Genomic DNA, 57,501 nt, shown 5'->3' on the forward strand with positions numbered 1-57,501 from the left:
ATAAATGATAAATTCGCTTCCAATTTTCTGCAATCTGCCTACAATCTTGTAGGCGAATTCCTACATGATGACAGGCCTAAGCACGCACTTTTTAGACAAGCGTCCGACAGCATATACTCCTCTTTTCGAAGCGTATTCATTGTTCCAGATTCATGGTAAGACAGGATTTAACAGACGACCCGTTTTCAAGCAGTATTTAAAGTAAATGACTGATTTATTAGCGTTATTGCGTTATAAAATGCCTTCTGCGGCTTGGATTATTGATATTCAAGCGTCTAGGGTGTGTTGCAGCAATGCAGCTGCGAAAGCCTTGTTGAGCGATTCTTTGCATGATATTGAATCCGGTCAGCGTGTGATTGAAGACGAGCTTAAGGTGCGTTTGTCACATTATTTAGAAACGCTGGAAGTGGGTGACGCCTTACCTTTTAAGTGGCCATTCACGGGCAACGATGGCGCTCAGTATCATGTTAGCGGTTCGGTCGTGGCGTTAGATGATGGTCATAAAGGCGTGTTGTGTGAAGCGCATCCTTCGATCGGTGCCTCTGTGAGCACGCCATCTGTTGTGCCTGCTTTCTGTCCATTGACTCAATTTGAAACACTTTCTTTTGCGATGTTTGACCTTAATGGTCATTTTATCGACGCCAGTGCCTATTTTGTGGCATCTTTTGGCGATATCCAACATATTCGAGATTTGTTTGCCCACGCAGGTGCGGCGAACAGTTTTATGACTCGATTTTCTCAGCAAAATAGCCTGTCCCAAGAGATACGCTTGTCTTCCTTGGCGGGAGTGCGTTGGCATACCATAGAAATCACCTATAACTCGACCGATCAGACGGCGTATTTACTGACGCAAGATATTCAAGAAAAGCGCGAGCACGAAATTGCTTTGTACCGACTGAATAACTACGACGGGCTGACAAATTTACCTAACCGCAATTTGCTGTATCAACAATTGGAAAGCGCTTTTGATAATGCGCGAAGACGAGATCGTCAGTTTGGGCTCTTGTACGTTGATTTAGACAGTTTCAAAGTCATTAATGATAATTTTGGTCATCGTGTTGGTGATGAACTGATCCAGCGCGTAGCAGAGCGATTAAAAGACAATATTCCCACTAGAGCGTGCTTGTACCGTTTGGGTGGAGACGAATTTGTTGTGGTGTTGGAAAATACGCGTGATGTGGCTGAATTGGAAAGCATCGCGGAAAGTATTATGCAGAATGCGGGCAACACTTATCCGGTTGCGGGAATGGAGATGATGATCACCGCGAGCATTGGTATTGCCAGTTACCCTCAGCACGCAAGTGACGTGGACAGTATGTTGAAAAACGCTGACGTCGCCATGTATCGAGCCAAGTCCATGGGGCATAACATGTACGTGGTCTATCAAAATACCATGTCGGATAATTCAAATGCTTATCTCACCTTGGGCGGCAGCTTTCGTAAAGCGATTGATGAAGAGCAGTTCGTGTTGTTTTACCAGCCAAAGATTCGTCTTCCTGACGAGGTAGTGATTGGGGCAGAGGCTCTAATTCGTTGGGTGCATCCAGAGTTGGGCATGATCAGTCCAGATAGTTTTATCCCATTGGCGGAAGAAAGCGGGTTGATTTTGCCTTTGGGTGAGTGGGTGATTCGTCGAGCATGTCGCCAGTTGCAAGAATGGCGAGAAGCAGGGTATGCCCCTATAACTATTTCTGTCAATTTATCTAGCCGTCAATTTATGCAGGCAGATTTGGTTGATATGGTGAGACAAGCGCTTGAAGACACGGGAGTGGATCCTCAGTATTTAGAGCTTGAGTTGACAGAAAGTATGTTAATGGCGGATGCGCAACAGTCGATAGAAAAGCTGCACAGCTTTCGAAAACTGGGGTTAACCTTATCTATTGATGATTTCGGTACGGGTTATTCTTCTTTGGCATACTTGAAAAAATTCCCAATTCAGACTTTAAAAATTGACCGTTCGTTTATTCATGATTTGGGTATTGATGGCGATAATGACGCGATTGTGAAAGCCACCATTGCCATGGCCAATGGTTTAAGTTTAAAGGTGATTGCCGAAGGCGTGGAAAGTCGTTCCCAGATAGATTCTTTAAATGGCTATCACTGTCAGGAGGTGCAAGGGTATTTGTTCTCCAAGCCCCTTCCTGATGTCGAGTTTCGCGCTTTTATGCAAGGCTATGTGGCTTCACCTTCTTGCTCAAAAGGCGTTCTACTGCAATAGTGAGTCAAGCAACCTTGCTTTCTCGAGTGAAATTCAAGACGTAAAACGGTGCTACTGGTTGGTTTTCGTATTCTCATGCTTTTCAATGAGTTATGATTGGCGCAAATGCTCATCTAAATAGTATGGATATCTTGTGCCAATCCTGAATAACCTTTCTTGTCCGATAGACTTAGCGCCCTTACATCGCAATGAGCGCAGTCTGATTTGCCCCCATGGGCACACCTATGATCTCGCTAAAAGCGGTTATGTGAACCTTCTCCCTGTGCAAAATAAACGCTCAAAAGATCCTGGTGACAGCAAGGAGATGGTCGCGGCACGACAGGCTTTTCTGAATCAACAGCATTATTTTCCGATCGTTGAGACCATTTTGTCTTCTTGGCCAGAAGACAATTTACGTGGTGATCTACGTATTTTGGATGCGGGCTGTGGAGAGGGCTATTATTTGAATGAAATAGGGCGCCTTTTTACGGCCCAGGGTATTGTGACCGACCGCGTTGGATTAGATATTTCTAAATGGGCCGTTACCGCTGCCAGTAAACGCGATAAAGACGTGAGCTGGCTGGTGGCCAGTAATGCGCGTTTGCCCATGCCCAATGAACGTTTTGACGCCGTTTTGTGTTTATTTGGTTTCCCTGTATTTGCCGAGTTCTCTCGTGTTTTGAGTGAAAGCGGCGTGTTATTGTTGGTTGAGTCAGGGGAAGATCATCTGATTGAATTGCGCAAAATACTGTATCCTGCCATTCACGAATACAAGCCTACTTTTGCTTCTGAATTAGCCGATTTTGGGTTGATCAGTGAATCATCTAAACGCTTTTTTATCACTCTAGACTCTCAAGAAAAGATTCAGCAATTACTCAGTATGACACCTCATATGCACAAAGCTTCTTATGAAGGTCGAGAATTGCTAAAACAGCATGATAGCTTGACACTTACCGCAGATATCAAATTTCGCTGGTACCAAAAAAAACATTAAGGTTATTTTATGTCTAGTCATCTTGACGAATTGTTTAGTAATAATCGCCAGTGGGCGGCGAAGGTAACCAAAGAAGACCCTGAGTTTTTTACCACACTGTCAAAACAGCAAAGACCCGAATATCTTTGGATTGGCTGTGCAGACAGTCGAGTTCCTGCTAACCAAATTGTCGACCTTTTGCCGGGTGAGGTGTTCGTTCATCGCAATATTGCGAACGTGGTGGTTCACACAGATTTAAATTGCTTGTCCGTGATTCAGTTTGCGGTGGATGTTTTAAAAGTGAAGCACATTATGGTTGTTGGTCATTATGGCTGCGGTGGCATTAAAGCGGCTATGGGAACAGAAGAGCATGGCATGATAGACAACTGGTTGCGTCACATTAAAGATGTGTATCGCTTACATCGCGAAGAGCTGGATGGGATTGAGAACAAACAGGCGCGTTTTGACCGTATGTGTGAGCTAAACGTGGTGGAGCAAGTCGCTAATGTTTGCCAGAGTAGTATCGTGCAAAATGCTTGGAAGATAGGTCAAGAACTGCATGTACATGGCTGGTGTTACAGCATTGAGGACGGGCACATTACCGATCTGAAAAGAACGGTGTCAAACGCAGAAGAGTCGGCGCAACAGCTGAATACTATGTAGTAGGGTAAAACGACTAAATTAACTACATTGATAAAAAAACGAGCCTAGCGCTCGTTTTTTTGTTTCTTCATTATGGGGTTACAAATTGTTGTTTTCAGCAATGGTTCTGGCACAACCCGCTATGGTGTTGCGCAGCCAAATATGGCCAGGATCATGCTGCAATAGAGGGCTCCACAGCATTTTTAATTCTACTGGAGGGATGTCAAAGGGCGGTGGCAGTACAACAACACTGCTGTTATCTTTCATTAGGCGTGTAGCTAACGAGGGTAAAGTGGCGATCAGACCAAGCTGTTCAGTGGCGCGCATCGCCACATTGTAGTTGCGTGTAAACAAACGAATGTTGCGTTTGAAACCTAAGTCAGCAAGTGTGCCATCCACCCAGCCCAGTTTTTGTACTTCCTCTGGTTGAATGCCAACGCCAACGCCAAACCCCGTTTTGCTAACCCATACATGGGGAGAGGCGAGGTAAGTTTCCAAACAAAAGTTGTTGGCAATCTCTGAATCGGCGGGCACCAAACAAGAAAAATGATCTACCCAAACGGATTTTTGATGGAAAGACTGTGGTAGTGCATCAAAACGATTGATAACCAGATCCACCTTGCCTTTTTCAACGTCATGAAAGCTAACGTCGCTTGGGTTCATCACATCCAGTATTACGTTAGGAGCTTCGTCTTGCAGTTTTTTCATCAGCGGCGGTATCAGTGTGGCTTCTGCGTAGTCACTGGCCATGATGCGAAACACCCGCGAACTAGAGCCCGCTTCAAAATTTTGCCCAAGATGCAGTACTTCATCGACCGCTTGTAGAATGCTTTGAACGCGTGGCTGTAGTTGTATGGCGAGGGCGGTGGGCATCATGCCATCGCTGGTTCTCACTAAGAGCGGATCATGAAATAAATCCCTTAAACGACGTAATCCATTACTCATTGCGGGTTGGGTAATGCCCAGCTGATTCGCGGCGTGGGTGACATTTTGCTCCCGTAGTAAGGAGTCTAGATAACGAAGTAAGTTGAGATCTATTTTGTCTAACTGCATAGGGGAAAGAGCCCGTGTCCACTAACGTAGGGGCTGCATCATACTTCATTTTAGTAATGAATAGAATGATCTCCTACAGTTAGTGGGGGTATGTAAGACTAATGTATCAATTGCGCGATGACTTCATAGCAGGCCCCCATGGTGTGGTAATCGGTTTTTCCGGCAGGGCTTTTGCAATCATCAAAGGCTTGGTTGTCTTGAGTTAAGATTCGAAACCAAGCGCCGTATTCATGGTCAATCATGTGGGACCAGCTGTATTGCCACAATTGCTGATATTTTTCCCAGTAGTGCGTCTCTTTGGTTAGGATGGCGAGCATGGCGGCAGCGGCAAAGGATTCTGCTTGCACCCAAAAATATTTGTCGCCGTCGCAAATGTTACCTTCTGGATCGTAACCGTAACATAGACCACCGTTTGTCTTGTCCCAGGCTTTGTTCCACGCGGAGTCAAACAATGTTTGAGCGGTAGGAATCAGCCAATCAAGCGGTGAGCGCTGATGGATCAATAAGAGCAGTTTGGCCCATTCTGTCTGGTGGCCGGGCTGAAAGCCCCATGGGCGGAATAAGTGTTTGGGGTTGTCTTTGTTGTAATCCCAGTCCACTTGCCAATCTGGCGTGTAGTGTTCCCAAATCTCACCACCCGCTAATGCGGCTTGGCGTTGGCAAATGTGCTTGGCGATGAGGGTGGCGCGTTCTAAATAGCGACTTTCTTGTGTGGCATCATAGGCGGCAAGCAGTGCTTCACAGCTGTGCATGTTGGCGTTTTGACCACGGTAAGGGGAAACGTTTTGCCAATCACTGGAAATTTCATCTTTGTAGAGGCCAAACTTTTCGTCCCAAAAATGTTCTTCCATAGTATTGAAGGTTTCTTCTATCCAGGGAGTGGCTTCTTCTATCCCAGCTTGACAAGCCGTGGCGTAAGCCAGCATCACAAAAGCAAAGCCGTAACAATGGTTGGTTTCGTCGAGATTGTGCTCTTTACTGAGTAGCCAGACATAGCCACCATTTTCTCGACGATGTCGTTCGCGCAAAAACGTTAGCCCATGGCGAGTGGCATCGAGATACGCTTGCTTGCCTTCGGCTTGATAGGCTTTTGCATAGTTGAAAATAAAACGCGTGCTGCTGACGAGATGACGAGTGTCTGCATCGTAAATGTCGCCATTGTCTTTGAAAAAATGGAAAAATCCTCCTGCTGGGTCGATACAGTGTGGATGGTAAAAATGCATCGTCTTTTGGATGTGGTCTTTTAAAAAATCGACGGATTTAAATGCGGGAAAAGCAGCCATGGTTTCGTCCTTTGCATTGGCTCTGTTGTATACTAGGAGCCTTTTTATTTTTGTTTAGATGGTTTGTTAGATCGAGTGCTTACTTACCATCTTAATCGGTTGTATTATTAAATCAATGAGATTTATTTAATAATAGAGTTTAGCGTACGGGCATAATATAAGAGTAGGGAATATGAAGTCGTCAGGCAGTACCTCGGAACAAGGCCGTATTTATAACGAGCGCATTATTTTGCATTTGGCTCGACAGCATCCTGAGATTTCTCGTGTGAGCATTGCAGAGCGCACCGGGCTGAGTGCGCAAACCATTTCGGTGATTACCTCGTCTTTGCTTGAACGGCAGTTGTTACAGATTGACGGCAAGGTAAAAGGCCGTCGTGGGCAGCCTTCCGTTAAGTTGAGCATCAACAAGCAGGGCGCTTATGGATTGGGTATTAATGTTGATCGAGATCACATCAGTGCGGCTTTGCTCGATTTCAGCGGTGCTTGTATTTTATCACTGGAACGTATGGTGTCTTTCCCGACAGAGGATCTTGCCAAGAAAATCGCCCGTGACTTGATTGAAGAGGTAAAGGCGACTTTAGGAGCGGATTGGAACAAGGTTCAAGGGGTGGGGTTGGCCAAACCGGATTACATGGATTCTTGGCTAGAAACCTTAGTCACGGATTCGGATCAACGGGCGAATTTAGACGGGTTAAAAGACGCCTTGGCCTATTGGCAGTCTGAGGCTTTTGAGTCTTGGTTGGCACAATTAACTGGCCTGACGTGTTTTTGTCAGAACGACGCCGTCGCTGCTGCCACGAGTGAATTGCTTTTGTCCTCGCAAATACCACCACGCCATTTCTTTTACCTTTTTATCAGTACGGCGTGTGGCGGCAGTTTTGTTGCCAACGGTGAGTGTTATTCTGGCGCAAATGGCAACGCAGGCAGTTTTGGATTGATTCCCTCAGCGACGGGTAAGCACGGGCAATGGATTTTAGAGGCCTTGTCTTTGTCCTCTTTACGGCGTTACTTTATTGAAAAGCGGATTGAGTGGCCAACAACGAGCGATGCTTGGAACCAAGATCAATACGATGACATTATTGATCAATGGAGCTATGAAGTCGCGTTAGAAGTGACGCCCGCTTTGGCGTCCGTGGTCGCTTTGTATGACCCAGAGGCGATTCTTATTGGCGGACGCTTGCCAACGCGCGTCTTAAACGCTTTTATTGATTGCGTTGAGCGTACTTTACAATCCCACAGCATGTTGTCCTTGCCTGAAATACGCAGTGCGCAGACAGGTCATACGGCTGGAGTATTAGGCGCGGCGGTATTGCCTTTGTACGAAACCTTTGCTCCGCAGCAAAACTTATTATTATTAAGCTCGAAAGAGAAGCGGGCCAGTCCAAGGGCGCTCTAGGGTCCTGCTTTGACGTGAGAGAAAGACCATGAGACTAGAAATACAATGTGAAGATAGAATTGGCATGGTGCGCGAAGCCCTTGATCTTTTTATCCCTTATCAAATTGATTTGCGTTTGGTTGAGGTGGATACCAAGCGTCGTTGTCTTTATTGTGGTTTTTCAGATATTCCGTTTCCTAAACTGCAGCGTTTATTGGCCGATATACGCCGTTTAGACAGTGTTGAAGACGTTAAAACGGTGATGTTCACCCCGTCTGAACGAGAGCACAATGCCTTGTACACTTTATTAGAGGCGTTGCCCGATGGCGTCATTTCTGTCGATTTAAAAGGTCAGATTACCATGGTGACAGAATTGGCTGCAGAAGATTTAAAAATGCCGATATCAGCACTTTTGCACAAACCTTTGCAACAATGCATCAAGGATCTTCATTTTTCGAAAGAAATGTGGGCGAACCCTCAAAATGGCGTGACAAAACGCATACAGATTCGTGATAAGCCCTTGCTGCTGGAGATGAAGCCCATTTATGTCTGCGATGATGATGGCGTATCCATTCCTGCTGGTACTGTCATCTATGTGAAATCCAAAGCTCGTTTAGATCGACAGGCCGAACGTTTAAAACAAGCCCCAGACGCAGATAACCCCTTTGAGGCTTATTTTGATCCTACATTGATCAAAAGTACGGCGATGAGAAATACCCTGCATCAGGCCAAGGCATTTGCTGAGGTATCCGTTCCCATGTTGGTACAAGGGGAAGTGGGCACAGGTAAGCGAGACTTGATCGACGCTTTATTTCAATATTGGTACAAACGACAGGGAGATCGCGACGCGCAACAGCGACGTTGCCATGCTCGTGAAGTTACGCCTCAGGTTTTTGCTGAGATGGCGCATCAATCCGGATGGTGGGTGATAGACGACATTGAATGCTTGGACGAGAGTGCGCAATCTGAGATGGTAAGCTGGCTTGCTCGGCAACCCAGTATGAGATTGATTTGTGTGTCCTCACTGAGCCAAAGCCAATTAGCCAGCGGCACCCTATTAAATAAAGCCTTGTATTTTTCCATGGTGAAACTAGTAATCTCAGTTCCGCCATTGCGGGATCGAAAAGAGGACTTGGAAGGTTTGTTAAAGCAGTGTGTGGTTGCTTTGGCTGAGCGTTATCGCAAGCCTGTGCCTGCTATTTCCAAAGGGGCCTTGGTAAAACTGGCGTTGTACGATTGGCCTGGCAATCTTCAAGAGCTACATAACGTGTGTCTGCAAACCTTGCTATCGAAAGGGGCAGAGTGGTCTGACAATGACATTTCACTGCCAGACAGGGGGAGTAGTGTAGAGATGACCTTGCTAAATGGTTCACTAGAAGAGACGACTAAACACTGGGAAGCTAGCTTGCTGAAACAATTATATCCGCGTTTTCCAAGCACAAGGCGATTGGCAAAAGCCGTTGGTATGAGCCACAGTGCGATTGCAAACAAATTGAAAGAGTACGGGATTAAGGCATAAAAAAACCAAGATTTGTAAAACAAAGCTTGGTTTTTATCGATTTACAGGCCATTAACGAATGCGGCGGTGAATACGACGACGCGTCTCTTCTTGCTCTATCTTAATCGGTTGCAACTTTACTTTAGGTTGCATGGCTTGTTTTTGGATGGTGACAAGCAAACAAGCAATTGCTGCAAGGGTAACAATAAATAATACTAACATAGTCATTCTCCAAACTGATTTGTCATACCATCATCATGGTGCATTATGGTGACAGGGTAAAGCGATTTGTGGTGCTTTTTGGTTCAATAGATGTCTTTTCTGAGCTAGATCATCTTCGTGTAAGTCTTCTAGTTACTTACGTAAAATCAGCTGATAGAAGTTCACTATTTCATCAAAGGTCGTATCTTTTTCGTAAATACTTAGCGACACCATCTTCATCATGATGACCGACTAAGTGACTGGCGGCTTGTTTCACGTGTTCAGCGGCGTTTTCCGTAGCAAAGGCTTCGTCGGCTACCTCAAACATGGATAAGTCGTTATCCCCATCACCAAACGCCAGTATTGTTTTGGCACCAATTTCTGCTTTTAGTTCCGCCAGTGCCGCCCCTTTATTGACATTGCTGTGATGAATGTCTAACCAGAAGGCATTAGGGTCATAGATACCGCCACCAGAATACGCCGTTAAGTGATCATGACCATGGGCGTCCTTAATGATGTTTTTAATGATCTCTGGGTGGCCCATGGCACTGATGTTAGTGATTCTTGCCGTGTGAGACAGCTCGTCTAGGGGGTGAAGGCTCATGTTTTCATGGCTTCCCAGTTCTTTAGCAATCCGATCGTCAGAGCCGCCTTGTAAAGCAGAATGATACACCCGGTGGGTGCCATCTTCTTCAAGGCAGAAAATATACGGTGTGACCTTGTGAGTTCTGAATGAATCCAAAAGGGTGGTGATGTGGTTTTGACTGAGTAGATTATTGTGGCGATAGTGCTGTTTTTGAGGATTCCACCATTCAACCCCATTTTTAAAAATTTGCCAGTTAGGAAAAGCGTGCCCTTGAATACACGGCATAGCGGCAAAGTGCGAGCGGCCTGTAACGACGGTATAAAACACACCGGCAGACTTAAGGCGTTCGAGTGTTTCAATGGTGTATTGCGATAGTCGCTGGTGTCGATTGAGCAGCGTGCCATCGAGATCAAATGCCACTAACTCCATAACTTCCCCTTTTCAAGTATGATGTCTCTCATTGTATTTAATGAAGCGACGTATATTCAGTAAGACAGCCGGATACAAAGATTGTTCAATGTATCAGGCTCTAGGGTAAAGCGCGATCATTTAGGCGTTATTCGCCTGAACGTTGAACCAATGCTGACGTGTCAAAGTGGATGCCTTTCCAGCCGTGTTGCATAAACTGACGAATGTTCTGATGATCTGTGGCATCTGGGTTTTCTAGTACGTCAGTACGATAGAAGTGACCAAATAAGTGCAGTGTTTTTTCCTCAGGCAATCCATGAAGCGTCGCAAAGGAGAAGAGCTTACACGATCCATTGTTTTCGTTGGCTGCATTGTGTTGATGGCCATTAGAAAAAGCCGAAGGGGTGAAATCGTATTCTTTTTCAATTACTTCAATCACTTCCTTGAATTCAACTTGCTCTGGTGTGCTGTTGATTTTCTCAAGTAAGGTATTTGTGTTTAGCATGACCATTTCCTATTCACAGTATTAAAAGATGGGTTTTGTGTTTTTAGCTTTTATGTTCAGTGTGTTGAACGGCGTAGTGTTCCGTGATTTTGAGGCAAGTAAAGGCGATGATTCCGCATGTTGCCATGGTGCCTAACATAGGAATGAAAGTGCCATTGTGCAGCACACTTACCACGACACCAGCGACCGCGCCCAAACCAAATCGAGAGGTTCCGGCTAAAGCGGTGACGCTGCCATTATTGCCGTCTGCGTTTCTCATGGCGCCCGCCATAAAGCCACTGCCCAATATGCCCATTGGCCCCATAAATAAAATGCTGGCGATGACGATGAGCGCCAAAGGTGGCTGATGAAAGAAGCTTAGTGTAATCATCAAGACTGACGAGAGAAGAGGAACAAAAATAGCGAAGCGTGTCAGTGTTTGCGTTCCTAATTTTTCTACATAGCGCCCATTAATCGTAGACGCTAACATCATGGCGATAACGTTAAGCCCCACTATGAACCCAAAATAGGCTGGATTAACGCCGTACAGCTCAATATAGACAAAGGAGGAGCCGGTGATAAAGCTCATCATGCCAGCAAAGTAAAATGCAGAAGCCACAAGGTAACCCACCACGAGTTTATTCTTGAGCAGCAAACCATAGGTTTTTATCGAGGTCAGCAAAGACAGGGGAACCCGCTTTTCAACAGGCAAGGTTTCAGGAATGGTGCGTAAAAATAGGATAATGGCAATACCGGCTAGAATGCCTAAAAAAACAAAAATATAGTGCCAACTCAGTAAGGTTAAAATCGCACCACCTAGTATTGGCGCGATTAAGGGCGCAATGGCCATCACCAGCATAATCATCGACATGGTTTTAGCGAACTGATTGATCGACATGCCATCTTTGACAAGTGCGGGAACACACACGGCAACGGCCGCACCACCTAACGCCTGAATGGCCCGTCCTACCATGAGGATTTCAAAGTTAGGGGCAAGGGCGCACACAAAACTGCCAAGGGCAAACACCGTCAATCCACCCACGACCACTTTTCGTCGACCAATCGCATCTGAAATGGGGCCAAATAAAATTTGCAGTAAGGCAAAGACAATCAGATACATGCTGAGCGTCATTTGAATATAGCTAATATCCGTCTCTAAGCTTTTAGCAATAGTAGGGATGCTGGGTAAGTAAGCGTCAATGGCAAGAGGGGTTAAGCCTGAAAGCAGCCCAAGCACTAAAACAATGGGGAGAGAGAGTTGCATAAGAAACCTGATAAGTAATAAACAAAAAAGTAATAAACAAAAAAAGTGATATAACGAATGTTTTAAAGCGGCTTATTCCGCAATGATGCTGCAGTTTCTGCCATTTCGTTTGGCTTGATATAGCGCAATGTCCGCGGTTTTTAAGGCGGTTTTGATACTACAATCCTTGTCTTCGGCACGCCATAAAGAAATTCCCAAGGAAACGGTAATTTTCCCCGCCGTCGGCATGTCGACATTTGCTATCTGGTTGCGTAACCCTTCGGCGTATTGATAGGCAGCCTGAGCACTCGCTTCCGGTAACATGATCAAAAACTCTTCGCCACCGCTACGGCAGAAAACCGCACCTTCATGTGGGTATGCTCTAATTAGGTCGCACAGTTGTTGCAACACCTTGTCACCAACATCGTGACCATGGGTATCGTTGACCACCTTAAAGTGATCAATGTCTAAGGCGACAACCGCAAAACTGATCTTTTTTTCTTCCCAAGAGTCTAAAATATTGACTAAACCACGTCGATTGTAAAATTGAGTTAGTGGATCCGTATTGCTGTCTTCATGCAACTGATTAATTCGGTTGTTCAACGACCCTAGCCCACTCAAGATGGCTTGTTTTAGAGAATTGACCTCAAAATACCACGCTTTGATATGGTTGATATGTGTTTGAGAGAGATTTTTGTCCATATCGCTGGCGAATAGAGCTAAAGCTTGTAAGGGTTTAGTGATATATCGGCTGGCTATCCAAATAGATAAGAGTATGAAAAGCAGCATGGGAAGACTTTTTAGGATAACCTGTGTTAGCTGAACATCTAACTCAGCCATGACACTGTCAACAGGACGTTGGGCAACCACACCCCAGCCGGCCCGCTCAATATGGGCATAGCCTGCCAGCATGGCAATACCTTTGGAATTAACCACCATAGCGCTGCCTTGTTGATCATTAATCGATGCTTCTAGGACGCTATTACCGTTCACAAGGTCGCCAATACGCTCTGGATCATAGTGGTACAGAAGTTCTCTATTTCTGTTTGCTACATAGATATATGAGCCATCATTATGAGAGTGTTGTCCTAAAAGCTTAAAGAAAACATTGTTATTATGTAGATAAATCGTTCCTGTCACGTACCCTAAATAGTCACCACCATTACTGAAAATAGGTTCGGAAAGGCTAACAATGTAACTGCCTGAAGGAGAAAGAAAAGGGTCTGTAACCAACGATTGGCGTGCATTAAAGGATTGTCTAGCATTGTTGGGTAAAACCAAGCCCTTAACAGGAGTTGTGTATGGAAAAACTGTGGCGATAACCGCATCAGAGTTAATAATGGCAACGGTGTTAAAAAAATCGGATTGTTGTTTTAATCGCTTGGCTTCTGCTTCGAGTAAGGCAATGTTGCTCATGTCTGATGCCAAGATACCGGCACTATAAGCGAGTTGTAGCTGTGCACTTGCTATAAAATTGTTGGTAGTTTCAGCCAGTTTTGCAGCATAGACACGATTAGACTCTAAGGTTGAGTCTATCATTAACTGCTTTTGGACTTGATAGGTGGCGTAATAACTGTTGCCAAACGTCAACAAAACAGTGGCTGTGGTTAGCAACAAAAATAACTTTTGTAGATCCAGGCGCAACAAAGTTACTCTCCCGCTAAAACATGGTCATAAAACATGACGTGTCTCTTACATACATTCAATGTGACTATTATAAAGATAAAAGTCATATATTATCAGTACTATTTTACTCTAGATTTTATTGACTTGGCGTTGGTAGGGCGATGTTCTATGTTTTCGTCAAACACCTTATGCTGTTAGTCATGACTTATTTGCGAACATAGTTTGTTTTGTTAAGGCAATTGTTAATTTTGATAGTCGTCATTTGTAACAGTAGATAGCCTTAACAGCATACAGCAAAGCAGTGTATTATAGTCACACTAAGTTTTTCCCTGTCTTGGCTATATTACACCCTAATATTAGACCGTAAAAATTAGAATGACATAAAACTATTTATTGTCGTCCAAGCATTTAATCACTCCGAACTGTTTGATATACGAGCCTATTGACTGGCAGAACAGTAATTAGACATTTCTTTATCCAAGGTTTTAACACGTCACCATGCCTAGAAAAATATTAAGTTTGAAAGGAAAGCGCTCTTCTGATTTGACAGTAACGGAAGAGGTTGTAGAAGACCTTTATGCCAATGATCCTCAAAAACGCTTCATGAACGGTGTGGTAGTTCATCCCTCTTCGTGTATTCGTTTAGAGCAGGGTTCTTCGTCTCTTTCTATGAGGGCGATGGACTTGATCACGCCAATTGGTATGGGGCAAAGAGGCTTAATTGTCGCGCCACCAGGTTCTGGTAAAACAACCTTGTTGAAAAATATTTGCCAAGCGGTTGGCAAGGCTTACCCTGATGTAAAGCTTTATGCTTTGCTGATTGATGAGAGGCCTGAAGAAGTCACGGATTTTAAACGCAGTGTGTCTGCTGAAGTTCATGCTTCGTCTTCTGACGAAAGTTATGCTCAGCATGTGCGAGTGGCGGATGAGCTACTGGATAAAGCGCGCATTCAAGCGGGCGAAGGTCATGATGTGATGATAGTGATTGATTCTTTGACACGCTTGTCTCGCGTGCATAATGCCGATCGCAAAAGCAGTGGTCGCACCATGTCTGGCGGTTTAGACACGCGGGCATTAGAAATACCGCGTAAGCTTTTTGGCGCAGCCCGAAATATCGAAAACGGTGGTTCCTTGACCATTCTTGCTACCATTTTGGTTGAAACTGGGAGCCGTATGGACGATGTTATTTTCGAAGAGTTCAAGGGAACCGGTAATATGGAAGTTGTGCTCTCACGAGAGGTTGCCAGTCACCGAATTTTCCCAGCGTTGGACATTTCAAAAAGCAGCACTCGACGTGAGGAACTGTTGATTGATGCCAAACAGCTCAGCAGCGTGCAAAAGCTGCGTCGTAGTCTGACGACACTGACGCCCGTAGAGGGAAGCTCCAAGCTGGTGGATTTATTGCAACAATTTTCTACTAATGAAGACTTGTTAGCGTCTTTTTCGCATCCAGAGTAGTTGTTAAAGTCGTTGTTAAAGAGAGTGTGTTGAACAAGAAAAAGCCCGAGCCAAGCCGATGTATCTCGGTTCGGGCTTTTTATCTGTTATTCGATTAGGTATTTGCTTACTACCAAATGATTGGTGTAATAGGTAAGAGTGCTAGCTTTTCTTTTTGGGAACAAAGTTCAGAATAGACACAGGCACGGTTTTTCTGACTGGAAAGCCAGCGATTTCTTTGCGTTTGATAATGCGTTTTAAGCGACTCTCAATGGCGCAAAGGTTTTTAAAATCTCCCATGGCAACGAAAGAGATGGCTTCGCCTTTTGCGTTGGCTCGACCTGTTCGCCCAATTCGGTGAATGTATTCTTCTGGTTTAAAAGGCAAGTCGTAATTAACGACACGACTCAATTCACCAATATCCAATCCTCGCGCTGCCACCCCCGTGGCCACTAGGTACTTCAATTCTCCCGATTTGAATTGTGCTAAAATCTTTTCGCGCATGGCTTGGCTTCGATCTCCATGAATGGAGTCGGATATAATGCCCCGTTTAGCCAGTTGATCGACTAACTTGGCCGCGCCGTGTTTTTTCTCGATAAAAATAAGCGCCTGATCCCATTTTTGTTCCTTGATCAGATGGCTTAACAGTGCTGATTTAGTGTCTTTATCGACCGTGATCAGCCATTGATCAATGTTGGCGGCGGCTTTAATTTGCGGAGAAATAGAGATTTCTACAGCAGGGTGGCCCACTTTACTGTCTGTAAAGCCGTAAGCCAATGCTCGAACACTGTCAGTCATGGTGGCTGAGAACAGCAAGTTTTGGCGATCTTCTGGCAGGCGATCAAGGATTTTATTGATATCCTCCGCAAACCCCATGTCGACCATTCTGTCTGCTTCGTCTAAGACCAAGACCTCGAGTTCGTCAAAATGCACGGCACGCTGATGGGCCAGATCAAGCAGTCTTCCCGGCGTTGCAACTAAAATGTCAACACCTTCAATTAAGCTCTGTTTCTGTGGTTCTGTGTCAACCCCGCCATAGACTACCATAGAATGTATGTTTAGCTGTTTGCTGTAGTCTTTGACGCTTGCCGCGACTTGAACGGCCAATTCCCGTGTTGGGACAAGAATGAGTGCTCTAATGCGTTTGCCGCGTACGGCTTGAGTTTTATTTGGTTGTCCATTTGGTCGCTTGTCACGGATGAAGTTTTCCAATATGGGCAAGACAAAGGCGGCTGTTTTGCCTGTGCCAGTTTGGGCGGTGGCGATCAGGTCTTTACCGGACAAAATAACCGGAATGGCTTCTTTTTGAATAGGGGTAGGGGTTGTGTAACCAAGTGCTTTTATTGCTTGTACAAGGGGATTGGATAATCCCAACTTTAAAAATGGCATAGAGACTCAGATAGGCTGTGATGAAGGAGGTAACGATAAAATTCAGTATACCGTAAATTGCTGCTTCGGTGTTTTAATAGTCTAATAATTGTTGAACAAAACTGCTATCTTTGCGGTCTTATTAACGAATTTGAAATTAACTTGGAATTGTAACGTATGAATCAGTCTGCAACACATAAACCACGCCCTATGGTGGATCTTATTGTTAGTGTTATCTTGCCTTCTTTTATTCTGATGAAGCTGAGTGGCGATGAAAATCTGGGGGTAACGGGTGGGTTAATGGTTGCGTTGGCCTTTCCTTTGGGTTGGGGGGCGTTTGAGTTAATTAAATATAAAAAATTCAATTTCATTGCCTTGCTAGGCTTAATCAGTGTCATGTTAACTGGCAGTATTGGTCTGTTTGAGCTGGATAACAAATGGTTGGCCATTAAAGAAGCAACTATTCCTGCGATCATAGGGATTGCCGTTTTAGTGTCGACGTTTACACCTTACCCATTGGTTAGAGCATTGTTGTTCAATGCGGCCATTATGGATGTGGATATGATCAACAGGAAGCTTGAAGAGAATAACAGCGTGGCTATTTTTGAGAAAAAGCTGATGAATGCTACGTATTTTGTTGCAGGCTCTTTTGCGTTTTCTGCCGTCATGAATTACGTGTTGGCAAAATGGATTGTAACTAGCCCCGCTGGAACAGCGGCGTTCAATGAAGAGCTTGGTCAAATGACTTTGTACAGTTACCCAGTGATTGCTATTCCATCAATGATCATGATGATGAGTATTTTTTATTATTTATGGCGCAGTATTCACAAAGCAACTGGCCTTAAATTAGAAGATTTGATGGTCAAAAAATAAACAAAAAATGTAGTGGAGCGGGATTTGCTTGTTCGTCCCGCTTTTTTAATCTCTTGTGGTAATTGAGTAATAATCTTTCAAATTAATTCAGTGTAAGCCCTGAGGGTTTAGTCCCCCCAATGTATTGTTGCGACGGATTCAAAACTCGGCTTCGCAAAATAGTATCCTTGAAACAAGTGTATACCCATGTCTTCAAGGACTTTATATTCTTCTTTGGTTTCCACACCTTCAGCCACCACCATCATGTTTAGCTCTTCAAACATCTTAACAAGATGTTTGACAATAATCTGGCGTTTGCAATCTTTATCTATGTTTCTTACCAAAGCCATGTCAATTTTGGTGATGTCTGTTCTTAGGTCAGCCATTTGGCTTAAGCCATTGAACCCTGCACCAAAGTCATCCGTAGCCGTTAAAAATCCCTGCGATTGATAGTATCGTATGATATTTTCTAGGTGCGAGCTGTCTGTGATTTGTTCATTTTCTGTAAACTCAAAAATGATTTTTTCTTTAGGGAATTGAAACTCTTCCGCTGCGTTAAGCGTGGTTCTGATACAAAGTTCAGGCTTATAAACGGCATTCGGTAGAAAGTTAATGCTTAAATAGCTGTCTTTGTAAATTTCTAATTCGGCAGCCAATTTAATGGCTTTGACACGGCAGCTTTGATCAAAACGGTAGCGGTTGGTGTCGTTCACGTTTTGGAAAACATGAAAAGCTCCTTCACCATTTAGACCTCTCACTAGGGCTTCCTGCGCATAAACAGTTTTGGTTTTGCTGTTAATGATTGGCTGGAAGGCCATAGTGAATTCAAAGTCTAAGTCGCATCCTGTTGAGCACTCAGCGCAACCTAGTTTGCGAAAGTCGTTTTGTTTCATAGTGCTAAATCTCTTTTAAGCAGTGGGTTGTGTAAAATCAACAACAAAATGACTAAAGTTAAGTTTTGATTTCGAATTTCATTATATAGCAATAAACCATAAGCCTTATAACTGTATTTTACCAGTTGTGGGAAGTGATTTTCATTGTTTTGTATCATTTGTTTGGTGGTGAGAGAGCAGGGTGATAAAAAAATTACGGATGTAAAATAGGCTTTAATGGATGATAAAAAAGGCCAGATCAATATTTGATCTGGCCTTTTCTGTTATAAGCTAAAAAGTCTGATTTTCAGCCCTTTGGTTCAAGGCGTTATCGCTTAAACCAATGAAAGTGACTACTTGTTGGCTTCTTTTTCAGCTTGCTGTTTTTCATAGCGTTTTTCCCAGAAATCCGCACCTTTTATGCCAAGCGCTTTCGGATTAAAGGTGTAATCAGTGACACCAGAAGCTTTTTGATCTTCATAGTCACGAAGGGCTTTCATAGTAGGTTTTGCCATGAAGAAAATGGCCAAGATACCCACAATGTTCAACCACGCCATCAAGCCAACACCCACGTCTCCAAGATTCCAGATGTAACCAGCTGTGTTCACCGTGCCGTAAGCGACCATGAACATAATCAATAGTTTTACAAAAGTCAGGGAAACATTAATGTTCAACGCACGACGCAAGTAAGCTACGTTCGTTTCAGCAATGTAGTAGTAAGCCAAAATGGTCGTAAATGCGAAGAAAAACAAAGCAATACCAACAAAAACGGGTCCAATGCTACCAAATACACTGGCGAGTGCCATTTGAGTAAAAGCAGGAGACGCTATGATGGTTGAAGGATCAACGTTTTGTACGATGAACTGGCCATCAGGTAGTGAGCCTTGTACGTTGTATTGCTGAGTGATCAAGATCATTAGAGCGGTCGCCGTACAAATGAAGAGCGTATCGACATACACAGAGAACGCTTGAACCAGACCTTGCTGTGCTGGGTGTTGCACTTCAGCAGCTGCAGCAGCGTGAGGACCAGTGCCTTGTCCCGCTTCGTTGGAGTAAACGCCACGTTTAACACCCCAACCAATAGCCGCACCAAAACCAGCTTGAGCTGTGAAGGCATCAGAAATGATTAGGCCAAAAATACCTGGCACTTTATCAAGGTTAAGGAAGACCACAATCAGCGCCATGACGATGTAACCCATAGCCATGAAGGGAACAACAACTTGCGTAAAGTTAGCAATACGCTTAATGCCACCGAAAATGATAAAAGCCAACACGATCAGAATGACCGCAAGGGCCACCAATTTAGTGGAACCCACTTCGCCGAAAGAGCTAGAAACTATCACGCCTTCGCCAAAGATCTGCGTTACCGCATTACCAACAGAGTTGGCCTGAATTCCTGGAAGAAAGATACCGCAAGCAACAATAGAGGCAAAAGCAAATAGAACGCCTAGCCATTTCCAGCCAAGACAGCGTTCAAAATAGTAAGCGGGGCCTCCACGATATTGGCCATTTTCGCTGACTTTGTATAATTGGCCTAATGTTGATTCTGCGTAGGCGGTACTCGCCCCAAGAAAGGCCACAACCCACATCCAAAAAACGGCACCAGGACCACCAAAACCAATGGCCGCTGCAACCCCTGCAATATTACCTGTACCCACACGACCAGATAAAGAAACGGCCAAAGCTTGGAAAGATGAAATCCCTTTTTCAGATTCTTTCGAGTTGAACAACAAAGACAACATTTCTCTGAAATGACGAACTTGTGCGAAACGTGTCAAGATTGAATAAAATAAGCCTGCTCCTAGGCATAAATAGATCAGGGCTGGGCTCCAAATGACTCCGTTTAAGAAATCAATGAATGCTTGCATAGATAGTCCTCAATAAGATTTGCTCAATGAGCTTGTAATTTTTATTTGATTACTAGGGTGCGGCTGTCGAGTGACACCGTTTCAGATATGGGCAATGCCAATAATATTTCAAAGGATTGCGCACAAAAAGTGCACCATAGTGGGGCGAATTTACCATGAAAAAACAAGGAAATCTATTTGTATAAGCAAGTGAAAGCGAGTTTTCACTACACAATATCTTAAAGATTCTTGAGTAAAGGCCTTGTGTTGGAAGGGATTTATCGAGATTTGAGTAGATATAAGTCAGTGAGAAAGGTACTGGTGCTAATCTATAAGCTGTTATTTTATATACATGTGCGTACATTAAGCTCTGAAGACAACGCAATATTACTCGGATTTTAAAAATAAGAAAAGCACTGGGTGTTGCTTCTTATCACAGCCAGTGCCCATATCCTCATGGTACGAGGTTATTAATATTATGCTGAATGTAATTTCCAGCGATAACAATCGATCAATAAAAACACGATTAAACTGATTCCCATCACAGGCATGAAAAGACCCAAAGCGATAGCGATGAGTAACGTCATAATTTTTTGTTGAATTGAGAGCTTGCTCCACGCTTGTAGGGCTGGTTTAGCGGTGGAGCCTGCTTGTGGGCGACGAATCCACCACATGGCGTAACCCCAAATAATCATCAGGCACAAAGAAAGACCAAATATAGCCAAGATGATTTGGTTTGCGATACCAAAAAGCACGCCCATATGGGCGTCAATACCCCAGCGAATGAGTTTAGCTACCAAAGGAAAAGAATCGAAATCAGCGCGGCTGGTGACAGTCATTGTGTTGGCATCCACGGCAACACTATCCACTTGTGTGGGCCAAGAACGATCTATTTCACTTACTCGCCAAGCCTTATCTTTGGTTGAAGAGGGTCTTATTTCCAGCTTGTCAGCGTCAATACCAGCCTCTTTTGCAGCTTTTAGAACACCATCAAATAACACGTCTACATTTTCGAATCTTTCCATCGGTTGTTTTTTGATAGCTGTTCTATGGTGACTAGCATGATCTAGGTGGTCCGCGTGTTCGTCCGATGTCATGGTGTCTTCGGGAGCGGCATTAAGGTCTTGATTAACCGATGGCGTAATCCAGCCAAGACTGTGTCTAACCGTACTAATGTTGTCACCTGCCCACTTAGACCAGGTTAATCCTGTGATAGAGACAAACATTAAGCCAATAAAAAGCACCAGACCTAATTGGAAATGACGTCTGCGTTTACGTAAGAGGTTTGATTTGTTGGCAAATTCTGCTTTGTTTTTTTTGCCGCCTTTGTACCATAAAAAGACACCGCCTATCGCTGATAGCCACAACCAAGAAGCCGCCAGTTCACTGTAATATCGACCAATTTCACTTAATAGTAGCTGTCTATGAAGAAAGCTGATGGTTGTTCTCAGTGGCAAAGAACCACTGGTGCCATACACGGGTAAATTGCCTTTTACCTCTAGGGTCACGGGGTCAACAAACACCGCCCTTGCCCCAGAATATTCCGCGTTTGGATCAAGGAACATGATTCGTGTTGTGCTGCCTTGCTCTGGTGCCGGACGAACAGCAAATAACGTTAAATCTTGCGGTAATTGTGCTTTTGCCGCGGCAATTTGCTGTGATAAAGGGGCGTTTTCACCCACGCTTTGAGTGGTTAACACCGCTTTATAAAGGGCGCTTTCTATTTGAGGAGAAATGACATAAAGGGTGCCAGTGAGCGCCGCAATAAAAATAAATGGCCCAACGAAAAAACCAATATAAAAATGCAGCCGAGCCATGATCAGCAGCATGGCATTTGATGAAGCCTCAGTGGCTTTTTGAGGTGTGTGTGTCGACATCTTATGTTCTCGTTCTGTAGAAAAGGGCGAAAAAAGGCCTTTGAGTAAACGTACTCACTTTTCTGTTTGGAATAAAAGGCGTGCGCAAAAGTGTCTGTTTTGAATTGAATCAGAACGACGGCGACGCAATAGATTTTAAGTGTTAGGACGCGATGATAGGTGGTGCTCGCGCGTGTTTAGAGGTGTGTGGAATGAATTGCTTGTGTGATGTGGCTAGCGTCGCCACTTTTGGGTAAAGGGATTGCGCCAAGGGAATGAGCTCAAACGGTCTTGAGTCAATCCAGTTAAGGTGAAACAGAAGCGAGCAGTAGCCGCATGCCTCTAACAGATTAATGCTTTCGATGGTGCCATGATGTCCATGATGTCCGGAATGATCTGTATGGGTCGACTCAATCACAGAGTGATGACGGCTGGTTTCTTCGAGAGGTGTTTTGGCGTGATGATGTTCCGCTGTGTTCGTTACTTTCAGCGCCATGGTGCTTGTGGTTGGCTGAGGTGAAAGCGCGTTGCCTATTTGTGCAAATAGAGGGGCAAAATAAATAATCACTACAGCAAACAAACACACGCAGACTGCGAGTGTTGTTTGTCTGTTATGAGGTGGAATTTGTTGAAAATTCACAGCTATTAGGGGGTAATTCTGCGTTTAGTTTTGCAGGTCAGCGGCATGCTCTTCTGCAGAAGAAACAATGCATTCACCGGCAAGATTAGGAGCAACGCCGACAGAGAAACCATCCTGCTGCATGCCGGGCAACCACTTTTCAGCCCATTCTGTGGCTTGTATTTCTAATCCAGTAAAACCTGAGTACTCTTTTTCGCCCCAGCCTAACGCCAGACCTTCCGACGGCCAAATAGGTAATACCTTGTCGCTGCCTAGGTCGATGATTAAACAGCCTTCGTTGTCGGCGAGCGTCCAAATGGAATGCCCTTTTTTTATCAAGGTTAAAACGTAGTCGTAACGGTCGTTGCTGGCTTGGCGGTAAAAAGTATCATCAATATTGGACGTGCTGGTCATGGAGTTGGCTCTATGTGGTAAAAAAACCGAATATTACCACATAGAGCCCTATAAACGACTAGTAAGATGTTATTTGCGTTGAAGAAATTCCAAAGGCAAGCTTAGGCGAAAAGCTGTTCTAGTTGATTTAAATGATGCGTCTTGGTTTCTTCGTCCATCCAGCTCCCAGTAATGCCATTTTTAGCCAGTTTCAATAGTTCTTCTTTATTGATGTTTGTCTGACGAATGAGTGACGCATAGTTGTCATTCATATAGCCACCAAAGTAGGCTGGATCGTCTGAGTTGACAGTGGCTTGCAGTCCGAGCGACAGCATTTTTTTGATAGGATGTTCTGTCATGTCGGTAACAACACAAAGTTTTAAATTAGAAAGTGGGCAGACGGTTAAGGTTAAGTTGCGTTTTTTAATTTCCTCAATCAGTTTATCGTCCTCAAGCGCTCGGTTGCCGTGATCGATGCGGTCTACGCCAATTTGCTCAATCGCCTGCCAAACGTATTCTGGTGGCCCTTCTTCACCTGCATGGGCGGTGACTTTTAATCCTAACTGCTTACAGGCCGCAAAGACGCGTAAAAACTTTTCAGGTGGATGCCCAACTTCAGAGCTGTCTAAGCCGACACCGTCGATCAGAGGCAAAAATGGCTTAGCGAGTTCAAGGGTTTCGAAAGCACTTTCTTCGCTCAAGTGTCGCAAAAACGACATAATAAGTTTAAAGGTCATTCCCCATTGCTGCTTGGCATCCTGCAGCGCACGGTGGATGCCATTGACCTGCTCGGCAAATGCGACGCCGCGGCTTAAGTGGCCTTGTGGATCAAAAAATATCTCGACGTGAACTACGTTTTCACTGTGCATCTTATGAAGGTACGCCATAGTGAGATCATAAAAATCGACCTCATGAAGTAATACCGACATGCCTTGGTAATATAGGTCGAGAAAATCTTGTAGATTGGTAAATTGGTAGGCCGCTTTTAATGCGTCAACTGAGTGGTACTTTAAGTCCACCTGATTGCGTTGTGCGATGGCAAACATTTGTTCTGGTTCAAAGGTGCCTTCGATGTGTAAGTGAAGTTCGGTTTTGGGCATTGCCTTTGATAAAGCAACCAGTGCGTCTGTTGTGTCCATGTAGTTTCCTATGTTTTGTAAACCTTGTAATGAAAAAAAGCGAGCAAATATACAGGTCTCAGGGTTTGCTGTACAGGGCGTGTCTTTTCAAGGATTGATAGGGTTAAATTATCATGAGTTTTGCCTGCCTTCCATTTAAATGCTTGTGTATCAATAGGAAAAATCGGGCTTGTTCTGTAGAATACCGCCATTCTTGTCTACACTTATGACGATATTATAGGTAAGCCGCTTCTCTTGTGTTAAATCAGGGAAGGTCTTTTTATTGTGTGAGCCGTATGTGTTAAGCGGTTTATAATGTTTCATCCAGACTGTGTTGATTTTGCCGTGCAGCAAGGCTGAATAAATTATCAGGTAAGAGGTAGCGTGTTTACTCCGATTAAAAAAGTCACCAAAACACTTCTCAACTTGGGCTTTGAAGAAGAATATGGCAACGATTTAAATCAAAAGCATGTAGTGAATTTTTCCTACCTGCTATTTTGTGCAACCAGCGTTTTAATGTTGGTATTGTTTGTCCCTCGTGAAGTGCATTCTCTTGTTACGCTATCGGCGTTAGGTCTCGTGATTGCTCTAATCGGTTTAAAGTACAATCAGACAGGGCGTTTTACGCAGGCTCAGTTAATCATGCCCTTGGTGAAAATAGGGCAAATTGGTTTGTTCAGTCTGATGTATTTTGGTACGGCGAGTCATTTTCACTGGTTGCTTCTAAATGTCGTGGCTTACACCTTTGTGGTTTTTAGAGCGGATCAGCGGATTGCCAAATATTGGATACTGATTACCTGTGCTTTACTATTTTTGATTTGCGAATTCACTAATACTAAGGGGGTGTATTTAACTGTTCAGGATCAAAGGGTAGTCATACTGTCGGTGTTTTTTGCCATTGCCTTTTACTTTACCGTCGTTATCCATCTGGTGATGAACCGCTTAAAATCCGTCAATCAGCACTTGCGTGTGTTGGCTGAAAAAGATGAGTTGACCGGTTTAGCAAACAGGCGAAAAGTGCTTGCTGATGCGGTCAATATCTTTGCGGACTCAGTGATCAATCGTGATCAATGTGTGTTTGCGATTGTCGATTTAGACCATTTCAAAAAAATTAATGACACCTTTGGTCATGAGGCGGGCGATTTGGTGTTATTTGAAGTTTCTACGCTCATGGCATCAGTAATACGTTCGCAAGATAAAATAGGTCGCTATGGAGGGGAGGAGTTTATTGTCATCATGCCGAACACCACTCTCCGAGAGGCTGAATACGTCATGGAGCATTTGCGTCAATCGGTTGAGGCCATGGAGATAAAAACCGACAAAGGTATTATTGTACCCGTGACCATTAGTATTGGTGTTGCCTCGATTACGCCAAAAACATCGCGTTATGAGGAGATTCTCGCCCAAGCCGATAAGGGGCTCTACGAGGCAAAGCACAGTGGACGAAATCGAATTTCGATTCAGTCAGCCCGTTAATTTTAGATATATTTTGCCTAGTGTATTGACATATGAGTTGTCCACTTTCTCTGTGGATAACCTTGTTGGCTACTCTAATTTTCCTTTATAAATTCGTAGTGGGGCTATTTTGCTTCAAGTAATGTTTTATTGTGATGATTATTGGGTGATTCATAAACCTGCGGGTATGAGTTTCCATGCTGAGTCTGATGAGCTGGGGGTGATGCAGTCTTTAGCTTTAAGCTATCCAAATCAGACGTTCTACCCCGTTCATCGGTTAGATAAAATGACGTCTGGTTTGCTTATTGTTGCTTGCCATTCGGCTGCAGCCGCAGAGTTTGGAAAAATGTTTGAGCGGCATCAAATAGAAAAACGCTATTTGGCCTTATCCACAAAAAAAGCTAAAAAAAAGCAAGGTACTATTGCGGGTGGAATGGTGCCCAGTAGAAGAGGTCAATGGAAACTCACGAAAGAGAACGAGAATCTTGCTATTACGCAGTTTTTTTCCTTTTATTTTCAAGGGTATAGACTTTTTTTAGTGAGACCTTTGACAGGAAAAACGCATCAAATTCGGGTCGCGCTCAAGAGTGTAGGGGCACCTATTTTAGGGGATTTTAGATACGGTGGGGAAGCAGCAGACAGAGGGTATCTTCATGCCTATGCGTTGCAATTTGATTGGCAAGGTGAAGAAAAACGTTATGTTTGTTTACCCGATGATGGTGAGGCTTTTTCACTGGATCTTGCTGCGTTTGTCACGTCACATCTTGATGAATCTTTATTGAAGTGGCCCTCTAGAAAGTAATTAACATAACTCAATGGGTGTTGTGCCTAATTGAGAAGGAATTTTAATGAAAAATGTTTTGGTTTATTGTCGTCAGGGTTTTGAAAAAGATTGTGCGGCAGAGCTGTCAGAAGTGGCGAATAGTAAAGGGTTTTATGGCTACGCTAAGGTCGTTGCCGATGCGGGTTTCATTGTGTATAACTTTGATCAAGCCGACGCGGGTGAAACCTTAATTAAGCAATTGGATTTTAATCGCCTTATTTTTGCCCGTCAGATTATTGCGGTTAACGACGTTATTGAATTGGAGCAGGGTGGTCGTGTTGAATCATTACTGGCGGCCGCTCGTGAGTTACCTTTAGCTGAAGAAATTTGGATTGAAACCGCCGACACGAACGAGGCAAAAGCGTTATCTAATTTGATTAAAAAGCTCGAAAAGCCACTGCGTGAGGGCTGGAAAAAATCCGGGGTATTACGTAACAAAGCCGTGGGGGTTCGTCATCATGTCTTTATGTTAGACGGTGAATCTGCGTATTTGGGTGTTTCCTACGCGGCTTGTCGCAGTGAGTTTCCGATGGGAATTCGTCGGTTGCGTTTCCCAGCAGCAGGGCCAAGCCGTTCAACGTTAAAGTTAGAAGAAGCATTTTTGCAGTTTGTGCCAGAAAAAGCACGTGAAGCCAATCTTACGGAAGGTATGACTGCTGTTGATCTGGGTGCAGCGCCTGGTGGTTGGACATATCAGTTCGTGAAAAAAGGCATTCACGTTATCGCCATTGATAATGGGCCAATGCAGAAAGAGCTTATGGCAACTGGTCTGGTGCAGCATGAAAAAGCCGATGGTTTTAAGTATGAGCCGCCATACACGGTTGATTGGTTGGTCTGTGATATGGTGGAGCGACCTATTAAAGTGGCTGAATTAATGGCAAAGTGGCTGGCGAGTGGCTGGACAAGACGCGCAATTTTTAACCTAAAGTTGCCAATGAAAAAGCGTTATCAAGAAGTCACTTTGTGTTTGCAAGCAATGGATGAATTGCTTCGCAAAGCCGGTGTGAGCTATCAGTATCAAATAAAACACCTTTATCATGATAGAGAAGAAGTGACTGTGTGTATTATTGTTTGTTGATGTCTGTCTGAGCAGTGAGTGATAAAGAAAAAACCGGTAAATGAGGTGCCCTCATAAAGTTGGACACTTTTCTACCGGTTTTTTTCATTTAGATAAGACTAGATTGAATCTCTAGAGTTGAAAGCACTGTAGCCCATGGCTTCTTCCATTAATGGATCTCTTTGATAAATGTCATCGCGGAATTCTGGCATGCCATTGATGTTAGGAACAACAGTAAAGTAAACAAGATACACAGGAATGTAGACAGGCAGCGAAATTACCGTGTTGCTTGCGGCCTGTAAAGATTTTTGCATTTCAGTAAATTGCTTGCTGCCTTTGGTTATGGCGGCAGCAAATTCGCTGGGGTTTTCTAAGCGTACACAACCAGAACTAAATGCACGGCTATTTTCTCGAAATAAATGTTTCGCAGGTGTGTCGTGAAGATATATTTCATGTTTATTGGGAAACATAAACTTGTACTGACCAAGCGCATTTCCCTCGTCAGGTTCCTGTTCAAAACGAAATCTCAGATTGTCTTCCGAAATACTTTTCCAGTTAATCTTGGTTGAGTCTAACTCTTTTGCCCCGACTCCCCAACTTGAATAAAGCTTATAGCGATTTTTAACAAGGTAGTTGGGGTCGGATTGCAGTTTTGGGAGTAGATTTTCCCTGGCAATTCTGTGTGGAACACGCCAAGTAGGGTTGGTTACCATGTAAGTCATTTGATCTTTAAATACGGGTGTTTTGCGGTCGGGTTTGCCAATGACGGCTTTCATGGAAGTCAGCTCACCGTTCAGATGTACGTCAACCATATAATTGGTCAGATCAACCCAAACTCGGTTTGCTTCAAGCTCACTAGGAAGCCAGCGCCAACGTTCAAGGTTGTAAGCGATTTGCTTGGCTCTGACACTTAACGGAACATTGAGCATCTGGATAGTTCTTGAGCCCGCAGCACCGTCTGCGGTTAGGTGGTGACGTTGTTGGAAGCGTATAAGTGCTTCTTTAAGGTTTACATCAAATTGCTCTTCGTCCACTTTACGAGTTGAAAAGCGTATGTCACCTAATTGTATTAGCCTGGCTCTCAACTGGGCCACGCGAGGTCCCTCGTCACCCATGGTTAAAGGCACGCCGGCGCTCACAAAAATATCTCTTTCTTTTTGTGCTAGGTCTTGGTAGTAAACTAGCCATTTCTGCAAAATTTGATATTGACTGCTTCTTGGTGCTAGTAAAGGCAGTGAATTGACCATTGTAGTGGCAGACTCAAGAAACAAAAGGTCTTTCCAGTGGGTACTGGGTGCATCAAGTTGCCAATTGGGATCTATTAATTGCGGCTCATATCTGCCGTTGCTGACATCGTGAGCGTAACTGGCTAGGGCGATAGTGGCAATAACATCCATTTCCGCGAGTTGTTGAGGTGTGGGTTGTTTTAAATCCAAGTACTCTTTAATAATGTGGGTATGATAATGAATAGGGTTGAGGCCGTGAGTGTTTGATTCTTCTAGTATGTCGACCAATTTGTAAATTGACAAATTAATGGTCTTGTCTGTGATCCAAAGGGGTTCGTGACCTCGAGCTTGGTAGGCTTCTAAAACGGTGTTATTAGGGAGCGCTTGGCCTGCAACGGGGGTAAACGCGTTCAGTGCAAGTGCAACTTGCTCTTTTACATTCGTTTCGATTTGTTGTTCACTGGGTGGGACAATAACAAACTGTTTGTTGCTGTTTGATGAACAGGCGCCGAGTAGTAAGCTAACGCAAATTAGGGATATGAGTTGCTTGCTTGAGGTCATTAGTAAGTCCTTTGTAATGTAAGAATTGTAATGGGTCTTGTCTCGCTTTCAAGTAATGTTAGATTGTCGATAGCAGATTGCCTAGTGCTACCGCAAACGTATTCTTCAGCGCTAAATTCGCTGCACACCTTGGGTCTGGCTGGATCATTAAACAGCGCACATTGATACGCCTCGGTTAACTGGATACAGGGAACGCCAGCGGGCTTTCCCTGTGGCATGCCAGGAATGTAAGAGGTAATGGATGGGGCTGTGCAACAAGCACCACATAAAGGTCGACATTGCATAAATTAGATCTCAAACAAAACCAGCGTATATCACGCTTGTTGAATAAAGCATGTATTTTTGTAATGCTCTGAATGAGCGTAATTTACAAAATATAACATCTGGCCTTTATTCTAGAGTATCGGCTGATTGGGTCATAGGGGATAATAGAAATCACTAAATTATTTTTTATCTCATTTTTTCGGGTAAGGCTTTTATAAATGGTAGTTCAGCATAAAATTTTAGTCGTTGAGGACAGTGCTGTTGTATTGAAAGTGTTGAACCATTTACTTTCACAAAGCTCCTTGTTTGTGCCTGTATTGTGTGAGTGCTACGCCGAGGCGATGGAAAAGCTCAATCAAGTGGAAGATTCATACTTTGCGGCTATAGTCGACTTGAATCTCCCTGACGCTGAAAATGGTGAAATTGTTGATCTGATTTTGGATAAAAATATCCCCTGCGTGGTTTTGACAGGCAATTTTGATGATAACTTGCGCTTGAGTTTATTGAACAAAGGGGTGCTTGATTACATTACCAAGGACAGTCGATATTCTTTTAATCACGTTATTAAGGTCATTGAACGTTTGCACAAAAACCAAGGTATCAAGGTGTTGGTTGCAGAGGATTCTTTAACCAGTCGTCGTTTTATTAAAATTCTATTAGAGCAATATCATTTTCATGTGATTGAGGTAGAAAACGGTCAAGAAGCCCTGGCGAAATTAGAAGAAGAGCCCGAAATTCGTATGTTGATCACAGATCACAATATGCCTTTGGTAAATGGGTATGAGCTCGTACGTATGCTGCGACAAAATACCCGCTTTCAGGATTTGGTTATTGTGGGTTTGTCAGCAGAAGGTGACAGTTCTTTGTCAGCTAAATTTATTAAGGCTGGTGCTAACGACTTTTTAAAAAAGCCTTTTTACCATGAAGAGTTTCATTGTCGTGTTATTCACAACCTAGAAGCGCAAGAAATGTTGGTAAAGATACGAAATCTTGCCAGTGTTGATTCTCTTACTGGTCTAAAGAATAGGCGCAGTTTATTCGACGAAGGTGAGCGGCTTTTTCATCGATCCTCTCAAGCGGTGTCTTTGGCGATGTTAGATCTTGACCATTTTAAAAGTATTAATGATACCTATGGTCACCTTGTTGGGGACGAAATATTGAAAATGGTTGGGCGTGAAATTCAGGACGCTTTCCCAGGTTTTTTGTCTTGTCGCTTTGGCGGCGAAGAGTTCTGTTTATTCGCAGAAATTAATGGCGAGACCATGCACAACCTGTTGGAAACATTTTTAACGCGTTTGCGATGCAAAGAATTCACCGACGCTAAGATTTCTTTGACCTTTAGCGTGGGAGTATGCAGTCAGCCAAAAGCGTCCTTTGAGGGAATGATTAAGGTAGCAGACCATTTTCTCTACGAGGCTAAAAGACTCGGGCGTGATCAAATCGTATCTGATAAGTGACGCGGCATCATTCAGGGATAAAAAAACGCGCTACGTTGGCGCGTTTTTTTATAACCGTAATCGGCAGCTACTCGCCTTTAAGCATTTTTACAAGTATTGGGTTAACCATTCCAGGATTGGCTTTGCCTTGTGATGCCTTCATCACTTGACCAACAAAGAAACCGATCATTTTTTTCCGTTTGTCTTCATCTGATGCTCGGTATTGCTCAACTTGAGCAGTATTGGCGTTTAAGATGGTCTGGATCATGGCTTCAATCGCACCCGTGTCGGTTACTTGTTTTAGGCCTTTCGCTTCAATGATTTCATCGGCTGATCCTTCACCATCCCACATAGCCTGCAAAATGTCTTTCGCGGTTTTGCCATTGATGGTGTTGTCTTGAATGCGTACTAGCAATTCGCCAAAAGCGGTTGCATTGACAGGGCAATTCTCAATGTCGAGTTGCTCTTGGTTAAGCAGTTTGCTTAGCTCACCCATGACCCAGTTTGCGGTGAGTTTCGGGTCTTTGACAACGGCATTGGCGGTTTCAAAATAGTCCGCCATGGCGCGCGAGGAGGAGAGCACGTTAGCGTCGTATTCGCTTAGACCATGTTCACTTTGGAAACGAGCCGCTTTTTGGCTTGGAAGCTCCGGTAAGCTTGCTTTGATGTCGTCAACGTATACTTGCGTCAATACCACTGGCAGTAAATCTGGACAGGGGAAGTAGCGATAGTCGTTAGCGTCTTCTTTGGAGCGCATGCTACGCGTTTCATTTTTCTCTGGATCGTAAAGACGTGTTTCTTGAATGATGCGACCGCCGTCTTCTAAAATATCCGCTTGGCGTTCGATCTCAGTATAAATGGCTTTTTCTATAAACCGAAACGAGTTAACGTTTTTGATCTCTGTACGAGTGCCATACTCTTTTTGGCCTTTTGGTCGCAGTGATAAGTTAATATCGCAACGCATTGAGCCTTCTGCCATGTTGCCGTCGCAAATGCCAAGGTAAGTGACAATAGAGTGAATCATCTTAACGTAGGCTACCGCTTCTTTTGCGGAGCGAATGTCTGGTTCTGAGACGATTTCAAGCAGCGGTGTGCTAGAGCGATTTAAATCTATGCCGGTCATGCCTTGGAAATCTTCGTGCAAAGATTTGCCGGCATCTTCTTCTAAATGAGCGCGAGTAATACCAATGCGTGAGGTGGTGCCATCGTCTAGCATCACATCAAGATAACCTTTGCCGACAATGGGATGATCCATTTGACTGGTTTGGTAACCCTTTGGAAGATCGGGATAAAAATAGTTTTTACGAGCAAACACCGACGTCATGCCAATCTCTGCGTTGATGGCGTGGCCAAACATGACGGCCATACGAAGTGCTTCTTTGTTGAATACAGGTAATGCCCCCGGCATGCCTAAGTCAACGAGGGTAGTCTGTGTGTTTGGTTCGGCGCCAAAGCCAACGGCGGCACCCGAAAATAACTTGGATTTTGTAGAGAGCTGAGTATGAATCTCAAGGCCAATAACCACTTCCCAGTTCATGCTTAAGCTCCTTTTGCCATTGATGGTGTTTGTAGGTGCCAGTCAGTATGTTGTTGATACTGATGCGCCACGTTAAGTAGTTTGGCCTCGGCAAAATAGTTGCCCATGATCTGCAGCCCGACCGGCATACCGTCAATAAAGCCAGCGGGTATGGACATGGCAGGAATGCCTGCCAAGTTTACCGACAAGGTGTAGATGTCTTCTAGATACATGGCAACAGGGTCGTTGGTTTTGCTGCCAAGGTCGAAAGCAGTGGTTGGGGCGACGGGGCCCATGATCACATCGACTTCTTCAAGCGCCTTGACGAAATCGTTTTTGATTAGGCGACGAATTTTTTGTGCTTTTACATAGTAGGCGTCGTAATAGCCTTCCGATAGGGCGTAGGTGCCGACCATGATGCGTTTTTGTACCTCGGTACCAAATCCTTCCGCACGTGTGCGCATATACATATCAAGTAAGTCTTTTGGATTCTCGCAGCGGTGACCAAAACGCACTCCGTCAAAGCGTGATAAGTTGGAAGACGCTTCGGATGGGGCGATAACATAATAAGATGGGATGCTCAATTGGAGGTTGGGCAATGAAATTTCTTTTACTGTGGCGCCCAGCTTTTCAAACTCTTTAATGGCCGTCATGATGGCGTTGGCTACGTTAGAGTCTAGACCGTCACCAAAATATTCTTTTGGTAGGCCAATTATAAGACCCGTTAATGGTGCGTTTAAGTTTTCTAGGTAGTCGTCGGTTGGTTTTTCTGCCGAAGTGGAATCTTTGTCGTCAAATCCTGCCATGGCTTGCATTAAATGGGCACAGTCCTCAGCGCTCTTCGCCATGGGGCCAGCTTGATCAAGGCTGGATGCATAGGCGATCATGCCAAAGCGTGACACACGTCCGTAAGTCGGCTTTAGCCCGGTAATACCACAAAAGGAGGCAGGTTGGCGGATTGAACCGCCTGTGTCTGTGCCTGTGGTTGCCATCACAAGGCCAGCAGCAACAGCCGCGGCCGATCCGCCAGATGAACCGCCTGGTACTTTATCGAGATTCCATGGGTTTTTGACGGCACCGTAAAAGCTATTCTCATTAGAGGAGCCCATAGCAAACTCGTCCATGTTGGTTTTGCCTAGCATGACAGCGCCTGCTTGCTGAATGCGGTGGGTAACCGTGGATTCGTAAGGTGGAATAAAGTTATTCAGCATTTTTGAACCACATGTGGTTAATGTGCCTTCGGTACAAAATAAATCTTTGTGTGCTATCGGTATGCCTGTCAAAGCAGTGGCTTGTCCGATTTTTAATAAATGGTCAGCCGCCACAGCCTGCTCTAATGCTTTCTTCTCGTCTACCGTAATAAAACTATTAAGCTGTGTGTCTAGTTTAGCAATGCGTGCTAAAAAATGGCGTGTTAGTTCAACGCTGGAAATGTCTTTGTCACGCAGTTTTTGCGCCAACGTTGAGATGCTTTGTTCGAACATGTAAGACTCTCTTAATCAATCACTTTAGGGACAAGGAAAAGGCCAGCTTCAGTTTGAGCCGCGTTTGCTAAAAATGCGTCACGACGATTTTCTTCCGTCACTTTGTCTTCTCTTAGTCTTTGTGTCATCTCGAGAGGATTAGAGAGCGGTTCAACGCCATCAGTATTCACAGATTGCATCTGCTCAACGAGCGCTAAGACACTAGAAAGTGAGTGTTGGTATTGATCGACATCTTCGTCAGTGAGAGCGAGTCGAGCCAAATGTGCAATCTTTTGCACGCCTTGTTTGTCTATGGACATGTTTCACCTAGTTTTTAATTATCGTAAATGCCTGTCATTGTATCTCTAAGTTTCTGGTCTATAAAGCTAACAGCGTGAAAAACCAAGCATTTTTTTTGTGATCAAAAAATTATTGTCGAAACAAGGTAATACTCTATTCTTTTTCAGTTTTTACAACGATTCAACTTGCCCAATGGGCCTGTCATTGTTACATTTTGACGCTGTTCGTATCGTATATCAGGGTGTAAGAATTCATGTTTAAGAAAATCAGGGGAATGTTTTCAAGTGATTTGTCTATCGACTTAGGAACGGCAAATACCCTTATTTACGTTCGTGACCGAGGGATCGTGCTTGATGAGCCATCTGTTGTTGCAATTCGGCATAACGGTAATCAAAAAACAGTGGCGTCGGTGGGTACTGATGCGAAGCGAATGTTGGGGCGGACGCCTGGTAACATTACCGCTATCCGTCCAATGAAAGATGGTGTTATTGCAGATTTTCATGTTACCGAAAAAATGCTGCAGTATTTTATCGCAAAAGTTCATGAGAACAGCTGGTTGAAACCGAGCCCTCGTGTGCTGGTCTGTGTGCCTTGTAAATCCACCCAAGTAGAACGTCGTGCTATCAAAGAGTCGGCATTGGGCGCTGGTGCGCGCGAAGTCTATATTATTGAAGAGCCTATGGCAGCGGCAATAGGTGCAGGTCTGCCTGTGGCTGAAGCGTCCGGTTCCATGGTGATCGATATTGGTGGTGGTACAACCGAGATTGCGATTATCTCTTTGAACGGTATTGTGACCTCCGAATCTATTCGTGTTGGTGGAGACCGTTTTGACGAAGCCATTATTACGCATGTACGCCGCCAATACGGTAGCTTGATCGGCGATGCAACGGCTGAGCGAATTAAGACTGAAATAGGCATGGCTTACCACACCGGTGAAGAGCTGCAAATTGATGTGCGCGGTCGAAATTTGGCTGAAGGTATTCCTCGTTCCTTTACGCTGACTAGCACCGAAATATTAGAAGCGTTGCAAGAGCCTCTAGCGCAAATCGTTCAGGCGATTAAAGCGGTACTGGAACAATCTCCGCCAGAACTTGCGGCTGATATTGGTGAGTCAGGTTTAGTACTGACGGGCGGTGGTGCTTTATTAAGAGAAATAGATCGTTTGATCAGCGAAGAAACAGGTTTGCCTGTGATCGTAGCGGACGACCCACTCACTTGTGTGGCGCGCGGCGGCGGCATGGCATTAGAATTAATGGACAAGCATGCTTCCGAACTCTTCACAGCAGACAGTGAATAACGGATAGGAGCTTCCCCATTAACAATTCGCTTTTATTCAGTGGAAAGGTATCTGGCAGCCGTTTTACTGTCTTGATTATCCTTTCACTAGCGATGATTGTTGCTGACGTCCGTTATTCTGCTTTTGCACAAGTAAGGCCATATTTGACCTTACTTGTTGCTCCTATACAGGTAGTAGTCAATACACCTCAAAAGTCTCTTAATTGGGCGGCAGATCATCTTGGTAGTCGAGAGGGTTTGGTAAGTGAAAATCAGTCTTTACAGTCTGAGATTCTGTTATTACGTAGCCAACAACAGCGCTTTGAGTCTTTAAAGGCAGAGAATATGCGTCTGCGAGAATTACTCGATGCTTCTCAGCGTGTGGATGAAAAAATTGTTATGGCTGAAGTAATTGGTTTTGACCAAAATGCTTATAGTCATAGGTTAATGATAGATAAGGGTTTTTCTTCTGGTGCTTATGTTGGTCAACCTGTCCTTGATGCAACCGGCGTGTTAGGGCAGGTGGTTGAGACATCAGCTTACAGTAGTCGAGTTCTACTTATAGCAGACGCAAGTCATTTCGTTCCCGTGCAACTCTCAAGAACGGGACTTCGCAGCATACTTAAAGGCACTGGTGACTTAAAACGTTTGGAACTCATGAGTGTACCGAGAACTGCAGACATTAAAAAAGGCGATGTGCTAACCACTTCTGGTTTAGATAAACGATTCCCAAGTGGCTATCCAGTGGGTGTTGTAAGAAGTGTTAGCTACACTCAGGGTAAAGCGTACGCCGATATTGCTGTGGTTCCACTTGCCCAATTAACTCGTAGTCGACACGTTATGTTGATTGACAAGCCCAAGGCAGTAACAGAATGAAGCCTATTATTGTTTTTTCTATTACCTTATTAATTGCTTTAATGCTTGAGGCAGTCCCTTTCCCAGAGCAGTTTGTCTGGTATCGTCCTGAGTGGGCATTATTGGTTATTCTGTATTGGGTAATAGCTCTGCCTTTTCGAGTTGGTGTAGGTTTGGCCTGGTTTCTTGGCCTTTTAGTTGATTTGTTACAAGGTGGTATACTAGGACAACATTCTCTTACCTACGTTATTATTGCTTACACATGTGCTGTATTCTATAAACGTTTGAGAATGTATCATCGATGGCAACAAGGAGTTTTTATTTGCATGCTGGTGAGCATTAATCAGCTGATAGACTTCTGGATAGACCATTATTTAGGTCATGCCGAACCCACTTTACTTATTTTCATGCCTGCTGTGATTACGGGCTTATTGTGGCCTTGGTCGTTTACTATATTGCGAAGTGTGCGACGAGTATACGCAATCCGTTAATTACTCTGATAGGTTTGCTTTCTTACAAATCATGTTTTCCTACAGTTTAGGATGTTTATATGCTTGTTTTGGCCTCGGCTTCACCAAGAAGAAAAGCGTTACTTGATCTCATAGTTAAAGAGTTTTTTGTGTTGCCTGTGGACATTGATGAAACACCAAATATCAATGAGCAAGCTGAAGCGTATGTCGTTAGGATGGCATTAGAAAAAGCCCGGGCATCGATAGCAAAATATAGCCATCAAGCGGGCGACCATTCATCGGACGCTGTTTTTATTGCATCTGACACCAGCGTCGTTATTGATGGTGACGTATTAGGAAAGCCAACCTCTTTTGAAGACGCCCATACTATGTTGCGTCGCCTTTCAGGTCGTTCCCATCAAGTGATTACTTCTCTGTGCGTGTCTAATTTGAATCAAGATCATGTTCTAACAGAGTGTGTGACTACAGAGGTTTTGTTTCGTGAGATTTCTGACATTGAAATACGTCAGTATTGGCAAACAACAGAGCCAGTAGATAAAGCGGGTGCTTATGCTATTCAAGGGTTAGGCGGGGTATTTGTTCGCCATTTATCGGGTTCTTATTCAGCTGTGGTGGGACTGCCATTATATGAAACAGCGCAGCTTTTAGCGCAATTCGGCGTTCATTCGCTTGAGGAAATGTCATATGAATGAAGATGTGCTTATAAACGTTACTCCAATGGAAATACGAGTCGCACTCGTGGAGAATGGTGTTTTACAAGAGGTCTACATCGAAAGATCCAGCCGTAAAGGCATAGTGGGTAATATCTATCAAGGGAAAGTCGTGAGAGTTTTGCCAGGTATGCAGGCGGCTTTTGTTGATATTGGTTTAGAGAGGGCGGCTTTTATTCATGTCTCAGAGGTGTCTCATCGCGATGCGGTCAATCCAAGCGATCAAATAGGTGATTATCTGCGTGAGGGGCAGTCACTGGTGGTTCAGGTAACAAAAGACCCCATCAGTACCAAAGGCGCGCGTTTAACGACACATCTTTCTATTCCATCTCGATACTTAGTGTACATGCCAGATCAGGCTCATGTAGGTGTGAGTCAACGTATTGAAGATGAGGCGGAGCGCGAAAGGCTTAAGCAATTGGTGTCAGGAGCGTTAACCGATGCGGATGAAAATAGTGGTTATATTCTGCGTACTGCGGCGGAAAGAGCAGGTGAAGAAGAAATACTAGCCGATATTAAGTTTCTGACACGTCTATGGCAATCTGTTAAACGTCGTATGCAGAACGCAAAAGCTCCTTCCATTATCTATGAAGACCTACCGCTGCATTTACGAACTATGCGAGACCTAGTCGGTCGAACTACGGAAAAAATACGCATAGATTCCAAAGAAAATTACGCTAAACTCAAATCTTTTGCGGAAGATTTTATCCCTGAGTTGCGTGAGCGTATAGAATACTATCCAGGTGAACGTCCAATTTTTGATATCTACAGCGTTGAAGATGAGATACAAAAGGCGTTGGATCCTAAAGTGCAGCTTAAGTCAGGCGGGTATCTCATCGTTGAGCAGACGGAGTCTATGACGACCATTGATGTCAACACCGGTGCATTTGTTGGGAGTCGTAATCTTGAAGAAACTATATACAAAACCAATCTTGAGGCTGCCACGGCCATTGGCCGACAATTGCGATTAAGAAATCTCGGCGGAATTATCATTATCGATTTTATTGATATGGAAGATGAAGAGCACAAACGCCAAGTTTTGCGTATGCTTGAAAAAGTACTCGACACCGACCATGCTAAAACCAAAATCACGGGGGTATCCGAGTTAGGTCTAGTTGAGATGACAAGAAAAAGAACGCGCGAAAGTTTGGGTCAGACACTGTGTGAGCCTTGCCGTTCCTGTCGTGGAAGTGGATTGGTAAAAACTCCAGAGACAGTATGTTACGAAGTTTTTCGCGAGATTTTACGTGCCGATCGGGCGTATAACTCGCAAACGTATACTGTTCTTGCTGCCAGCTCTGTTGTAGATAGGCTTAATGATGAAGAAAGTGCTGCAGTAGCGGAGTTAGAGGCCTTCATAGGAAAAACGATTCGCTTTCAGGTAGATTCTGTTTACACCCAAGACCAGTATGATGTTGTGCTGCGTTAGATCCAAAAGGTCTTAATATGGCTTGGCTACTGAAAAAATTCATTATCATCGGCTTTTGGTTGGGAGTTACCCTTTCACTGCTGGTGGCAGTGTTTGTATTGGGGGCAGGCCAGCTCTTACCTTATTTGGATCATTACCGTCCTCAAATAGAGCGCAACCTAGAGCAGATATTGGGCTATGACGTTATTCTCGATAAGATTGACGGGCAGCTTGAAGGGGTTGATCCAACATTTTCTGTCAGTGGATTTAGACTCACCACTTTGTCAAGCAGCGATCAACTAAACACAGCGGTCAGCATTAACGAACTGAGAGTACGTTTAGATCTTATTAAATCTATTTTGACGCTCAAACCTCAGTTTACCTACATTCGGTTTGTCAGACCATCCGTTTCATTAGAAGAAAAAGACGGCCAGTGGCTCCTGTACGGAGCGCGTCCTGTGCGAAGTGTGCAAAATGATGTGGGTATTGAGCGTATTCTAGATTACCTTTCAGAGCAGCGTAATTTTTCTATTTATGATGCCGATGTTCATATTGCCAGCGAGCGTTTGGGTGATCACCTTTTAAAGGTGGATCATGTTTATATTTATCAGCAGTCGTTTCAATCCTTGCTTAAGTCAAGGGTTTACTTAGACGATAACCCAACTCCATTCATCATTAATGCTGAAGTAAATAAATCCTTGAGCTTGTTGGGTGGCTATCGTGTTAAAGCCTCTATTGCTTCTCCTCGTGTTGTTTTACCCATAGCCGATATGTTCCCTTCTTCCCAGCTGCTAGCATCACTTGAACTTGGTGGAGACATCTGGTTGGACGCTCTAATTGGGAAAGAGCTTGATGTGCGCTCAGAAATGGTCAGTGTCAAAGCAAGTTTTAAAAATGGTCAGCAATACGAAGCAACCACAGCATTAAAGTTGAATTACAGTCAAAAACAACCCAGCGTTCGAGTGGATCTCGCTAACATGTCCTTAAAAGATCAAGATGGGCGAGGATATCCTGCTACGAATGCGATCTTTGACTGGTCGTCCGTGACTGAACGTTCGAATATCCGTTTTGACCAAGTCGACCTTGATCTGACGCAGCAGTTAGCGCTTCTGTTTCTGCCCGAAAGCAGTAATGCAGCCAGTATACTAAAGGGGTTGGATCCTCGTGGAATGGCGAAAAATGGGGTGGTTCGTTTGTGGAAAGACGATAAGGATTTGTCTTTTCAGCTGGTGACTAACCTTCAGACCGCTTCTATTCAATCCTACAACGGTATTCCTAAAGCCAACAATGTGAACGCCGTCTTCAGCTTGTCTGAAGATAACGGCTATATCGATTTTCGTGGTGAGAACAGTGAGATATTGTTTGATACTGTTTACGACAAAGCGTGGCTTTCAGAAAGTCTATCAGGGTATGTAAGTTGGCAAAAAATACACAATACTTTTTTAGTCAGTGGACGCGATTTAGCTGTGCAGCGAAATGGGGGGAATATCCAAGGAGGATTTCGTCTTGAAGTTCGAGATGGGCAACCCGATTGGATTGGGCTAGACCTGCAAGGGAAAAGTATTTCTTTGGCAGACAGATTGACTTATGTCCCGCCAAATGTGTTGGGCGATGGGCTAAGCGCTTGGATTCATAATGCTATTTCTGATTCTGGGTCAGCAGACAGCGTGGATATTCTGGTTCATAGCGAATTGAGTAAAGGGGCTAAGCCGCACGTCAGAATGCAGATGGCGGTCAGTGAGGCCAACATTAAGTTTGACGAAAATTGGCCAGAAGCAACCAATCTTGAAGGTCACGTTGAGTTTAATAAGGAAGGAGTTTTTGTTGATGTAAACTCGGCAAGTTTAAATACTCTGGTGGTTGAAAAATTAGCGATATCAGTGCCTATCGTAGAGGGTTCTGCAGATTGGTTGAATATTAGCGGAGAAATGGACGAGCAAGCCAGCAAACTTATTCCAGTCTTAAGGTTCACGCCACTGGGTGATACTGTGCTTAAGCCTTTTGAAGACTGGACTTTGCAAGGTGTCCTTAAGGGCCGTTTTGATATTGTCATTCCTTTAATAGAGACGGAACAGCCAGTAGTCAATTTGGCACTTCGCTTTCAAGATAATGTTTTGCTGATGGAAGACATAGGGCTGGAAGTTGGCGTTCAGCAGGGACAATTGAATTACCAATCAGACAAAGGGATTTTTGATTCAGAATTTGACCTTAAAGCCCTAGGGGGCGGTTCTCGGTTGGCTCTATCCTCTGTTTTTACTGAAGCGAATGAATTAGCCATAATAGGAGACCTTTCTGGTCGCATCAATGTCGGCGATGTGGTTCAGTGGCGTGACTTTCCTGAATCAGTTGGCAAAAATTTATCTGGTGACGCGAACTATACCGGACAGTTTGCGGTTAATCGTTCGCAAAATGGCCAGTTTGATCTCACAATCGACAGTAATTTATCTGGTGCGCTCATTGATTTTCCAGCTCCAATTGGAAAATCATCCCTGGAGACAACACCTTTTAAATTGAAGGTAATGCTTCATGAAAGCGATTTGGTTGTGGATACCGATTATAATCACGTCGTTAAATCAAGGTTTTTGCTTCGAAACGCCGAGTTTATTGGCGGTGAGGTCGTGCTTCAAGGAAAACCGTCTGTCCGATTTAGTGGGCAGATTCCGAAAGGGTTGTCTGTAATAGGGTCCCTTGAAGAAGTTAATGTTGAAGACTGGCAACCAGTATTAAATCAAGCGTCAGATAATAGCAATCCGTCTCCCATTTCATTGCGTGTTCCTTCTTGGTTGGGTCAAATGGATCTAATCATAGACAACCTAGTCATCAATGAAGATAACAGTTGGCATAATTTTAAAGTGTCTTATGGCCCTAAGACAGGTCAGGCACTTCAGGTAAGTTCAGATGAAATGAATGTTACCTTGACTCAAAAAGGGGATTTACCTTCACTGGATTTTGGTTTTTTGAGCTGGAATACGTCGTCTAATTCTGATGATTCGTCTCCAACGTCTCCCCCTATTTCGGCACAGCAGATTCCTAGTATGAATTTGTCTATTGATCAATTTTATTTGAACGGGCAACCCTACGGGGATTGGCAACTGCGTGTTGCTCAGCAGGGTAACAACTTACGTATTGACCCAATTACCTCTCAGTTGAAAACAGGGGATTTTAAGGGAAGCTTATTTTGGCAAGGTGGTGTTGATCATTCTAGTGTGGAGTTATCAATTTCCGCGAAAGGGGATGATTTAGCAGAATTAACCAAAAAATATTCCAGTGAAGCCTTTGTTTCGTCCAGCCAATACAAAATTGATGTGGGGTTAAGTTGGTTAGGGCATCCGTTTTATTTTGATCGCCAGTCTGTATCGGGACGAATTGCTTTTCAAGCGAACAACGGTAACTTCAATAAAGTGGATGAACTGCCAGTGTTTTTAAAGGCGTTAGGTATTTTTAATATTGGCGCATTAAGTCGACGTTTACTGCTGGACTTTTCAGACGTATACAAGCCAGGTCTTACTTACGATAAGTTCTCTGGCACGTTAAGTTTAGATAAGGGTATTTTGAAAACCTTATCCCCTGTCACTATTATATCGCCCACTGCGGAATTGGTCGTTGAGGGCGAAGCGGATATTGTGAGTGAGACGTTAAACGAAAAATTAACTGCTACATTTCCTATTTCGGGCACCTTACCTCTGGCCGGTTTACTGTGGGGATCGCCTCAACTAGCAGGCTTGCTTTTTATAACAGACAAGTTGATCGGTGATCAGCTTTCTAAAGTCACCAGCGTACAATACAAAGTCGAGGGTTCTTTTGATAACCCAGTGATGACCCCCATTCGCTTTCAACCAATAGGGAAACAGCCATGAATAATACACTTAGTGTCGCTGCTATTCAGCTAACCAGCACATCAGATTGGCAGGATAATCTTCTCATGGCAAAGCCGCTTATTGAGGCGGCAGCTAACGAAGGAGCGCGCTTAGTAGTTTTACCTGAAAACGTTTTTCTTTTTAACGGTAAGGCGATGCGTCCTTTAGCAGAGTCTGATGATCAATCGATTATATTGCGCGCTATGTCTGATATGGCCAAAGACTGCGGTATCTATTTGGTTATTGGCTCGCATCCATCTGTGGTGAGAGAAGGTGGGAGTGTTATCGAAGATGGCCGAGTGCGCCAAGTGAGTTGGGTGTTTGGTCCCGATGGTGCTTTCTTAGAGCGTTATGACAAAATTCATTTGTTTGATGCCGCCGTTGACGATAAAGCGGCCTCTTATAAAGAGTCCGACTTTATTGAACCGGGCGATTTGAGTGTTAAAGTCATTGACGTAGATGGTTTCAAAGTGGGTCTGAGTATCTGTTATGATTTGCGTTTTCCAGAGCTTTACCGGGAGTTGGTTGCCTTGGGTGCTGAGGTTTTACTGGTGCCTGCGGCCTTTACTTACGTTACAGGCAAGGCTCATTGGCATACTTTGCTCAGTGCACGAGCCATTGAAAATCAGTGCTTTGTGCTAGGGGTAAATCAGTGTGGCTGGCACAATGAGACGAGGCAAACATACGGGCACAGTGCTTTATATTCGCCGTGGGGAGAGACGCTTGCTCGCTTAGGGGATGAGCCAGGTTACTTTGTGTTTACTGTGTCTAAGCAAGCAATAAGCGATTGTACTCAAAAAATGCCTTGTTTTTCGCATCGTAGACTCTAGGAGGCAGGGAAAAGTAATTCGCTCATTTTTCATAACAGATTAAGAGACCTGCGAAAAAAACCCACCTTGTTGAATGTGTCCATTCGTCAATAGAGTGGGTTTTTAATGAAAAACTAAAAGTGATACTTTTGTTTTATGCTTTCAAGCCAAGTCTTTTTTCTTCCGCTTCTCGCAAAAAACGGAACAATTTTTTTCGATTTGTGGTTTTTGCATCTTGGGATGCTTCTTTTTGAGACAGACGAATAAGCTGTCTTAACAACTGAATGTCTTCAATTTCTGGGTTTTCGTCTAGATACTGAGATAGCTCTTCTTTGCTGTTTTCCCCAATTAAGGCGTCACGTTTGATTTCTAATTGATGAAAGAGTTTATTGTATGCCGCTGAAGTGGTATCAAAAAGTGCGACACGATGAGCAATGGCTTCGTGGTCTTCTGTACGCATTATTTTGCCAATGTATTGCAAGTGTCTGCGCATTGCTTCATTTTGCTTAATACGACCTGCTTCGACAAAGGCTTCTCGCAAAGTGTCGGACATTTCCACTTTTTTTAATTGGTTTTTGCTTAAGCTAAGTAGTTTTTTTCCAAGATCCTGTAAGGCTTCCATTTCACGCTTGATCTGGGTTTTGCTCTTAGGGATTTCTTCTTCGTTTTCAAATTGATCAAAGTCTGTCATGGGAACCTATATAAGAAAGATAGTGGCGAGACCAAGGAAGGAAACAAATCCAACCACATCGGTTACAGTCGTCAGTATAACACTGCCTGCAAGAGCGGGGTCTATACCGAGTTTTTTTAGTAAAATGGGTAAAAGTGTGCCTGTCGCAGCGGCAAAAAGTAGATTGATAACAATCGCACCCGCAATGATATAGGCAATCTTGATGTTGTCAAACCAAAACGCAGTCAATACTGCAATCACAGCAGACCAAAGCAGGCCATTGAGAAGTCCTACTATGAGCTCTCGATTTAATAGCCAACGTGTGTTGGTTGCTCCAATTTGATTTAAGGCAATACCGCGTATCACCAGTGTGAGTACTTGTGATCCTGCTATGCCACCCATACTTGCCACAATAGGCATTAAAATAGCGAGGGCAACGATTTGGTCAAGGGTGTTTTGAAAAAGTCCAATAACATAGGATGCAATAAATGCGGTAACAAGATTAATGCCCAGCCATACGGCACGGCGTTTGGTGGTTTTCATGATGGGAGAAAAGGTATCTTCATCATCGTCTAGACCCGCCATGCTCAGCATTGAGTGTTCTGCTTCATCCCTAATAACATCGACGACATCATCAATGGTAATGCGACCAAGGAGCTTTTTACTGTGCCCATCAATGACAGGGGCGGATACCAAATCCATTTTTTCGAACAACTGTGCAACATCGTTGGCTGGGGTTTCAGCGGTGATAACAGTGTATTCAGTCTCCATAATGTCACGAACGGTGGCATTTAAATCAGACACTAATAACGTCGTAAGAGGCAGTGTGCCTAACAGTTTGTCTGAGCGGCTGACAACCAAAAGGCTGTCTGTCATGTCTGGTAACGTGTTGTGCCTACGTAAATAACGGAACACAATGTCAACAGTGATGTTGGGACGGATAGTGATGGTGTCCGTGTTCATCAAACCGCCGGCTGAGTCTTCCGAATAACTTAGTAGCCTTTCGACTCTTGTCCTGTCTTGGCTGGACATGGATGCCAAAACTTCTCGAACAATTTTTTCAGGAAGCTGTTGCAGTAAGTCGGCTAGGTCATCACTTTCAAAATGCCCTGAAACCGCAATGAGACGCTCGGTATCCATGTTTTTCATGAACTGAATGCCGACATCTTCTGTTAGATACTGTAGAACTTCACCTTGGTTTTCAGCTTCGATAAGCTCCCAAAGAAGTTTTCGCTCTTTAGGAGGAGAGGACTCGAGCAGTCGAGCAACATCTTGTGCTGGCAACGCACCGTTAAGTAAATAACGGATTTGCATGGTCGCACCCGTCTCAAGCGACTCGGTGACTGTTTGCAAATGTTTAAGCGTGTTCTGCTCTGTCATCACGGATTACTCGCTTTCACCAAAGCGGTTGTTAATAAGCGCTATAATGTCTTGGATGGCCGCTTGCTCGTCTTCACCGTTTACTTTAATGCGAATTTCAGTACCTTTTCCCGCGGCTAGCATCATGATGGCCATAATGCTTTTACCGTCTACGTTGCGTCCTTCTTTTTCTATAGTGATGTCAGAATCATAACGCATGGTTGTTTCAACCAGCTTGCCTGCTGCTCGGGCATGTAAACCAAGTTTATTGATAATGGTTAAAGTTTCTTCCTGCATGCTTGTTTCCTAAATCAACGAATCGAAAATGTCAAATAATTCATTATCGGTTTGTGCGGCTCTGAGCTTTTCTAAAGATTCTGGTGATTGGGCCAGTTCTGCAATCTTAGCCAATGTTGACAGGTGTTGATCGCATTCTTGAGGTGGAACGATTAGAGCAAAAATAAGGTCAACCGCTCTTTTATCGATAGAGTCAAAGTCGATAGGGCTCTGCAAAGACATGACAACAATGGCTGTGCGGTTGGCGGATTCAAGGCGGCAGTGTGGAATGGCGATGCCATTGCCGATGCCTGTGCTCCCTAACTTTTCTCGACCTAGCAGTGCTTCATAAACGGCTTCATTTTCACAATGCATCCGATCAGACACAGCCGACGCAATATTTTCCAATACGCGCTTTTTACTGACAATATCTTGCTTGGCAAGCACAAGTTCTGGTTTTAATAGCGATTTCAAGGACATGATAAAATGGTTTCCGTTTAGATCAGTCTTTTGCGTTCATTGGAAGGAGGGATGTTCATCGCCTCACGGTATTTAGCAACGGTGCGTCGAGCAACTTGAATGCCCTGATCAGCCAATACAGCTGCTAGTTTGTTATCACTTAACGGTTTTTTCGCGGGCTCTTCAGCAACCAACTTTTTAATCATAGCGCGAATTGCCGTTGAGGAGCACTCTCCACCTGATGCGGTATTCACATGGCTTGAGAAAAAGTATTTAAGTTCAAAGATACCTTTAGGGGTATGCATGAATTTTTGCGTTGTTACTCTGGATATGGTGGATTCATGCATGCCGACTTCTTCTGCGACATCATGGAGTACCATAGGTTTCATGGCTTCTTCGCCTAACTCAAAAAAATCAATTTGTCGACTCACGATACAGCTAGCCACTTTTAGAAGGGTCTCGTTTCTGCTTTGTAGACTCTTCATGAACCATTTGGCTTCTTGTAGCGACGTTTTAATGTAGGTTGCGTCTTCTGATGTGGCAGCTGTGCTTGCCATCGCAGAATAGGTTTCATTGATTTTAATGGGTGGCAGGGCGTCGTTGTTTAATTCGACTTGCCAAACATCTTGTTTTTTTCTTACCGTCACGTCCGGTATAACGTAATCCGTATCGCCGGCATCGATAGCCGAACCTGGTCTGGGATTTAATTGTTGAATCAGCAGGATAATGTCTTTCAATGCTTCTTCTTTGAGACGTGTTTTACGGCTGAGTTGCGTGAAGTCGCGACTTCCTAATAAAGGTAAGTAGTGATTGATGATGTTGTGTGTGCTCTTATACAAAGGATGGTCTCTAAAAGCCTCTAATTGCACAAGTAGGCAGTCACGTAGGTCAATAGAGCAAACACCAACGGGGTCAAAGCGTTGAAGTCTATGTTGTACTGCAGTGACTTCCTCAATATCTAGGTCATCTAATTCACTGCTCAGCGATTCCCAGATATCTTCAGGAGAAATGCTTAGATACCCATCGGGTTGAACACATTCGATAATGGCATAGGCAATCTCAATGTCTCTGTCTGACATATGAGTCAGATTGAGTTGCCAGATTAAGTGGTCTTGAATGCTTTCTGCAGGAGCATTTCGACTCTCAAAATCACTGTCACCTTCGAAGTTTTGGTTGTCGAAGTTGTTGGTGTCACCTGCCGTAGCAGAGCTTTGGTAGGTATCATCCCAATTGCTGTCAATGGACAGCTCCTCTGGAATGCTTTCTGTCCACTCTGAATCCACCCGCTCTTCTTCACTGTGATCAGCGGGGCTTTCTACTGCACTTTTAGATTCTATGCTCGCTGGAATATCCACGTAAGCTTGCTCATCATCATCCAGTTCTAAAAGTGGATTCGATTCGAGGAACTCATGGATCTCGTGTTTCAAGTCCAACGTAGAAAGCTGCAGTAAGCGTATGGCTTGCTGCAGTTGAGGGGTCATGGTCAGTTGTTGGCCAAGTTTTAATTGCAAAGACTGCTTCATAAAGCAACTCTTTCAGTATGAATGAATTGGAACGAGTTGTGCATACTACTCCCTTTTTACAGCAATGATAAGGGTTTACAAGCGGAAGTCGTCGCCTAAATAGACCTGTTTTACTTGTTCGTTATTGATAACGGTATTGGCATCGCCTGACGCTATGATGTAGCCGTTGCCAACAATATAGGCTTTGTCACAAATATCTAGGGTTTCTCTTACGTTGTGATCGGTGATGAGTACGCCGATGCCGCTTTCTTGAAGATGCTTGATGATTAATTTGATATCACCAACAGAAATCGGATCAACGCCAGCAAAGGGCTCATCGAGCAAAATAAATTTTGGGTTCATCGCAAGGGCACGGGCTATTTCTACTCGGCGTCTTTCGCCACCCGATAAGGCCATGCCAAGGTTTGAGCGAATGTGAGTGATATGAAACTCTTCCAAAAGGGTTTCCAATTTTTCGTTTTGCTGTGCCTTGCTTAACTCTTTACGCGTTTCAAGAATGGCTAGGATATTGTCTTCCACTGACATCTTGCGAAAAATCGACGCTTCTTGTGGTAAATAACCAATGCCTTTTTGTGCTCTAGTGTGCATGGCATCTTTAGTAATGTCTTGACCATCGATAAAAATACCGCCAGCGTCATTTGCCACCATGCCGACGATCATGTAGAAGCAAGTTGTTTTACCAGCGCCGTTGGGGCCAAGTAAGCCAACCGCTTGCCCAGACTCTACAGCAATAGAAACGTCTTTAACAACAGGCCGCTTTTTATAGCTTTTTGCGAGATGCTTTGCTTCCAATAATGCCATTTAGTTCTCTGCCTTTGTTGCTTGAGGTTGTTCTGCAGATCGTGGTTGCAAGGTCATTATAACCCGACCAGAGTCTTTTTTCTCAGCCGTAAAGGTGCCGCTATTAATATTGTACTGAATGTAATCGGCTGTGATAGCATTTTGCATGCGGCTTAAATAGCCATCACCGGTAATTTCTAGTCTTGACTCGTCAGTCAAATAAAGGATTGCATTGCCTTTACTGATCACTATATTGCCACTCCAGTCTAATTGTTGACTAAATACAGCGGGGTTGCCCGTGGCTTCAAGGCTGCTGAATTGGCGAGTTTGCGCATTACTGGTTACTTTTAGGTACTCAGCTTGGATTTCAATCGTGCCTTGTTTAACAAAGACATTTCCTTTGTAAATAGCTTCTCCCGTTTTTTGGTTAAAAGAAGCCTCATCCGCCTGAATTTCAAGTGGTTGATTCATGTCATCTGGTAAAGTATAGCCATTTGGAGAGGCTATTAGGGAGGCCACTATTGCTCCTAAGCTAATTAGCTGTTTCATAAATTCCTCTAACAGATTTGGTCATAAAGACGTTTTCTGAATTGATGTAAGTGACGATTTGCTCGGCACTGGTTTCGCCTTGAGACGAGATAAGGGTGGCGTTTCCATAGCTTGTTAAGGACTTGTTTCTATCAAGATAATGGACACTGTCTGAGAGCATTTCTATTTTTTCAGATTGTAAGTGCCATTTAGTAGCATGGGCATTGCCCGTCAAAAGAATGTCTTTGTTACCGTCTTCTATAATACCTGTTTCAGCTTTTGCTAGCCAATTACCGGTAAGACTTGACCGCTCTACTATGGGTTCCACAAGAAGCGTTTTAGACGTCGCCTGGTAATGTCTTGTTTGCTCGGTTTTGAGGGATTCAGTTAGTTTCCCTTGCTGGTCAAAGGTTTTTACATGTACCTTAGTAATAAAGTAATCAGGGGCGTCGTTAAAGGTCTCGACTTCAACCAAGTTGTTGGCTGTATTTGCCCCTTGATAGAAAACAAGCCCTAATAGGGCCGTGATGGCGACAGCAATAACAAGGTTTTTCGGTCGGACTAAAGTGTTGAGAATAGTCATTAGGCCAGCGTCGTTGTACTAACAAGGAATAAATAGAGACCATAAGAGGCAATGAGAGGTACACCCACCCAGCGTGGAATCTGCTTACTTGAGGTTTTCTGAAAAATAAATACACAAAGAGCGAGGACTAGAGTCAAACCTAAAACCCAAGGGAAATCACGACTAATGATATTGGCGTCTATCAATCCTGGTGCAATAATCGCTGGTAGTGGCAAAACCGTTGCAAGATTGAAAATATTGGAGCCAATAATATTGCCGATCGCTATATCATGGTGTCCTTTAAGGACACTGCTAACGGACGCTGCAAGCTCAGGTAGACTGGTGCCGATCGCAACAATGGTCAAACCTATCACTAGCTCACTCACGCCTAGCGCGGTCGCGATGCCTATGGCTCCCCAAACCAAGAGTTTTGAACTGCCTATCAGAACCGCTAAACCAATAATGGCAATAATAAAGGACTTAATCACTGGCGCGCCATCATCCTCAGGCAATTCACCTTCTAACTCACTTTTGAGGTCTTTATTTCCCTTTAAAAGAATGGTTAGTATTCCGACGAAAGCCACTAGCAGGATTACACCATCCCATTTATCAAGCATCCCATCATATAAACTGAAGCCGGTTAACAGAGTAATGGCTATGACAAGGGGGACTTCTTTCTTGGATAAGCCTGCCGCGATAGGGACAGCGGAAAATAGTAAAGTAATGCCGAAAACAAGACCAATATTAGCAATGTTGGAGCCAAGTACATTTCCCACGGCGATCTCTGGAGCCCCATCTAACGCAGCAATAGCAGACACTACCATCTCAGGTGCGGATGTGCCAAATGCGACCAAGGTTATGCCAATTACCATGGGATTTACATTTAACTTCTCCGCAACGAGTGCTGAGTGTTCAATAAACTTGTCTGAACTCATTATCAGTAGCACTAGGCCCGCAACAAGAGCCAAAGAGAATAACAACATGATAGAGGAAATACCTTATAGTTTTAAAAACACCATTTAATGAGGTTTGCCCACTAAATTCAAGACTTGATCTAACAAACATAGTGCATTTGGTTATAGCGTGATTTTATTTGCATATGGGCAATGATAGTATTAATACATATTTGGTACAGATGGAAGGTGTGTCAGTGAAAAATGCGTACGTCAGTGTCAGTAAACTCAGTTTTAGTCGAGGAGAGCGACTCATCTATGATGACGTATCACTCACTATACCCAAGGGTAAAATAACCGCGATCATGGGGCCAAGTGGCACAGGCAAAACAACCTTGCTGCGCTTAATTGCAGCGCAGCTTGATCCTGATTCTGGAACTATTTTGGTTGATGGTCAAAATCTACACAAGCTATCGCGCACGGATTTATACAAAGAGCGCAAAAAAATGGGCATGCTTTTTCAAAGTGGGGCTTTATTTAGCGACATGTCAGTGGCAGAAAACGTTGCCTTTCCATTAGAAGAGCATACTAAATTGAACGCTGTTTCTATTCAGCAAATTGTAAACGATAAGTTGCACAGTGTCGGGTTGCGTGGCGCATCGAAATTGATGCCGGCTGAATTGTCTGGAGGGATGGCTCGACGCGTCGCTTTAGCGCGTGCTATTGCGCTTGATCCACAACTTGTCATGTATGATGAACCATTTACCGGACAAGACCCTATTTCAAAAGGGGTGCTCGTCAAATTAATTAAGCAGTTAAATGACTCGGCTAACATTACGTCGGTCATTGTTTCTCATGACGTAGATGAGTCGTTATCCATTGCTGATCATGTATGTATTTTAGCCGGTGGGAAAGTGGTTGCTGAAGGAGCGGCCGAGGAAATACGTCATTCTCTGGATCCTCAAGTCAAACAGTTTTTAAATGGTGAGCCAGACGGTCCTGTGCCTTTTCATTATCCTGATGAATCTGTTTCGGTGCCGGGGCTAAAGGGAGAGTCTGCATGAAAGCCATTGTTGCGTTAGGCGCTTGGGTATTCAACTGGCTTGAATCCGTAGGGCGTGCGGGGATTTTCATTATGCAAAGCATTTTTAGGATGCCAACGCGTTGGGGGGAATCCATTAACTTGCTAGTTAAGCAGTTATACTCTGTGGGTGTTTTGTCCTTAGTTATTGTTATTGTCTCAGGTACCTTTATTGGTATGGTTTTGTCCCTTCAGGGCTATAGTATTTTAGCCAAGTTTGGTTCGGAGGAGGCGGTAGGTCAGTTATTAGCGCTGTCTTTATTGCGAGAGCTATCCCCCGTGGTAACCGCTTTATTATTTGCGGGCCGTGCTGGGTCATCGTTAACAGCAGAAATTGGCTTAATGAAGACCACAGAGCAGCTTTCCAGCTACGAGATGATGGGTGTTGATCCATTGAGACGAGTGATAGCACCTCGTTTTATCGCAGGCGTGATTTGCTTGCCACTGTTGAGTTTGATTTTCTCAGCAGCCGGTATATTGGGTGGGCAGCTTGTGTCTGTTGGATGGTTAGGCGTTCATGACGGCGCTTTTTGGTCTTCTATGCAGCAGTCTGTATATTTCGATACAGATGTTTTAAACGGCCTTATTAAGGCGATGTGTTTTGCTGTGGCGGTAACTTGGATTGCTGTATATCAGGGATACGAATGTGCCCCGACTTCGGAAGGGATAGGTAAAGCCACAACTCGAACGGTTGTGTTAGGGTCATTGGCTGTACTGGCATTAGATTTTGTTTTAACCGCTGCTATGTTTGGAGATTTTTAAGATGAGAAGTAAGCGCGCTGAGTTAATGGTTGGATGTTTTATTGTTCTTGGGATTGTTGCGCTGGTGTATTTAGCGGTCCAGGTAAGTGGGTTAGCCTTTTCCAGTAAAAAAGATACGTATCAAATAGTTGCACGATTCGATGATATCGCGGGATTGACGAGTCGAGCTAAGGTGTCCATTGCTGGTGTCACGGTAGGCAGTGTTGAATCTATTACCCTTGATAAAGAGCTTTACATGGCCTTGGTTTCAATGAATATCAATTCAGATGTCGATAATATCCCCATTGACAGTTCTATGGCGGTTCTCACTAGTGGTTTGTTAGGGGAAAAATATCTAGGTATTTCTATCGGTGCAGAAGACGAAATGCTGAAAGATGGCAGTGAAATTTACGACACACAGTCTGCTTTGGTCTTAGAAACACTGATTAGTCAATTCTTATTTAATTCAGGTGATTCGGAGTAGCGTATGCCTAAATTTTTGATGAAATGTTTATTGTTATTAACCACTTTTGTGAGTGTGACCGTTTTTGCTAACACTCAGGAGACGCAAGACGTTGAAGAGGCAAGAAATACGGTTGTGCGTATAGTGGAAGCGTTTCGGGATGATATCGTTGCTGATAAGCAAATGCTTGCCGAAAATCCTCGCTTGCTAGAAGAAAGGGTCAATTTGATTCTGGATGAAGTGGTGGATTTTGATGATTTCTCTAAAAAAGTTATGGGTAAATATTACCGCCGTGCTTCAGAGGATCAACGCAATCAGTTTGCTATTGTGACTCGCGATACCTTGTTAAAAACTTATGGTGCTTCTTTGCTTGAGTTAGACGCTGATCGAATTAATGTGCTGCCTTTAGGGCCTCAAGGCCGTGGTCGTGAAACCAAAGTGGATGTCGATTTTCAGATGGAAGCAGGTGGGCTATTAAACATTAGTTTTTACATGCAGCAAGGTGAACAGGATAATTGGATCTTAAGTAACGTAGTGATTAATAACATCAATTTTGGTCTTACATTTCGCAAGCAATTTGAAGTGATGATGCAACAAAACAGGAATGACATGAATGCGGCTATATCGGCATGGCAGCAGTCATTGGCGAACAAATCATCATAGAAATGCGATGGCAAAAATCATCAATTTACCGGAGCGGCCCTAGAGACAGGTTTTATTATTTTCATAATGAGTAAGTGAAAGTCACATAAGCGTATTTTTCGATTGCTGATTGTGATCAAGTGTTAAGAAGTTTGTCATACTAAGGTAGAATAAACCCTATTATAAAATGTATTTGGAGTGACTGTGAACGCAGGTGAAGTAAAAACACTTTTAGAATCCTCAATACCCAACTGCCAGGTGACAGCGGAAGGTGAAGGATGCAATTTTCAAATTATTGTGGTTTCAACGGAATTTGAAGGTATGTCAACCGTTAAGAGACAGCAGAGGGTTTACTCCCATTTACAAGACGCCATCTCCAGTGGCGCGATTCATGCGGTGACGATGAAAACCTACACGCCAGAACAAATAAGCAAGCTATAAAAGCAATTATAAGAGACATAAATATGGATAAGCTTCTGATTACCGGTGGTACTCGGCTTAATGGCGTTGTTCGTGCTTCAGGTGCGAAAAATGCAGCGTTGCCCATCCTTGCGGCAACTTTGTTAACGAAAGAGTTAATTACAATTAAAAATCTTCCCCATCTTCATGACATTACAACCATGCTGGAATTGCTCGGCTCTATGGGGTGTGGTGTGGTGGTAGATGAAAAGATGAGCGTGCAGCTTGATGTTTCTACTTTAAACAACTGCGAAGCGCCTTATGAACTGGTTAAAACAATGCGGGCGTCTATTTTGGTTTTGGGACCGCTTGTTAGTCATTTTGGTCGTGCGGTTGTTTCGCTTCCCGGTGGTTGTGCCATTGGTAGTCGCCCCGTTGATCTGCATTTACGTGGTCTTGAAGCAATGGGTGCCATTATTTCTGTTGAAGGTGGAGATATTGTTGCGAGTGTTGACGGTCGACTAAAAGGTGCCAGAATTTTCTTTGATAAGGTGACAGTGACAGGGACAGAAAATCTGCTCATGGCGGCTACTTTGGCCGAAGGTCAAACCGTGTTAGAAAATGCGGCTCGAGAACCTGAAGTGGTAGACTTAGCAGAATGTCTTATTGCCATGGGTGCGAAAATCACGGGCCATGGTACTGATACTATCGTTATTGATGGTGTTGAGGCGTTGCATGGTACCAGTTATCCTGTTATGCCTGACCGGATTGAGACGGGTACTTTTCTTGTGGCTGCCGCTATTACCGGTGGTAAGGTCAGAGTGATTGATACCGACGTTAAATCTCTTGAAGCCGTTCTGTCGAAATTAGAAGAAGCAGGTGCAAAAGTAACCTGTGGTGATAGCTGGATCGAAGTGGATATGGAAGGGCGTCGACCCAAAGCTGTGAACATTAGTACGGCGCCATATCCTGCATTTCCGACGGATATGCAGGCACAATTTGTGGCACTCAATTCGGTGGCTGACGGTGTGGCGCGTGTTATAGAAAATATCTTCGAAAATCGTTTTATGCATGTTGATGAAATGCTTCGCATGGGAGCCGATATTGAAGTGAGTGGGAATACGGCTATCGTGCGCGGTCGTACATCACTAAAGGGGGCTCCTGTTATGGCTACCGATTTACGTGCCTCTGCTAGCTTAGTGCTTTCTGCCCTTGTTGCAGAAGGTGATACAAAAATAGATCGTATCTATCACATCGACCGTGGTTATGAGTGTATTGAAGAGAAATTCGGCTCTTTAGGTGCGAAAATTTCACGGGTATTGAATTGATATGAGTAATACATTAACGATTGCATTGTCTAAGGGTCGTATTTTAGGTGAGACGCTGCCGCTATTGAAAAAAGCCAATATTGTGCCAGCCGAAGACATTAGTAAAAGTCGCAAACTGATTTTTGATACGAACCACGACCACATTAAATTAGTGATTTTAAGAGCGACCGATGTGCCAACTTATGTTGATCATGGCGTTGCAGATTTTGGTGTGGCTGGTAAAGATGTTTTGATGGAAGCATCAACGAAGAACTTGTATGAATTGCTTGACCTGAAAATTGCCAAATGTCGTTTGATGACAGCGGGTGTGGTGGGCCAAACTCTTCCGAATAGACGTTTAAAAGTCGCCTCAAAATTCATTAAAACAGCAAAAGCGTATTTTGCTGAGCAGGGTATTCAGGCTGACGTCGTCAAACTATACGGTGCCATGGAGCTGGCTCCTATTATGGGGCTGGCGGATTTGATCGTTGATATTGTGGATACGGGAAATACGCTTAAAGCCAACGGGCTGGAGGCGCGAGAATTGATTGCCCCTATCAGCACGCGTTTAGTGGTTAATAAAGCCGCTTATAAAACAAAGTACACTCAAATTGAACCTATTATTGACATGCTGAGAAAAGCAGTAGATAGCAACGAGGGTAAATAATTGAATCTTACTATTCGACAGTTTTCATCCAGTGCAGAAGGTTTTTATGCTGATTTAGAAACGCTATTGGCGTGGGATTCTGTGTCCGATGCCGGAATACAAAAATCCGTTGCCGATATTGTTGAACAGGTTCGTCTAAGAGGTGATGAAGCGGTTATTGAGTTTACGAACCGTTTTGATCGTCGCGACGTGACGAGTTCTTCAGAGTTAGAGATTTCCCGAGAAGAGCTTGCTTTGGCTAAAAAGCGAGTGAGTCCTGAGCTGGTAGCCAGTTTAGAAGCGGCGGCAAAACGCGTTCATCAGTATCATGAGCGTCAAAAGCAGCCGTCTTGGCAATATCAAGAAGAAAATGGAACTGTTTTAGGGCAAAAAGTGACGTCTTTAGACCGTGTTGGTGTGTATGTGCCAGGTGGAAAAGCGGCTTATCCATCCTCGGTACTCATGAATGTGATGCCTGCTAAGGTCGCAGGTGTTAGTGAAATTATCATGGTTGTGCCAACACCTGATGGGTTTGTAAACGATGTTGTTTTGGCGGCGGCATTTATTGCTGGTGTGGATCGTGTCTTTACAATTGGCGGTGCGCAAGCGGTTGCAGCCCTAGCGTACGGGACGCAGACGGTTCCTAAAGTCGATAAAATTGTCGGCCCTGGTAATATTTACGTAGCCACCGCTAAGAAAATGGTTTTCGGCATCGTGGGTATTGATATGATTGCCGGGCCATCAGAAATTCTTGTTGTCTGTGATGGCAAAACAGATCCCGATTGGATTGCGATGGATCTTTTTTCCCAAGCTGAACACGATGAAGATGCTCAATCGATATTGATTTCTCCTGATTTGGCCTTTCTGGATAGCGTAAAAGAATCCATGGAGCGCTTAGTGGAAACGCAAAGTCGACAGGCTATCATTAAGGCTTCTCTTGAAGGCCGAGGCGCTTTTATTCATGTGAAAGATATGGATGAAGCCATGGATATAGCCAATCTTGTTGCTGCAGAGCACTTAGAATTGTCTATGGATGAGCCCGAAAAGTGGGTGGAAAAAATTCGTCATGCAGGTGCTATTTTTATGGGTAGGCATACCCCAGAAGCGCTAGGGGATTATTGTGCTGGGCCAAATCACGTTTTACCGACATCTGGTACCGCTCGTTTTTCATCACCGCTTGGGGTTTATGACTTTCAAAAGCGTAGTTCATTGATCTATTGCTCTGATGTCGGGGCCAGTGAATTGGCTAAGATTGCTTCTCCGATTGCGCGAGCAGAGTCATTGGAAGCCCATGCTATGTCCGCTGAATATCGTATGCTAAAGGGTGATTGAGAGTGAAAAAAACAACTCAGTCACCTGCTATGCTAACGCTGAGGAAAATAACTAGGCTGTTTGCTTTAGTGTTTTTGTTTTTAGTCATCGTGGGTTTCTTTATGTCCTCGAGCTATCGTGTGGAGCGAAGTATTTCAATTGATGCTCCACGGGATATTGTCTATGAGAACCTGCTATCTGGTGACCTTCTTACCGAATGGATGTACATAGAAAATGGTCAAGTAGCGCGTTTTTCTAATACCTTGAAAGAGGGGGATTACGTTGCTATTTCTTATACAGGTTCCGATGAGCGAGGTCTGCTTAGTGTAACAGAGTCTACTGAATCGGTTATTCGATTCAATGTCCAATCAAAATTCACTGTTGAACTGGTGCAGAATCGAATAGAACTTGTACCAGATGGCACTAGTACCAAAGTCAGTTGGAT

General features: G+C 44.0%; 56 protein-coding genes (2 of these 56 running past the window's edge). 28 read left to right on the forward strand and 28 right to left on the reverse strand.

Annotated elements, in window-relative coordinates; genetic code table 11:
• The 4 genes from EBI00_RS11970 to can form a co-directional block, all read left to right on the forward strand.
• Window positions 1–159 carry the final stretch of a DUF1853 family protein gene (locus tag EBI00_RS11970; protein WP_123096171.1) on the forward strand. Its footprint begins 705 nt before the window's first position, so only the last 159 of its 864 coding nucleotides appear in the window; its start codon lies beyond the left edge, outside the window; the stop codon is at window positions 157–159.
• A 46-nt stretch (window positions 160–205) separates the two neighbouring features.
• Window positions 206–2,218 carry a putative bifunctional diguanylate cyclase/phosphodiesterase gene (locus EBI00_RS11975; protein ID WP_123096172.1) on the forward strand — a complete coding sequence of 671 codons (2,013 nt, stop codon included), beginning with the start codon at window positions 206–208 and terminating at the stop codon, window positions 2,216–2,218.
• Between the two features lie 133 nt (window positions 2,219–2,351).
• Window positions 2,352–3,191, forward strand: coding sequence for a putative RNA methyltransferase (locus tag EBI00_RS11980; protein WP_123096173.1), 840 nt, complete (start codon window positions 2,352–2,354; stop codon window positions 3,189–3,191).
• Window positions 3,192–3,200: 9 nt separating this feature from the next.
• The gene (gene can, locus EBI00_RS11985; protein WP_123096174.1) at window positions 3,201–3,833 is read left to right on the forward strand and encodes a carbonate dehydratase; all 633 of its coding nucleotides are present in this window, start codon (window positions 3,201–3,203) and stop codon (window positions 3,831–3,833) included.
• Between the two features lie 78 nt (window positions 3,834–3,911).
• Here can and EBI00_RS11990 read toward each other — a convergent pair whose 3' ends face one another.
• Window positions 3,912–4,865 carry a LysR family transcriptional regulator gene (locus EBI00_RS11990; protein WP_123096175.1) on the reverse strand — a complete coding sequence of 318 codons (954 nt, stop codon included), beginning with the start codon at window positions 4,863–4,865 and terminating at the stop codon, window positions 3,912–3,914.
• Window positions 4,866–4,963: 98 nt separating this feature from the next.
• Window positions 4,964–6,148: an AGE family epimerase/isomerase gene (locus EBI00_RS11995; protein ID WP_123096176.1), complete on the reverse strand. Its 1,185-nt coding sequence runs from the start codon at window positions 6,146–6,148 to the stop codon at window positions 4,964–4,966.
• 172 nt (window positions 6,149–6,320) lie between these two features.
• Between EBI00_RS11995 and EBI00_RS12000 the strand changes: the two genes are divergently transcribed.
• Window positions 6,321–7,544 (forward strand): ROK family transcriptional regulator, encoded by a 1,224-nt coding sequence (locus EBI00_RS12000; RefSeq protein WP_123096177.1) that lies wholly within the window; start codon window positions 6,321–6,323, stop codon window positions 7,542–7,544.
• Window positions 7,545–7,572: 28 nt separating this feature from the next.
• The gene (locus EBI00_RS12005; protein ID WP_123096178.1) at window positions 7,573–9,042 is read left to right on the forward strand and encodes a TyrR/PhhR family helix-turn-helix DNA-binding protein; all 1,470 of its coding nucleotides are present in this window, start codon (window positions 7,573–7,575) and stop codon (window positions 9,040–9,042) included.
• Window positions 9,043–9,093: 51 nt separating this feature from the next.
• Here EBI00_RS12005 and EBI00_RS16005 read toward each other — a convergent pair whose 3' ends face one another.
• The 5 genes from EBI00_RS16005 to EBI00_RS12025 form a co-directional block, all read right to left on the reverse strand.
• Window positions 9,094–9,243, reverse strand: coding sequence for a hypothetical protein (locus EBI00_RS16005; RefSeq protein WP_158600754.1), 150 nt, complete (start codon window positions 9,241–9,243; stop codon window positions 9,094–9,096).
• A 172-nt stretch (window positions 9,244–9,415) separates the two neighbouring features.
• Window positions 9,416–10,237 (reverse strand): HAD family hydrolase, encoded by an 822-nt coding sequence (locus tag EBI00_RS12010; protein ID WP_123096179.1) that lies wholly within the window; start codon window positions 10,235–10,237, stop codon window positions 9,416–9,418.
• Window positions 10,238–10,364: 127 nt separating this feature from the next.
• Complete coding sequence (locus EBI00_RS12015) at window positions 10,365–10,721, reverse strand: HopJ type III effector protein (protein ID WP_123096180.1); 357 nt, start codon at window positions 10,719–10,721, stop codon at window positions 10,365–10,367.
• A 43-nt stretch (window positions 10,722–10,764) separates the two neighbouring features.
• Entirely contained in the window at window positions 10,765–11,964 is a 1,200-nt protein-coding gene (locus EBI00_RS12020; protein WP_123096181.1) for a Bcr/CflA family multidrug efflux MFS transporter, read from the reverse strand.
• A gap of 72 nt (window positions 11,965–12,036) precedes the next feature.
• Window positions 12,037–13,590, reverse strand: a complete 1,554-nt coding sequence (locus tag EBI00_RS12025; protein ID WP_123096182.1) for a sensor domain-containing diguanylate cyclase — start codon at window positions 13,588–13,590, stop codon at window positions 12,037–12,039.
• A gap of 477 nt (window positions 13,591–14,067) precedes the next feature.
• Between EBI00_RS12025 and rho the strand changes: the two genes are divergently transcribed.
• Window positions 14,068–15,027 (forward strand): transcription termination factor Rho, encoded by a 960-nt coding sequence (gene rho / locus EBI00_RS12030; RefSeq protein WP_123096183.1) that lies wholly within the window; start codon window positions 14,068–14,070, stop codon window positions 15,025–15,027.
• A 141-nt stretch (window positions 15,028–15,168) separates the two neighbouring features.
• Here the strand turns inward: rho and EBI00_RS12035 are convergent, their stop codons facing one another.
• On the reverse strand, window positions 15,169–16,395 hold the full coding sequence (locus EBI00_RS12035; protein WP_123096184.1) for a DEAD/DEAH box helicase: 1,227 nt from the start codon (window positions 16,393–16,395) through the stop codon (window positions 15,169–15,171).
• Window positions 16,396–16,551: 156 nt separating this feature from the next.
• Between EBI00_RS12035 and EBI00_RS12040 the strand changes: the two genes are divergently transcribed.
• Complete coding sequence (locus EBI00_RS12040) at window positions 16,552–17,247, forward strand: VC0807 family protein (RefSeq protein ID WP_123096185.1); 696 nt, start codon at window positions 16,552–16,554, stop codon at window positions 17,245–17,247.
• Between the two features lie 107 nt (window positions 17,248–17,354).
• Here EBI00_RS12040 and EBI00_RS12045 read toward each other — a convergent pair whose 3' ends face one another.
• The 6 genes from EBI00_RS12045 to EBI00_RS12075 form a co-directional block, all read right to left on the reverse strand.
• The gene (locus tag EBI00_RS12045; RefSeq protein WP_123096186.1) at window positions 17,355–18,119 is read right to left on the reverse strand and encodes an EAL domain-containing protein; all 765 of its coding nucleotides are present in this window, start codon (window positions 18,117–18,119) and stop codon (window positions 17,355–17,357) included.
• A 332-nt stretch (window positions 18,120–18,451) separates the two neighbouring features.
• Window positions 18,452–19,966 (reverse strand): alanine/glycine:cation symporter family protein, encoded by a 1,515-nt coding sequence (locus EBI00_RS12055; RefSeq protein WP_123096188.1) that lies wholly within the window; start codon window positions 19,964–19,966, stop codon window positions 18,452–18,454.
• A gap of 455 nt (window positions 19,967–20,421) precedes the next feature.
• Window positions 20,422–21,822, reverse strand: coding sequence for a PepSY-associated TM helix domain-containing protein (locus EBI00_RS12060; protein WP_123096189.1), 1,401 nt, complete (start codon window positions 21,820–21,822; stop codon window positions 20,422–20,424).
• Window positions 21,823–21,964: 142 nt separating this feature from the next.
• The gene (locus EBI00_RS12065; protein WP_338322922.1) at window positions 21,965–22,441 is read right to left on the reverse strand and encodes a DUF2946 domain-containing protein; all 477 of its coding nucleotides are present in this window, start codon (window positions 22,439–22,441) and stop codon (window positions 21,965–21,967) included.
• A gap of 24 nt (window positions 22,442–22,465) precedes the next feature.
• Window positions 22,466–22,834: a DUF2750 domain-containing protein gene (locus tag EBI00_RS12070; protein ID WP_123096191.1), complete on the reverse strand. Its 369-nt coding sequence runs from the start codon at window positions 22,832–22,834 to the stop codon at window positions 22,466–22,468.
• Between the two features lie 101 nt (window positions 22,835–22,935).
• Window positions 22,936–23,952: an adenosine deaminase gene (locus EBI00_RS12075; protein WP_123096192.1), complete on the reverse strand. Its 1,017-nt coding sequence runs from the start codon at window positions 23,950–23,952 to the stop codon at window positions 22,936–22,938.
• 363 nt (window positions 23,953–24,315) lie between these two features.
• Between EBI00_RS12075 and EBI00_RS12080 the strand changes: the two genes are divergently transcribed.
• From EBI00_RS12080 to rlmM, 3 genes are all read left to right on the forward strand, one after another.
• Entirely contained in the window at window positions 24,316–25,407 is a 1,092-nt protein-coding gene (locus EBI00_RS12080) for a GGDEF domain-containing protein (protein ID WP_123096193.1), read from the forward strand.
• A 109-nt stretch (window positions 25,408–25,516) separates the two neighbouring features.
• Window positions 25,517–26,188 carry a TIGR01621 family pseudouridine synthase gene (locus tag EBI00_RS12085; protein WP_123096194.1) on the forward strand — a complete coding sequence of 224 codons (672 nt, stop codon included), beginning with the start codon at window positions 25,517–25,519 and terminating at the stop codon, window positions 26,186–26,188.
• 46 nt (window positions 26,189–26,234) lie between these two features.
• A complete protein-coding gene (rlmM, locus tag EBI00_RS12090) occupies window positions 26,235–27,287 on the forward strand; it encodes a 23S rRNA (cytidine(2498)-2'-O)-methyltransferase RlmM (RefSeq protein WP_123096195.1) in 1,053 nt (350 codons plus the stop codon).
• A gap of 98 nt (window positions 27,288–27,385) precedes the next feature.
• Here the strand turns inward: rlmM and EBI00_RS12095 are convergent, their stop codons facing one another.
• A complete protein-coding gene (locus EBI00_RS12095) occupies window positions 27,386–29,053 on the reverse strand; it encodes a L,D-transpeptidase family protein (protein WP_123096196.1) in 1,668 nt (555 codons plus the stop codon).
• A complete protein-coding gene (locus EBI00_RS12100) occupies window positions 29,053–29,337 on the reverse strand; it encodes a YkgJ family cysteine cluster protein (protein WP_123096197.1) in 285 nt (94 codons plus the stop codon). Before EBI00_RS12100 ends, EBI00_RS12095 begins: the two co-directional genes overlap by 1 nt.
• Window positions 29,338–29,535: 198 nt before the next feature.
• Here EBI00_RS12100 and EBI00_RS12105 point away from each other — a divergent pair, with 198 nt between their 5' ends.
• Window positions 29,536–30,774, forward strand: coding sequence for a response regulator (locus EBI00_RS12105; RefSeq protein ID WP_123096198.1), 1,239 nt, complete (start codon window positions 29,536–29,538; stop codon window positions 30,772–30,774).
• Between the two features lie 67 nt (window positions 30,775–30,841).
• Here EBI00_RS12105 and gatB read toward each other — a convergent pair whose 3' ends face one another.
• The 3 genes from gatB to gatC are packed head-to-tail and all read right to left on the reverse strand — an operon-like array spanning window position 30,842 to window position 34,052.
• Entirely contained in the window at window positions 30,842–32,290 is a 1,449-nt protein-coding gene (gene gatB / locus EBI00_RS12110) for an Asp-tRNA(Asn)/Glu-tRNA(Gln) amidotransferase subunit GatB (protein ID WP_123096199.1), read from the reverse strand.
• 2 nt (window positions 32,291–32,292) lie between these two features.
• Window positions 32,293–33,753, reverse strand: a complete 1,461-nt coding sequence (gatA, locus tag EBI00_RS12115; protein ID WP_123096200.1) for an Asp-tRNA(Asn)/Glu-tRNA(Gln) amidotransferase subunit GatA — start codon at window positions 33,751–33,753, stop codon at window positions 32,293–32,295.
• Between the two features lie 11 nt (window positions 33,754–33,764).
• Window positions 33,765–34,052 (reverse strand): Asp-tRNA(Asn)/Glu-tRNA(Gln) amidotransferase subunit GatC, encoded by a 288-nt coding sequence (gene gatC, locus EBI00_RS12120; RefSeq protein WP_123096201.1) that lies wholly within the window; start codon window positions 34,050–34,052, stop codon window positions 33,765–33,767.
• A 233-nt stretch (window positions 34,053–34,285) separates the two neighbouring features.
• Between gatC and EBI00_RS12125 the strand changes: the two genes are divergently transcribed.
• From EBI00_RS12125 to EBI00_RS12155, 7 genes are all read left to right on the forward strand, one after another.
• Window positions 34,286–35,329, forward strand: coding sequence for a rod shape-determining protein (locus tag EBI00_RS12125; protein ID WP_123096202.1), 1,044 nt, complete (start codon window positions 34,286–34,288; stop codon window positions 35,327–35,329).
• Between the two features lie 71 nt (window positions 35,330–35,400).
• A complete protein-coding gene (mreC, locus tag EBI00_RS12130; protein ID WP_277749214.1) occupies window positions 35,401–36,183 on the forward strand; it encodes a rod shape-determining protein MreC in 783 nt (260 codons plus the stop codon).
• Entirely contained in the window at window positions 36,180–36,653 is a 474-nt protein-coding gene (gene mreD, locus EBI00_RS12135; RefSeq protein WP_123096204.1) for a rod shape-determining protein MreD, read from the forward strand. Before mreC ends, mreD begins: the two co-directional genes overlap by 4 nt.
• A 59-nt stretch (window positions 36,654–36,712) precedes the next feature.
• On the forward strand, window positions 36,713–37,324 hold the full coding sequence (locus EBI00_RS12140; protein WP_123096205.1) for a Maf family protein: 612 nt from the start codon (window positions 36,713–36,715) through the stop codon (window positions 37,322–37,324).
• Window positions 37,317–38,771, forward strand: a complete 1,455-nt coding sequence (gene rng, locus EBI00_RS12145; protein WP_123096206.1) for a ribonuclease G — start codon at window positions 37,317–37,319, stop codon at window positions 38,769–38,771. Before EBI00_RS12140 ends, rng begins: the two co-directional genes overlap by 8 nt.
• 17 nt (window positions 38,772–38,788) lie before the next feature.
• Window positions 38,789–42,607: a YhdP family protein gene (locus EBI00_RS12150; protein ID WP_123096207.1), complete on the forward strand. Its 3,819-nt coding sequence runs from the start codon at window positions 38,789–38,791 to the stop codon at window positions 42,605–42,607.
• The gene (locus EBI00_RS12155; RefSeq protein WP_123096208.1) at window positions 42,604–43,437 is read left to right on the forward strand and encodes a carbon-nitrogen hydrolase family protein; all 834 of its coding nucleotides are present in this window, start codon (window positions 42,604–42,606) and stop codon (window positions 43,435–43,437) included. The genes EBI00_RS12150 and EBI00_RS12155 overlap by 4 nt, the downstream gene beginning before the upstream one ends.
• Window positions 43,438–43,570: 133 nt before the next feature.
• Here EBI00_RS12155 and yjgA read toward each other — a convergent pair whose 3' ends face one another.
• From yjgA to EBI00_RS12200, 9 genes are all read right to left on the reverse strand, one after another.
• Complete coding sequence (gene yjgA / locus EBI00_RS12160) at window positions 43,571–44,107, reverse strand: ribosome biogenesis factor YjgA (RefSeq protein ID WP_123096209.1); 537 nt, start codon at window positions 44,105–44,107, stop codon at window positions 43,571–43,573.
• Window positions 44,108–44,113: 6 nt separating this feature from the next.
• A complete protein-coding gene (gene mgtE / locus EBI00_RS12165) occupies window positions 44,114–45,466 on the reverse strand; it encodes a magnesium transporter (protein ID WP_123096210.1) in 1,353 nt (450 codons plus the stop codon).
• A 6-nt stretch (window positions 45,467–45,472) separates the two neighbouring features.
• Window positions 45,473–45,742 carry an HPr family phosphocarrier protein gene (locus tag EBI00_RS12170; RefSeq protein WP_123096211.1) on the reverse strand — a complete coding sequence of 90 codons (270 nt, stop codon included), beginning with the start codon at window positions 45,740–45,742 and terminating at the stop codon, window positions 45,473–45,475.
• Between the two features lie 9 nt (window positions 45,743–45,751).
• Entirely contained in the window at window positions 45,752–46,201 is a 450-nt protein-coding gene (gene ptsN, locus EBI00_RS12175) for a PTS IIA-like nitrogen regulatory protein PtsN (protein WP_123096212.1), read from the reverse strand.
• 17 nt (window positions 46,202–46,218) lie between these two features.
• Complete coding sequence (locus EBI00_RS12180; RefSeq protein WP_123096213.1) at window positions 46,219–47,703, reverse strand: RNA polymerase factor sigma-54; 1,485 nt, start codon at window positions 47,701–47,703, stop codon at window positions 46,219–46,221.
• 75 nt (window positions 47,704–47,778) lie between these two features.
• The gene (gene lptB / locus EBI00_RS12185) at window positions 47,779–48,504 is read right to left on the reverse strand and encodes an LPS export ABC transporter ATP-binding protein (RefSeq protein WP_123096214.1); all 726 of its coding nucleotides are present in this window, start codon (window positions 48,502–48,504) and stop codon (window positions 47,779–47,781) included.
• Window positions 48,505–49,032, reverse strand: a complete 528-nt coding sequence (lptA, locus tag EBI00_RS12190) for a lipopolysaccharide transport periplasmic protein LptA (protein WP_123096215.1) — start codon at window positions 49,030–49,032, stop codon at window positions 48,505–48,507.
• Window positions 49,016–49,594, reverse strand: a complete 579-nt coding sequence (lptC, locus tag EBI00_RS12195) for an LPS export ABC transporter periplasmic protein LptC (RefSeq protein WP_123096216.1) — start codon at window positions 49,592–49,594, stop codon at window positions 49,016–49,018. Before lptC ends, lptA begins: the two co-directional genes overlap by 17 nt.
• Window positions 49,594–50,556 carry a calcium/sodium antiporter gene (locus tag EBI00_RS12200; RefSeq protein WP_123096217.1) on the reverse strand — a complete coding sequence of 321 codons (963 nt, stop codon included), beginning with the start codon at window positions 50,554–50,556 and terminating at the stop codon, window positions 49,594–49,596. Before EBI00_RS12200 ends, lptC begins: the two co-directional genes overlap by 1 nt.
• 161 nt (window positions 50,557–50,717) lie before the next feature.
• On the opposite strand from EBI00_RS12200, the gene EBI00_RS12205 reads away from it, so the two are divergent.
• The 9 genes from EBI00_RS12205 to EBI00_RS12245 form a co-directional block, all read left to right on the forward strand.
• Entirely contained in the window at window positions 50,718–51,530 is an 813-nt protein-coding gene (locus tag EBI00_RS12205) for an ABC transporter ATP-binding protein (protein WP_421930367.1), read from the forward strand.
• The gene (mlaE, locus tag EBI00_RS12210) at window positions 51,527–52,309 is read left to right on the forward strand and encodes a lipid asymmetry maintenance ABC transporter permease subunit MlaE (RefSeq protein ID WP_123096218.1); all 783 of its coding nucleotides are present in this window, start codon (window positions 51,527–51,529) and stop codon (window positions 52,307–52,309) included. Before EBI00_RS12205 ends, mlaE begins: the two co-directional genes overlap by 4 nt.
• 1 nt (window position 52,310) lies before the next feature.
• A complete protein-coding gene (mlaD, locus tag EBI00_RS12215) occupies window positions 52,311–52,772 on the forward strand; it encodes an outer membrane lipid asymmetry maintenance protein MlaD (RefSeq protein ID WP_123096219.1) in 462 nt (153 codons plus the stop codon).
• 3 nt (window positions 52,773–52,775) lie between these two features.
• A complete protein-coding gene (locus EBI00_RS12220) occupies window positions 52,776–53,414 on the forward strand; it encodes an MlaC/ttg2D family ABC transporter substrate-binding protein (RefSeq protein ID WP_123096220.1) in 639 nt (212 codons plus the stop codon).
• A 183-nt stretch (window positions 53,415–53,597) separates the two neighbouring features.
• Window positions 53,598–53,834 (forward strand): BolA family protein, encoded by a 237-nt coding sequence (locus EBI00_RS12225; RefSeq protein ID WP_123096221.1) that lies wholly within the window; start codon window positions 53,598–53,600, stop codon window positions 53,832–53,834.
• 23 nt (window positions 53,835–53,857) lie between these two features.
• Window positions 53,858–55,120 (forward strand): UDP-N-acetylglucosamine 1-carboxyvinyltransferase, encoded by a 1,263-nt coding sequence (gene murA / locus EBI00_RS12230; RefSeq protein ID WP_123096222.1) that lies wholly within the window; start codon window positions 53,858–53,860, stop codon window positions 55,118–55,120.
• A gap of 1 nt (window position 55,121) precedes the next feature.
• On the forward strand, window positions 55,122–55,766 hold the full coding sequence (gene hisG, locus EBI00_RS12235; RefSeq protein WP_123096223.1) for an ATP phosphoribosyltransferase: 645 nt from the start codon (window positions 55,122–55,124) through the stop codon (window positions 55,764–55,766).
• On the forward strand, window positions 55,767–57,077 hold the full coding sequence (gene hisD / locus EBI00_RS12240) for a histidinol dehydrogenase (protein ID WP_123096224.1): 1,311 nt from the start codon (window positions 55,767–55,769) through the stop codon (window positions 57,075–57,077).
• Between the two features lie 101 nt (window positions 57,078–57,178).
• Window positions 57,179–57,501, forward strand: partial view of an SRPBCC family protein gene (locus EBI00_RS12245; protein ID WP_241557028.1) — the 5' portion only. Its footprint extends 127 nt past the window's final position; only the first 323 of its 450 coding nucleotides appear in the window; the start codon lies at window positions 57,179–57,181; its stop codon lies off the right edge, out of view.

Source organism: Marinomonas hwangdonensis (assembly GCF_003721245.1).
In the GTDB taxonomy this organism is placed as follows: domain Bacteria; phylum Pseudomonadota; class Gammaproteobacteria; order Pseudomonadales; family Marinomonadaceae; genus Marinomonas; species Marinomonas hwangdonensis.

What these genes read in the sequence shown, in the direction of transcription:
- rng (WP_123096206.1), top strand. Translation starts at nt 37,317, where the DNA reads ATGAATGAAGATGTGCTTATAAACGTTACTCCAATGGAAATACGAGTC.
- EBI00_RS12100 (WP_123096197.1), bottom strand. Translation starts at nt 29,337, where the DNA reads ATGCAATGTCGACCTTTATGTGGTGCTTGTTGCACAGCCCCATCCATT.
- mgtE (WP_123096210.1), bottom strand. Translation starts at nt 45,466, where the DNA reads ATGACAGAGCAGAACACGCTTAAACATTTGCAAACAGTCACCGAGTCG.
- gatC (WP_123096201.1), bottom strand. Translation starts at nt 34,052, where the DNA reads ATGTCCATAGACAAACAAGGCGTGCAAAAGATTGCACATTTGGCTCGA.
- EBI00_RS12200 (WP_123096217.1), bottom strand. Translation starts at nt 50,556, where the DNA reads ATGTTGTTATTCTCTTTGGCTCTTGTTGCGGGCCTAGTGCTACTGATA.
- can (WP_123096174.1), top strand. Translation starts at nt 3,201, where the DNA reads ATGTCTAGTCATCTTGACGAATTGTTTAGTAATAATCGCCAGTGGGCG.
- hisG (WP_123096223.1), top strand. Translation starts at nt 55,122, where the DNA reads ATGAGTAATACATTAACGATTGCATTGTCTAAGGGTCGTATTTTAGGT.
- EBI00_RS12140 (WP_123096205.1), top strand. Translation starts at nt 36,713, where the DNA reads ATGCTTGTTTTGGCCTCGGCTTCACCAAGAAGAAAAGCGTTACTTGAT.
- EBI00_RS12170 (WP_123096211.1), bottom strand. Translation starts at nt 45,742, where the DNA reads ATGCAGGAAGAAACTTTAACCATTATCAATAAACTTGGTTTACATGCC.
- EBI00_RS12075 (WP_123096192.1), bottom strand. Translation starts at nt 23,952, where the DNA reads ATGGACACAACAGACGCACTGGTTGCTTTATCAAAGGCAATGCCCAAA.
- lptB (WP_123096214.1), bottom strand. Translation starts at nt 48,504, where the DNA reads ATGGCATTATTGGAAGCAAAGCATCTCGCAAAAAGCTATAAAAAGCGG.
- EBI00_RS12015 (WP_123096180.1), bottom strand. Translation starts at nt 10,721, where the DNA reads ATGCTAAACACAAATACCTTACTTGAGAAAATCAACAGCACACCAGAG.
- EBI00_RS12180 (WP_123096213.1), bottom strand. Translation starts at nt 47,703, where the DNA reads ATGAAGCAGTCTTTGCAATTAAAACTTGGCCAACAACTGACCATGACC.
- mlaE (WP_123096218.1), top strand. Translation starts at nt 51,527, where the DNA reads ATGAAAGCCATTGTTGCGTTAGGCGCTTGGGTATTCAACTGGCTTGAA.
- EBI00_RS12060 (WP_123096189.1), bottom strand. Translation starts at nt 21,822, where the DNA reads ATGTCGACACACACACCTCAAAAAGCCACTGAGGCTTCATCAAATGCC.
- mreD (WP_123096204.1), top strand. Translation starts at nt 36,180, where the DNA reads ATGAAGCCTATTATTGTTTTTTCTATTACCTTATTAATTGCTTTAATG.
- EBI00_RS12220 (WP_123096220.1), top strand. Translation starts at nt 52,776, where the DNA reads ATGCCTAAATTTTTGATGAAATGTTTATTGTTATTAACCACTTTTGTG.
- EBI00_RS12005 (WP_123096178.1), top strand. Translation starts at nt 7,573, where the DNA reads ATGAGACTAGAAATACAATGTGAAGATAGAATTGGCATGGTGCGCGAA.
- rlmM (WP_123096195.1), top strand. Translation starts at nt 26,235, where the DNA reads ATGAAAAATGTTTTGGTTTATTGTCGTCAGGGTTTTGAAAAAGATTGT.
- EBI00_RS11990 (WP_123096175.1), bottom strand. Translation starts at nt 4,865, where the DNA reads ATGCAGTTAGACAAAATAGATCTCAACTTACTTCGTTATCTAGACTCC.
- EBI00_RS11995 (WP_123096176.1), bottom strand. Translation starts at nt 6,148, where the DNA reads ATGGCTGCTTTTCCCGCATTTAAATCCGTCGATTTTTTAAAAGACCAC.
- EBI00_RS12125 (WP_123096202.1), top strand. Translation starts at nt 34,286, where the DNA reads ATGTTTAAGAAAATCAGGGGAATGTTTTCAAGTGATTTGTCTATCGAC.
- EBI00_RS12035 (WP_123096184.1), bottom strand. Translation starts at nt 16,395, where the DNA reads ATGCCATTTTTAAAGTTGGGATTATCCAATCCCCTTGTACAAGCAATA.
- rho (WP_123096183.1), top strand. Translation starts at nt 14,068, where the DNA reads ATGCCTAGAAAAATATTAAGTTTGAAAGGAAAGCGCTCTTCTGATTTG.
- yjgA (WP_123096209.1), bottom strand. Translation starts at nt 44,107, where the DNA reads ATGACAGACTTTGATCAATTTGAAAACGAAGAAGAAATCCCTAAGAGC.
- EBI00_RS12055 (WP_123096188.1), bottom strand. Translation starts at nt 19,966, where the DNA reads ATGCAAGCATTCATTGATTTCTTAAACGGAGTCATTTGGAGCCCAGCC.
- gatB (WP_123096199.1), bottom strand. Translation starts at nt 32,290, where the DNA reads ATGAACTGGGAAGTGGTTATTGGCCTTGAGATTCATACTCAGCTCTCT.
- mlaD (WP_123096219.1), top strand. Translation starts at nt 52,311, where the DNA reads ATGAGAAGTAAGCGCGCTGAGTTAATGGTTGGATGTTTTATTGTTCTT.
- EBI00_RS12070 (WP_123096191.1), bottom strand. Translation starts at nt 22,834, where the DNA reads ATGACCAGCACGTCCAATATTGATGATACTTTTTACCGCCAAGCCAGC.
- lptA (WP_123096215.1), bottom strand. Translation starts at nt 49,032, where the DNA reads ATGAAACAGCTAATTAGCTTAGGAGCAATAGTGGCCTCCCTAATAGCC.
- EBI00_RS12020 (WP_123096181.1), bottom strand. Translation starts at nt 11,964, where the DNA reads ATGCAACTCTCTCTCCCCATTGTTTTAGTGCTTGGGCTGCTTTCAGGC.
- EBI00_RS12040 (WP_123096185.1), top strand. Translation starts at nt 16,552, where the DNA reads ATGAATCAGTCTGCAACACATAAACCACGCCCTATGGTGGATCTTATT.
- murA (WP_123096222.1), top strand. Translation starts at nt 53,858, where the DNA reads ATGGATAAGCTTCTGATTACCGGTGGTACTCGGCTTAATGGCGTTGTT.
- EBI00_RS12150 (WP_123096207.1), top strand. Translation starts at nt 38,789, where the DNA reads ATGGCTTGGCTACTGAAAAAATTCATTATCATCGGCTTTTGGTTGGGA.
- lptC (WP_123096216.1), bottom strand. Translation starts at nt 49,594, where the DNA reads ATGACTATTCTCAACACTTTAGTCCGACCGAAAAACCTTGTTATTGCT.
- EBI00_RS12095 (WP_123096196.1), bottom strand. Translation starts at nt 29,053, where the DNA reads ATGACCTCAAGCAAGCAACTCATATCCCTAATTTGCGTTAGCTTACTA.
- EBI00_RS12000 (WP_123096177.1), top strand. Translation starts at nt 6,321, where the DNA reads ATGAAGTCGTCAGGCAGTACCTCGGAACAAGGCCGTATTTATAACGAG.
- EBI00_RS11975 (WP_123096172.1), top strand. Translation starts at nt 206, where the DNA reads ATGACTGATTTATTAGCGTTATTGCGTTATAAAATGCCTTCTGCGGCT.
- EBI00_RS12045 (WP_123096186.1), bottom strand. Translation starts at nt 18,119, where the DNA reads ATGAAACAAAACGACTTTCGCAAACTAGGTTGCGCTGAGTGCTCAACA.
- gatA (WP_123096200.1), bottom strand. Translation starts at nt 33,753, where the DNA reads ATGTTCGAACAAAGCATCTCAACGTTGGCGCAAAAACTGCGTGACAAA.
- EBI00_RS12105 (WP_123096198.1), top strand. Translation starts at nt 29,536, where the DNA reads ATGGTAGTTCAGCATAAAATTTTAGTCGTTGAGGACAGTGCTGTTGTA.
- EBI00_RS12155 (WP_123096208.1), top strand. Translation starts at nt 42,604, where the DNA reads ATGAATAATACACTTAGTGTCGCTGCTATTCAGCTAACCAGCACATCA.
- EBI00_RS12010 (WP_123096179.1), bottom strand. Translation starts at nt 10,237, where the DNA reads ATGGAGTTAGTGGCATTTGATCTCGATGGCACGCTGCTCAATCGACAC.
- EBI00_RS16005 (WP_158600754.1), bottom strand. Translation starts at nt 9,243, where the DNA reads ATGTTAGTATTATTTATTGTTACCCTTGCAGCAATTGCTTGTTTGCTT.
- ptsN (WP_123096212.1), bottom strand. Translation starts at nt 46,201, where the DNA reads ATGTCCTTGAAATCGCTATTAAAACCAGAACTTGTGCTTGCCAAGCAA.